Here is a 48,939-nt window from a genome sequence, read left to right as displayed (position 1 = left end):
CCTCATCTTTTTTCACAATTTTACTAGCTTTTTCATTTTAGCCCTTTTTCATATATTTGCAAAAGTGAGATGCACCCTTCCTCTCTTTCGTGCATCCGCCCACAACTGAGCCGCTAGAAGCATTACCTCGGTAGTCAAAGGACGGTAGGGGATTTGCGATTTAAGTTGATCGAGTCGTTTAATACCTGCCGTTTTACCTGCACGAATTAATTCGCGCCTCACCTCATAGTCAGCAATTTCAGGAAGCATGACAAGGTAACCTTTTAGCGGCAAAGATTCCAGCCAGAGTTTACCCTCTTGAGATACAGGAGGGGCGGCTTTGGGATTTGTAACAATTCCTAAAGGCCCAGAATCTAACAAAACTATTCTGCTCATGGACTATATATGCAGCGGGTTTTCTTCTAGTGCCTTGCGGAGAACTTCAGCGGTTTCTGTTTGTTCCTGTTCATCTCCATCGTCTATCCAAGACTGTAACAGCTTGCTCAGAGCTTCGTGCTGCTGTAAAGAATCGATAATTTGTGGTCCTTCGTTATCCTCATTTCCTTCCTTTAGCCCCGCTCGCATTGCTCTGAGCATAGCTTGATTTCTTTTAATGCTTTCCTCCTTCGAGACTTTAGTAAAATCTACATTTTCGGGTGTCTCGGCGGGTTCCGACAATCCTGGCTTAACTGTCACAGTTTCCAGAAATAACGTCATCATTTTAAGCAAATTAGGCCAATATTCTCTCGGAGTTTGCTGAATTACACTGAGAAACTCTACCATTTCATTACCAATGCGAATTTCTGGCGCTGAAGTTGGTGTCTCTGGGTTTTCAGTGATTAAAGCTCGTTCAGACATACTTTTTTCTCCTCAATCGGATTTATAGGAATTGGCAGGTCGATATCCTGGATCGGAATTAGAGATTGGCGATCGAACTCGCCTCTACTTATATTTTAAACAAAAAACGGGGGATGATTCATGGAGATTCTGGGATTTGTTGTAACCGCAGATGTCAGCGGATTAACACAGATGAACGCAGATAAAATTTATCTGCGTACACCTGCGTTCATCTGCGTTTCAAGATAAGCAGTTCGCTGAGTTTCGACGAAATTACTTGCTCAACACACCATCGGGAATCCCCAAAATATCCTCAATACGAGGCATATCTTCCAAAGCAATCACTCGCCCTTCATCCTCAAAACCAGCAATTTGATCGAAATTCAAATACCGATACAAATCGCCAGCAAAAGGATCGATTCTCTTCGACACAATGTCATTGTATTCTTCCACTGTAGGAATGCGACCTAACAGCGAACAAACTGCCGCCAATTCCGCCGAACCGAGATAAACTTGTGCATCTTTGCCCATGCGGTTGTTAAAGTTGCGAGTAGAAGTTGAAAAAACCGTTGTCGCATCTTTAACCCGCGCTTGATTGCCCATACAAAGACTGCAACCGGGCATTTCTGTGCGAGCTCCAGCGGCTCCAAAAATGCTGTAGAAACCTTCTTCTTTGAGTTGCTGTTCGTCCATGCGAGTGGGCGGACAAATCCACAGGCGAGTTTTCACTTCCCCTGCACCTTCCAACACCTTTGCAGTGGCGCGGTAGTGACCGATATTTGTCATGCAGGAACCGACAAATACTTCGTCAACCCGATCGCCCGCAACCTCACTCAACAACTTAACATTATCCGGGTCATTGGGAGCAGCCACAATGGGTTCTGTAATATCGTTCAAATCGATTTCGATGATTTCAACGTATTCCGCATCAGCATCAGCCTCCAGCAGTACCGGATTTGCCAGCCATTCCTCCATCTTCGCTACCCGGCGCATCATCGTCCGCGCATCTTGATAGCCCCGCGCCACCATGTTTTTCAGCAGCGCGACATTGGAACGAATGTACTCGGAGACAGTCTCCACGCTCAGTTTAATCGTGCATCCAGCGCAAGAACGCTCGGCCGTCGCATCTGTCAATTCAAAAGCCTGCTCGACCTTCAAATTCGGCAAACCTTCAATCTCCATAATCCGCCCAGAAAAGATGTTTTTCTTGTTCTGTTTCTCGACGGTTAGCAAACCTTTTTGAATTGCTACATAGGGAATGGCATTCACAACATCCCTGAGCGTTACTCCCGGCTGCAATTCACCTTTAAACCGCACTAAAACCGATTCCGGCATATCCAAAGGCATAACGCCCAAGGCGGCAGCAAAGGCCACCAATCCCGAACCAGCCGGAAAGGAAATTCCTAAAGGAAAACGAGTGTGAGAATCGCCGCCGGTTCCCACTGTATCGGGCAATAACATTCGATTCAGCCAGGAGTGAATAATGCCGTCTCCGGGGCGCAAAGCTATGCCGCCCCGCTGTGATATGAAATCGGGTAATTCATGGTGAGTTTTGACATCAACTGGTTTCGGATAAGCGGCGGTGTGGCAGAAACTTTGAATTACCAAATCGGCGCTAAATCCCAAACAAGCAAGTTCTTTCAATTCGTCCCGAGTCATCGGGCCGGTGGTATCTTGCGAACCGACTGTTGTCATGACTGGTTCGCAAGATGTACCGGGACGAACGCCGGACAAACCGCAAGCTTTGCCTACCATTTTTTGTGCTAAAGTGAAGCCTTTGCCCGTATCTACTGGGATTGTAGGGCGGGTAAAAATAGTGCTGGGTTCTAGTCCTAAAGCTGCGCGGGTTTTGTCGGTTAAAGTTCGTCCAATTAATAGCGGAATTCGACCGCCGGCGCGAACTTCGTCTAGAATTGTGTCGGGTTTGAGGGTAAAGGTGGAGATAATTTCTCCGGCTTCGTTGGTGATTTCGCCTTTGTAGGGATGGATGGTAATTACCATTCCTGTTTCCATTTGGGAGACATCGCATTCGATCGGCAATGCACCGGAATCTTCAGCGGTATTGAAGAAAATCGGGGCGATCGCACTTCCTAAAATATAACCGCCACTGCGCTTGTTGGGCACAAACGGAATATCATTGCCAATGTGCCACAGTACGGAATTAATCGCCGATTTCCGCGACGAACCGGTACCGACAACATCACCAACATAGGCTACCGGATGACCTTTTTGCTTCAAGTCTGCAATGGTTTGCAAACCCCCAGGCATCTTACTTTCCAGCATCGCCAGAGCGTGCAGGGGAATGTCCGGCCGCGTAGTCGCATGAGGTGCTGGCGACAAGTCGTCAGTATTCGTTTCTCCAGGAACTTTGAAGACTGTAACGGTAATCGCTTCTGGCAACACAGGGCGACCCGTAAACCACTCGGCATCCGCCCAAGAATCGACTACCTGCTTGGCGTAGGGATTGGTATCAGACAAAGCTATAACGTCGTGGAAAGCGTCGAATACTAACAACGTTTTGCTCAAGGCCCGGGCTGCGGTGGCGGGAATGGCGACCTCGGCAGTGGGGTTGAGCAAATCGATTAAAGATTGGACGTTGTAACCGCCCATCATTGTCCCCAGCAGGTAAACTGCCCATTTGGGAGCAATGAGGGGGCTGTGGATTTCACCTTTAGCAATGCCAGTTAGAAAACCAGCTTTGACGTAGGCGGCGCTGTCTACTCCGGGCGGGACGCGATCGCGCAATAATTCTATTAAGGTTTCTTCTTCTCCAGCCGGCGGATTTTTCAGCAGTTCACACAGTTCCGACGTTTGCTGGGCGTCCAGCGGCAGCGGTGGAATTCCCAAAGCGGCCCGTTGGGCAGCGGTACGGCGGTAAGATTCAAGCATTTCTCCTCTCTCCTCGGATAGTATTCGGTGGTTGGCCAGCAGGTGACTTTACTTTTTAGATTAGGAGCTTCCGCTGCACATTGAGTAAAGTACCTCGCTCTTATAAAAACTTAACGCAACTTTAAAAACAGTAGATTGTCATACCAAAGATAGATGTGTTCTCCATTCCGAGTTCACGATATCGCACTCCAGCCAAGCAGTGTAGAGGCCGTCAGTTGCATTGTTGTGGTTAAGATTAATGTGTTGTGGGCTACGATCGATCGTCCTCTGCATCCACCCTAACAACTAAAGCTAGGGAAGCATTTGTCAATGAGCAATTATGCTCAGAATTTACTCGGATTGTGGGTACAAAACTCAGATTGGCGCGATCGAGGAATCATGCCCAGTGCCATATTTAGGCTCACCCACTCCCAAATCGCGAATTTTCTACTCTTAGAAAAGCAGTTTTTTTGAGTAATCTTACTGACTGACAAATGAAATTAAGTCTTCAGTTGTTACCAATGCTCTGCATCGGAAATCGTCATTTACCACAAGTTTAAAAAAGTTGTCCTGCTAATGGATCGATTAAACAATGGAAAGTTTTATCCCTGAAAACTCTGAAAACTGTCACGGCTGGACCTCCAAGCCAGACTTGTACAAAGAGCTGCAAGGAACCAAAGAATTACTGCTGACGATCGCCAACTCGATGCCAATGCCACTGATCGTCAGCAGTCTGGCGGACAGCACAATTCTTTATAGTAACGATTTATGCCGTCAGGCTTTCGGGTTCACAGCCTTCAAGTCGATCGACGGCCAAAAAGCCGAAATACTCTACCACAAACCTGCTGATCGCCAGGAATTGCTGTTGCGGCTCGCCCGCAACGAACACGTCCGCGAGAGAGAAGTCCGGCTTAAAAAAGCTGACGGCACGCTGTTTTGGGCAAGTGTATCGATGCGGTATCTGACATTGGTGTCGGGGAAAGCTGTTCTGTCGGTTTTCAGCGACATTACGGATCGGAAGCGAGCGGCCGCCAAGGAGCAGGAATTGCTCACCTCCATCCACTCGCGGGCCCGCCAGCAAGCTGCCGTCGCTTACTTGGGGCAGCAGGCCCTCGCCGAAACAGATTTGTCCGCACTGATGGACAAAGCTGCGGTTTTAATTGCTCAAACCCTGGACGTTGATTATTGCCAGTTGTTAGAACTGTTGCCCTCCGGTCATGCTTTTCTGCTGCGAGCGGGGGTTGGCTGGCAGCAGGGCCTCGTCGGCAGCGCTACTGTTGCCGCTTCTGCCCGATCGCAAGCAGGTTACACATTGCTAACGGGCGAACCGACAATCGTCGAAGATTTGCGGGTGGAAACGCGCTTTAGCGAGTTGCCGCTACTGCACAACCACCGCGCTGTCAGCGGCGTTACTGTAATTATTCCCGGCAATCGAAAACTGGGAAGCAACTGGGGACAAGCAGAACCAACGAACAGTTCCTCCTCGCAGGCCTGGGGCATTTTGGGGGTTCATACCAGCCAAAGGCGGGTTTTCAGCCAAGATGACGTTTATTTTGTAGAAGCCATCGCCAACTTGTTAGCTGCGGCGATCGAGCGCATTCTATCGCAAGAGCGTTTGCAAATGATGGAACGGGCGATCGAAAGTTGCAGCAACGGCATTGCAATCACCGACGCAACCGTTGCAGATAATCCGATTATTTATGTCAATCCCAGTTTTGAGCGGATTACTGGTTATCGCAGAGACGAGTTAATCGGCAAAAATTGCCGATTTTTGCAGGGCACAGACACGGACACCGCCGCTGCCAAACAATTGCGAATTGCGATTGAAGAAGGCAGAGAATCTCAAGTTATATTACGCAACTTTCGGAAAGACGGCACGCCTTTTTGGCACGAACTGTCGATCGCTCCGGTTTACAACTCGCGGCGACACTTAACCCACTTTATTGGAGTACAAACAGACATTACCGACCGCCAGCGCTCGGAAGAAGAATTATTTTTAAATTCTCAAGCTTTAGCAGCTTTTAGCGCTAATCTCAAACACTTGCACCGGATTACAACTTATCATTATCAAAACTTTGAAGAACTGGTTGACGATTATCTAACCGCAGGCTGTTTGATGTTTGGACTTTCTAGGGGCATCATGGCTGAAGTTGACGGCGAGACTTTTATTGTCCGAGCAGCCAAAACTGATTTAGAATACTTAGTGCGAGGCTGTGAATTGAACCTCAGCGATACTTACTGCGCTGCCGTCATTCAACTTAACAAAACAGTTGCGTATTCTCATATAGGAGCAGTTCCTGAGATGCGGCAACATCCAGCTTATCAAAAATGCCCCTCGGAATCTTACATCGGGACGCCGATATTTGTTAATAACAAAACTTACGGCACTTTGAGTTTTAGCTCTAGAGAAATAAAGAAAAACAAGTTTCAGTACGAGCAAATAGAAATTATAGAATTGATGGCTCAAAGTATTGGCAAAATTCTAGCGGTTCACCAAATGGAAGTCGAACGCCAGCAAGCTGAAAAAGAGCGATGCGAGTTGATAGTATCTCTCAAAGAAAGTGAAGAGCGCTATCGCCGTTTAGTAGAACTATCTCCCGAAGCGATCGCCGTTCACAGCCAAGGGAAAATCGCCTACATCAATGCTGCAGGCGCTAAACTCCTCGGTGCGAAGTCTCCCGAGGCGCTAATCGGCTTTCCGGTATTGCATTTCGTCCATCCAAACTATGTGGAAACAGCCAGAGAGCGCATTCGGCTAGTCGAGACAGAAAATCAGCCGCTCGACCTTGCCGAACAAAAACTGATTCGGTTCGACGGACAAATAATAGACGTTGAAGTTGCCGGCATCCCCGCTACTTATCAAGGCTTGACCGCCGCCCAGATTATTATCCGAGATGTCACCGAGCGCAAGCGAGTAGAACGGGAACTGCTGCACGGCGCTTTTCACGATGCGCTGACAGGTTTGCCCAACCGCCTTTTGTTCCTAGACAGGCTAGGACAAGCCATCCGCCGATCCCATCAGTCCCCCGATTACAAATTTGGTTTACTTTTCCTAGATTTAGACCGCTTCAAAGTAGTTAATGATTCTTTAGGACACGTTTTAGGAGACAAACTGCTAATTGCCCTCGCGCAGCGACTGCAAACCTGCGTCCGGGTTTCTGATACCGTCGCCCGGCTGGGGGGAGACGAATTCACCATCCTGCTAGACCACATTCAGAGCCTCAGCGACGCCACCCTCGCAGCTAAAAAGATACAAACAGAACTGACGAAGCCGTTTCATATTGAAGGGCACGAAGTATTTACCACGGCTAGCATTGGCATTGTTTTCAGTCGAGGCGAGGCCACCGCCAGTGGCGAATCAAATTCGTACACTCACCCGGAAGAATTCCTACGCGATGCTGACATCGCTATGTACCGCGCTAAAGCTTTGGGTAAGGCCCGCCACGAAGTGTTTAATTTGGCGATGCACGACCAAACTATGTCGCTGTTGCAGTTAGAAACTGACCTGCGGTTGGCTATTTTGGGGAAGGAGGAATTAGGACAGAGCAAGGATCAAGGTTCGCACTTTATTGTGCACTACCAACCGATTGTTTCGATCGCCAGCGGTGCGCTCGAAGGTTTTGAGGCCTTGGTGCGCTGGCACCACCCAGTTCGCGGTCTAGTTCCGCCGTCTACTTTTATCCCTGTAGCTGAAGAAACAGGTTTGATCGTGCCTCTGGGAGCCTGGGTGTTGCGGGAAGCTTGTCAGCAATTGCGGATTTGGCAAGAAATGTTAACGGAGCAACAGAGAAGAAGTCCAATGGAAGCCGGAACAAGGCCCTTCGACTCCCTTTGGCTTCACTCAGGGCAAGTCGCTCAGCGTAACCAGAAGGAAGAAGGCGCTTCGACTTCGGTCAGGGTAACAACAGGGAAGATGGCAACGGGCAATGTAGGGGATTTAACTGATGTATCTGTTACAGGGAATGAACAACACGGAACTTTTAGTGAGCGTAGCCCCAGTAATGGTCACAGGACAGAAACAATCGGTAAAAAATTACCAATTCCCAGTTACCAATTCCCAATTAGCGATTTTCACTCCTCTATTACCAGTTCCCAATTCCCAATTACCAATACTTCGGCTGCGTTCAGTACAAGTCCCCAGGTACCAATTCCGAATTTTAAATTACCAATTATTGCTCCTTCGCAATTAACAATGAGCGTCAATCTCTCTCCTAAACAGTTAGGTACGCCGAATTTAATCGAGGAAATCGATGAAATTTTAGCAGAAACGGGCTGCGAGCCGAGCTGTTTAAAATTGGAAATTACTGAAAGCGCGATCGTGGAAAATGTGAAGAAAGCTAATATTGTGCTAGCCCAATTAAAAGCTAGAAATATTCGATTGTCGATCGACGATTTCGGTACTGGCTATTCGTCTTTGAGTTACTTGCACCGTTTTCCGCTGGATACACTGAAGATCGATCGATCTTTTGTGAGCCGCTTGGGGGCTGCCGAAAATGGTGAAGACGGGGGTCAGCCTTTGCAGATTGTGCGGGCGATCGTAACTTTGGCTCACAACTTGGGATTGAATGCGATCGCCGAAGGTGTAGAGACAGGCGAACAGTTAGCACAGCTTCGAGAACTCGACTGCGAATTAGCTCAGGGATATTGGTTTTCTAAACCTTTGGACAGTTCCACCGTGACCGAAATGCTGATAACTCTCGGTAATATAGCAATTATGGACTGAGTGAGGTACAGATTGGTAAATGGTGCCTCACCCTGTGAAGACATTTTTGCTACAAACTCACAATCTCAAAACTGATGCACCAGGGAATAAATGGTGCATCAAAATTAGATTTTAGGTGATTATACGAAATCTGCTAGCATCGGAATTATTCAGATATCTATTCTCTGCATCTGCGTGCATCCGCGTTAATCTCTTGTCATCTGCGGTGAATAAATTTTCTTTTTTTAACCGCAGATTAGGGCAGATAAACACAGATTAACGCAGATAAATTCGATCAATTCCGGTTGCACCGTCGGTGATTGTTGACTATTGACTGGATTTTCAGCCTGACGATGCTACCGAATTCGATCGGGTTGAAAATTACCAAACTGACGCACAATAACGCTTTCGCAATTGCCAATTGCCAATTACAACTTCCCCATTAACAATTAGCTTTGAGGGGAATCTCGATCGTCAATTCTGTACCCTTTCCCGGCGAAGAAGTGCATTTCAGCGACCCGTTGTGTCTGTCTGTAACAATTTGATAGCTAATTGACAAGCCCATCCCAGTGCCTTTACCCACAGGTTTAGTGGTAAAAAACGGGTCAAAAAGCCGAGTGCCGACAGTCTCCGGTATTCCCGGCCCGTTGTCAGCAATCCGAATAATTAACTTGCCCGCTGGCGATATTTCAGTGCGGATGCGGATGTGGCTGGGCTGTTCCCGCATTTCCTCAGCAGAACGGCGCAGATCCCGTTCTTCCAAAGCATCCAAAGCATTGCTCAAGATGTTCATAAATACTTGATTTAACTGTCCGGCATAACATTCTACTAAGGGCAGTTGAGCGTATTCTTTAATCACCTCAATTTCGGGATGATTGTGTTTAGCTTTGAGCCGATGCTGCAAAATCATCAGGGTGCTATCTATGCCGTCGTGGATGTTGACTGCTTTCATTTCCGCTTCGTCCATGCGGGAAAATGTGCGGAGAGAAGCAACAATTTGTTGAATTCTGTCTGCACCGACTTTCATTGAAGAAAGCAACTTTGGCAAGTCTTCCATCAAAAATTCGAGTTCAATATGGTCTACTTCTGCTTGAATTTCCGGGACTGGATCTGGATAGTGATTTTGGTAAAGTTCGATCAGGTGTAGCAAGTCTTGGGTATAGTCGTTGGCGTGGGTGAGATTGCCGTAAATAAAGTTAACTGGGTTGTTGATTTCGTGGGCGACTCCTGCCACAAGTTGACCCAGACTCGACATTTTTTCATTTTGAATTAACTGCGATTGAGTGCTGGTTAATTTCTGCAAGGTTTGTTCTAATTCGAGAGCTTTATTGCGAGTTTGGGCGTAAAGATCGGCTTGGTTGAGGGCGATCGCCAATTGAACTGTAATCGCTTGCAACAATTCTACTTCGCTGTCGCTCCAGGGTCGTACAGAACAGCAGGAGCAGCAGCTAACTGCACTTATTACCCCAGAAAGTGCCTGCATGGGAATGATTAATACAGATTGGTAGCCCATAGATCGAACGATTTGTTTCCAAACAGGATCTGCGACTGTTTCGACATCATCCACCCGCAGCATTTCCATCTGCAATACTTTTTCTCCCACTGGACCGAAGTCGGAAGCTTGATAGCTACCTGTTAAATCGGGAAGTTCCCGAAGGCGAGATTCTTTAATAATTTCCCAGAAAGGCTCCTCTCCGTCGTCGCGATACCAGGCAAAATTGCAACGATCGATCTGCAGGAAAGCGCGAATTTCCTTAACTGCGACTGTAACGATGCTGTCGAAGTCGAGGGAATTGCGGATTTGAGTAGTGAGGTTGTTGAGCAATTTTTCTCGCTCGGCTTGCTGTCTGAGTCGGGCTTCCGATTGCCTCAAGGAAATTTCTGCTAGCTTGCGATTGGTAATGTCTTCGGTGATAGCTAATAGATATTGCGGTTTGCCATCAGCATCGAGTATTGCTGTTTTCTTGGTGTGAAATATCCGCGATTCTCCTTGACCCGTTTCAATCTCTTCTTCGGCGATGTCTACAATTTGCCCGCAGTTGAGAACTTCCCGGTCTTTGGCGGTGAAAACATCAGCTTGTTCTTTTGGGAAACAGTCGTAATCATTTTTGCCGATAACTTCTGCTGCACTGAAACCAAGCAACTCTTCGGCGGCCGGGTTCCACAGTACAAACCGCAGTTCTTGGGCCTCCTTGGCAACTACTGCGACGGGTATGGTTTTGAGCACGGATTCCATAAAATGTTGAGCCTGTTGCAGTTCTGCTTCTGCTTGTTTGCGATCGCTAATATCTCGGACGTTGGCAATGATGCTGAGATTGCCGTTGAGATGAATTCTGGACAGGGCAACTTCTGCATCAAAAGTTGAACCGTCGTTGGGACGCCTCGCTTTCCATTCCACGCGACCTGTTTCGCCTGCTAATACTCTTTCCCAAAGTTCTTCCATTTGTTCGACGGGATTGTCGTCGCTTGAATAGTCATTTTTAGTTGATAATTTTGTTGCTTGTTCCTGGCTCACTCCATACATTTCTAACATTCGATTATTGACATCAAGAATGTTGCCTTCTAAATCGTGAATGAAGATAGCATCGTAGACATTGTTAAATATGGTTCGCAGGTTTTGCTCGGAAACTTGCAGCGCTGCTTCTGCTTCTTTTCGATCGCCAATTTCTTGTTCTAATTGGGTGACTGCTTGGGAAAGTTCGGCCGTGCGATCGCTCACTCTATCTTCTAACTCGACTGTTGCTTGCCGTAGTGCTGCTTCGGCGGCCTTGCGATCGGTAATGTCGATCACCGTACCGAACAGTTTTACCACCTTGCCGTTCACATCGGTTTCGGCTCTGCCCACGGCGTTCACGTGTCGCAAGATGCGGTCGGGACGGTAAAGGCGAAAGTCAAAATCAAAAGGGATGCCTGTTGCGAGTCCCCGCTGCACTTGAGTTTGCCACAATTCCAAATCTTCTGGATGAATCTGAGCTACCTGTTCGGCTATGTTGGGCGCACTTTCAGCCGGTTCGAGTCCGAAGATGCGAAAGAGTTCTTCCGACCAAGTGAGGGTTTCGGTGGCTGCGTCGAGTTCCCAATTGCCGACGTGGGCGAGTCTCTGGGCTTCTTGTAGCTGCCGCTGGCTGTTACGGATGGCGGTTTCGGCAACTTTGCGATCGGTGATGTCGAGCAAAACGCCACAAAATACTACGTCGCCGGTTTCGCTGCGGGTGGGCATTGAGTCGCCCTGCCACCAGCGAATCTCGCCGTCGGGCTTGACTAACCGCCCTTCGTAGTGCCAGGGACAAAGATTTTCTACGGCTTCGTTGACGGAAGCGAGGTGGCTTTCCGAGTCTTCGGGGTGGATGCGAGAAATGAATGTATTTAAGTCTCGCGTCATTTCTGCTGCTGTGACGCCCGTGAGATCGAAGATGCGATCGCTAACGTAGTCAACTTGCCAAACTCCGTCCCGGTTGCAAAACTGGAACAGAGCTCCGGGGATGGTGGCCGCGATCGTCCGGAACCTGGCTTCGCTGGCCGTGAGGGCGGCAAAAGTCTGGCGCAGTTCTGCCGTGCGTGCTTCTACTCTGCGCTCTAGTTCTGCGTTGGCGTGTTGTAAGGCTGCTTCTGCTCGCTTGCGATCGGTAATGTCGGTGGCTGTACCGGTGGTGCCGAGGAAGTTTCCGGTTTCGTCGTAGAGGGCGATAGCATTAAACATCAAATGTTTCATGCTGCCGTCTTTGGCGATGTGGGTGCTTTCGTACTGGAAAACTGATTCTCCGGCAAACAGGCGGGCGAAAACTTCTAAATCTTTCTGGCTTTGTTCTGGTGTCGTAAAGTCGGAGAACGGCCGACCGATCATTTCTTCTGGTTCGTAACCGTAGATGTACTTAACTGCTGGGTTGACGAAGGTGTAGCGCCCGATCTCATCGACAGACCAAATCATGTCTTGAGATGTTTCTACCAGGCTGCGGTATTTAGTTTCGCTGGCTTTGACGGCTTCTTCTGTTTTTTTGCGTTCCGTCATGTCGCGGGAGACGCCGACAGTCATGACGATTTGGCCGTCTGCGTTGCGGATCGGTGTTTTGACAGTGCTGAACAGCCGCACTTCTCCGTCGTTCCGCGTCACCGGTTCTTCGGAAATTTGCAGAGTGTGTGCGGTGTCAAATACGAAGGCGTCATCTTTGATGTACTGGAGGGTATTGTCGGGATCGGCGAAAGGTGCGTCTACGATGTCTTGAAGTTCCTCTTGAGTCATGCCGTAATAGTCGCGGAATGCTTGATTTGCCCAAACAATTTTGGATTTCGGGCCTTTGACTAATACCATATCGGCGATCGAATCGAGAATTTGGTGATATTTTTCCTCGCTGTCGCGGAGTTTCTGCTGTGCCGCTTCGATTTGTGCTATTTGCCTTTGGGTTTGCAAGTGCAGTTCGGCTTGGTGGATGGCAATTGCTAAATGGTCGCCTACTTGTCTGGCAAATTCGATTTCGTCTTCTTGCCACTGGCGGGGTTGACCGCAGGAGTGAATGCACAGCAATCCCCACAGGTGTTGCCCTTGCAGCAGCGGTACGACTAAGTTGGCTCGGATTTGAAATCGCTTGAGGATTTTGAGGTGACAAGGGCTCAACCGGGCTTTGTAAATATCCGTGACTGCTTGAACGTATCCTTTGGCATAGTTGGCGGCAAATTGTTCGCCGAAACAGTAGTCGCGGACTCTTGCTCCCAAAGATGGGCTGTATTGGGGCAGTACGTCTTCGGACACTACTTCGCCCTCATTCCATTCGGATTCGGGAAGAAAGCGGTAGACGGCGACTCGATCGGCATTTAGGAGTTGCCGAACTTCGGTGGCTGTGATTTTGAATATTGTTTCTAAGTCTAGGGATTCACGAATTTTGGAAATAACTCCCATCAGCGCTTGCAGCTTTTTAAACCAGGTTTGAGACTGCGTTTGTCTTTCTAGGTGAGCTAGTTTCTCGCGCAGGTTGCTGACTTCGTGATACAGGTATTCATGAAACATAATGCTTTTTCTTTAGTTATTTTGCGGTTTGTTATCAAGGTTCATGACATCTCAATAGCGCTTTGCAAGTTGAGCCTGGTAACTCAAAAAGGCAAAGAACATATTCTCCTCCTTCTGCTAGCACTTAGCAGCTACTCGCGCTGCATTTCCGTATTTTTTCTAGATTGAATGGTCAATCGACCATGTTAGAGCCTGTATATTTACTGAAAAAATGGCATAATTTGTTACTTAATCAATTGGCAATTATTGAGAAAAATGGCAACAAAGCTTAAACATAAACCCGGTTTCTTAAGGTAATTAAGTCAGGGAAGTTCCGAAAGTGGAAACAAGAAACAGCATTTCATGCCAGGAGCCTAGGGAGCATACTGACTAATTTTGACATTTTTTTCGCTCGCCTTCGGTTGCAATTGTCACCTTTTTATTATTACGACCAACTCGATCTATAATTTCCTTGGTTGGGCGATCGAATATGCTGTTGGGAGCGCCTGTATGAAAATTTGTTTAAATTTAGGCGCTCGCCTTTTCTATGGTTTTCGCTAATTCTCGATTTATCTGTCCTAAATTTAATTTAATACAGACTTTCGGGCAATCCGATATTTAAGAGAATTTTCCTGACCTTCTAATTGTTTTATGCTATCGATTTGATTTTTTAAACTTATTAAAATCCACCGCAGCAGAGATCAGTTTTAAGTTAAACACTTGAGGTAGTTGCAGGGTATGGTTAAATTGGCTGAACTCAAGGGCGATTCCCTACCCTTCACCGAACGCACCCGGGTTCGGGATAGCTTCGCTTTACGAACAGTTTTTACCCAATTTTTGCATTTTTTGAGAAGTGTAGAAATTTTTAGATAATACTAAGATTTAGGGTATCACATTTTTGACTAAAGTCAAGGTCTTTCAAGCTTGATGAACAGAAATGGGGATCGCGAGGTTAAAGTTTGGGCAAAGTAATGATAAATTGCGTATAAACTCGCATTGCGCTTTGTATATTTAAAGTGCCACCCTGCTGTCGGGTCATAATATCGCGAGCCAGAGACAATCCAAAACCGATGGCTTCTGCTGTCGGTTTAGTAGTAAAGAAAGGCTAAATTTTTACTTGGCTTTTTAGAGAAATTCCGAGGTTGTTTTCGGGGAGAAAAAGTTCAAGTGCTTTTGCCAGTTTTGCCATTTTTACCAAATTTTGGATAATATCGTTTCCGGTTGCATCGGAATGATACCGAGGACACGGCTTTGCCTGTCCCTACCCCGATTAATTGTAGGGACTTAGGTCAAGCCGTGTCCTGACTGCGGGTAATATTAATTCCGATGCTACCGGAGTTGATATAATAAAAATTTCAGTTTATCGAACGGTTCCTTGCTGCCATTTTTAGGGTTTTAAAATGCAGCATAAAAAGCATTTAAAATGATATTTATAAAAGCGCAATTGAGAGCCAGTCAGCCTATTTCAGACCGAGCGATCGTACTGTCATACTCGATATAAATTATTATATTGAAGTGGCGATCAGGCTGCTCTTATCGACGAAATCCTACAAACTTAAGAAGCCGTTTTCAGTATTGCCTTCGCTTCCTCAATATTTTGGGCAACCAATTTGCCCGACTCCATAAAAGCGGCTCTTTCAGTATCGCTGAGTTCAAGTTCTACTATTTGTTCGACTCCCTGAGATCCCAAGCGGCAGGGCACGCCTAAAAAGATATCTTGCACGCCGTATTCGCCGTGCAAATAAACGCAGCAAGGCAAGAGTCGCGACTGATTAAATAAAATAGATTCTACCATCAAACAGACAGCAGATGCGGGAGCAAAATAAGCACTACCAGTCTTCATCAATTCTACAATTTCTGCGCCGCCGTGGCGAGTTCGCTGTACGAGTCGCTCGATCGCCCCAGCATCCATAAGTTGATTGATGGGAATACCGTTGACAGTAGAATAGCGAGGTAAAGGAACCATCAAATCGCCGTGAGAACCGATGACAGTTGCATTGATTTCAGCAATTGAAACTCCCAATTCCATTGCTATAAAAGTTTCAAAGCGGGCGGAGTCGAGAACTCCCCCCATACCCATGACTCGGTGTTTTGGCAAATCCGCTGCTTCCCACGCTAAATAAGTCATGATATCTAGGGGATTTGTGACTGTGATTAAGATTGCTTCGGGAGAATGCTCGATCGCCTGTTTTGTGGCTTCGGTGACAATTCGAGCATTGATTTTAATTAAATCTTCCCGATTGATACCGGGTTTGCGCGGCACTCCGGCGGCAATTACTATAATATTTGAGTTGGTGGTATCTGTATAATCATTTGTACCGACTATTTGGCGATCGTGGCGTTCCACTCCCCTGGCTTCCATCAAATCCAAAGCAACGCCCTGCGGCCAACCCTCAACAATATCTAGCAATACTACATCTGCCAGATTTTTCTCGGCAATTCGCTGGGCTAAGGTGCTGCCGACTTTGCCTGCACCAATAATTGATACGCGGTTTGATGGAGAATTCATTGGATTTTAGATTTTAGATTTTAGATTTTAGATTTTAGATTTTAGCAATGAGCTTAATTGGGGAAAGGTGCGCGGTGTGCACCCTTCGCTACATTAAGAACAGTGATGTTTAGTTTTGGTGAGTTAGTTAAAATCTTCGAGTTGGTCTACCCGCAGCCAAATATTGGGGGTGGGTACTTTGCCAAATTTGACGAAGGCGTAGTCGCCGCGAACATCCATCACTTCGCCCTTTGTTTCAAATATATACGAGGAAAAGCGCTGGTCGCTGGCTTTGGCTTCTAGACTGTTTTCCAATTTTTCGCGTACAGCGCGAACTATACTGCCTTTCTTGATTGCCATAACTTGCTTTGTTTAGTTTAAAAAACTATACAAATTTTAATCTAGATTTGGCTGGAAAGGACTTCTTCTTTCTTCTGACATCTGGCACCATTCTCGCTTAACAGGATTTCCCACCTGTTCCACCATAGTTCAATATTCTTGGGCGCTCGGTGCCCCGCCCGCCCCTGACAGCCTTATTGACAAGGGTACAAGATATCCGTTCTTCCTTCTTCCTTCTTTCCTCTTCTGCCTTCTTCCCTCTTCTGCCTTCTGCCTTCTTCCTGACATCCGTTACATCCGAAGAAAGCTAATCCGTTGCCGAACTTCCTTCTGCTTATTGCTGACAGGCGGGGCAAAAATGAGTCGATCGCCCTGCTAATTTTATACGTTCGATGGTTGTGGAGCAAGTGCGGCAGGGTTGACCGGCGCGATTGTACACCCAAGCGACGCCGCCGTAGTTGCCGTTGACACCTTGGACGTTGAGAAAATTGCTAAAAGTCGTGCCGCCGGATTCGATCGCCTTCTGTAAAACTTGAATAATAGCTGTATGGATGCGCCCAATTTGCTCTGCGGTCAAATCCGCGCACAGAGTTGTGGGCATCACTCCCGACAAAAACAAAGTTTCGTCTGCGTAAATATTGCCCAAACCAGCTATCAGTGCCTGGTCTAGCAAAGCTGTTTTTATGGGTCGCCCCCGCCGGTGCAGCTTGCGGGTCAAATATTCTGTTGTAAACTCGTCGGAAAACGGTTCGGGGCCTAAGAGTTTCAAACCGATGACAGTGCCCGAAACCTCGGTTTCTGCGGGCACGTACCACATTTGCCCGAAGGTGCGCTGGTCTACAAACCGCAGTTCTTGGTTTCCTTCAAAAAACAGTCGCACTCGCGCGTGTTTTTGCAGGGGTTCGGATCTGTTCACCCACAGCAGTTGTCCCGTCATCCGCAGATGAACGCCCAACCAGCCAGCTTTTGAAGGAAGGAGCAAGGAAGAAGGAAGAGGGGAAGAGCTTGGAGTTTGATCTCTAAATTCTCCCCCTTTCCCTTTCTCTCTTTCTCCTTCTGGGAATTGAGATAGTTCTGCCAGTAGATATTTGCCGCGTCTGTACCAGCGGGCGATCGACTTTCCTTTGAGTTGTGTCAAAAAATCGGTCGCAGAGATTGAGCGGGCGATCGTGCTGTTTAACAGCACGTCCCCGCCCAACATTTCTCGATCGAGGGTTGCTTGATTCAAACCCCGGCAAATAGTTTCAACTTCTGGCAGTTCTGGCACAATTAGCGTTGTTCTGTTCCTTGACCTTGAGGCGAACCTTGGACGGTGCCGGGGGTTTCGGAGCCCGCTTTGCTGTCCGCGGTAGTTTTCGGCTGCTGCGAGGGGCTACCCTGGCCGGTTTGCCGAGTTTTCTCGTCGAGCGTGGTTTGTTTGCCGCCGGAAGCTACTGGAGTCCCTGTTTTCGCTTTTGCTTTGGGTGCTGCCACTTCCACTAATTCGCTTTCGGCGTAGTTGTTGGTGTTGACGCCTGCATAATTTACGCTGTTAAAGCGAACGATAACTGGGTATTTAATGCCGCTTTGGTCTACCGTAGCAACGGTGCCCACTTCTTGATACCAGTAGGATTCTTTGCGGAGAATCCGGACTGTTGAACCGCGTTGAACCATGAGCTTTTTTTCCTTTGCGATGAATAAACGGATCAAGCCATTTTTTTTACTCTAGTCGATCGCGCGGCGCATTTAAAGTCTGCAAGGGATTTTTTACCTCGCGCGCCGTTTTTTGTCTGCTGTTTGTAAAGAAAAGTAAATACTTTGCTAGGGCGATCGCTGCCGTTGCAAAATAAATAAACTCACATTATCCGTCAAATAAAAGCAGTGCGAGCGAGTTGAAAACAAACTTTACAAATAGTTGTGAATTGCTACAGTTAAAAGTTCTGCGAAATTCTGATAAGTAATGACTCGACCTCACGCAACAGTAATACTGGCGATCAGTGCTGACGGTAAAATTGCAGATGCAGTACGATCGCCCGCGAGATTCGGTTCTGCCAACGACAAAGCCCACCTCGAACAGCAAGTAGCAGCAAGTGACGCCGTTTTGTTCGGCAACGGCACTTTACAGGCTTATGGGACGACGATGAGAGTGATTTCGCCGGAATTGGTCAAACAGAGGGAACTGCAAGGGAAGCCCCCACAACCGGTGCAAATTGTGTGTTCGCGATCGCCCCAATTTGACCCAAACTTGCGATTTTTCCAGCAACCGGTGCCTCGCTGGTTGCTGACGGGGCAAGACTGTAGGGAAACGGCATTGCCGTCACCTGTTCCGACGAAAGACAGTAAGTTCGATCGCACATCTGGCACCATTCTCAATAACGGGCAAGATGCCCGTTCCACAAAAGATGAATTTTCTTGTGGAACAGGCATCTTGCCTGTTCATAAAAGGCTTATTGAGAATGATGCAACATCTCAATTCGATCAAATTATCTATGCGAAAACCGCAGGTGGAGAGATTGATTGGATTGATGCGTTTCAACAGCTAGCAAGCTTCGGTATCACACGCTTGGCGATTCTGGGCGGGGGAAAACTGGTAGCGTCTGTGCTGGCTGCAGGCTTGGTAGACGAATTTTGGCTGACGGTGTGCCCGTTAATTTTGGGTGGCGCGGATGCACCGACGGCTGTTGAGGGAGAGGGTTTTTTGGCGGATTTAGCTCCGAAATTGGAGCTTTTGGCGGTTAAACAGGTGGGACAAGAGGTATTTTTGCATTATCGGGTCGATCGATAGTCCCGCATTTTAACTGTTTCCCGGCAGAGCCTGGTAACAAGTGTCGAACAGGGGAAATTATATTAACTTAAATGAAGTTCGATCGCTCTACGCACAAGTCTCCCTATGCTGAAACAGCCAAAGCCTCAATATTCTGTAGCCTGGATTAGCAAAATAGGCGAAATCCCGCAAGCATCGTGGGATGCCTTGGCGATGCCACTAAAAACTCCATTTCTGGAATGGGATTGGCTTAACAATCTCGAAGTCTCGGGCAGTGCGACAGGTAAAACCGGTTGGCTACCGCATCACTTGACTGTGTGGCGAGACAAACAGTTGATTGCTTGCGCGCCACTTTATGTCAAAAGTCACAGTTACGGGGAATTTGTATTCGATAATCAGTGGGCGGATTTAGCCCAACGTTTGGGTGTTCACTATTATCCCAAATTGATGGGAATGACGCCGTTTACTCCGGCTGAAGGCTATCGGTTTTTGATTGCCGAGGGAGAAGATGAAGACGAGTTAACCGGAGTAATGGTAAGCGCGATCGACCATTTTTGCGATCGCCACAATATCTCCGGTTGCAATTTCCTTTATGTCGATCCAGAATGGCGCGAAAGGATGGAACGCCACGGTTTCAGCAGTTGGCTACACCACAGCTATATTTGGCAAAATCAAGGATATCAAAATTTTGACAATTATTTAGGCGCATTTAATGCCAACCAGCGCCGCAATATCAAACGCGAACGGAAAGCAGTTGACCAAGCTGGTTTGTTGATAAAAACGCTGACGGGCGATGAAATTCCCCAAGCCATGTTTGCTCAAATGTATGCTTTTTATGAGAATACTTGCGACAAATTTGGTTGGTGGGGAAGCAAGTATCTGACTAAGCGATTTTTTGAACAGTTGCACCACAATTATCGCGATCGAGTTTTATTTGTAGCCGCCTACGACAAGGAAGATGAGAGACAGCCGGTGGGTATGTCTTTTTGTTTGTATAAGGGCGATCGACTGTACGGGCGTTATTGGGGCAGTTTGCAGGAAATCGACTGCTTGCACTTCGATGCTTGTTACTATACGCCGATCGAATGGGCGATCGATCGGGGCATCCAAAGCTTCGATCCCGGTGCCGGCGGACGGCACAAAAAACGGCGCGGCTTTCCAGCTACGCCAAATTATAGTTTGCACCGATTTTATAACAACCGTCTGGCGCAAATTCTCAAGTCTTATATCGGTCAAATCAACGAAAGAGAACAGGAAGAAATTGATGCAATCAACGAGGATTTACCTTTTACTAAGTTACCTCCGTTGTTACTCGGCGATTGACGGTTGACTGGGAATTAGGAATTGGAAATTGGGAATTACTAACAGCCTATTGGTGTCAACCTAATACTAAAATCCTGTGTATAATCTCTCGTTTGTATGGAAGATTCTATCCCCCTAAATTCCCCTTAAAAAGAGGGAACTTGAATGCTCTTTCCCCTTTATAAATAGGAGTTAGAGGCGACGTAAGAATACTATTGTCTCCCCCTTAATAAGGGGGATTAGGGGGGATCGAAACTCAACTATAAACGATATTTATTATGGGTTTTAGTCTTAAGTTGACACGAATGGTAACAGTCAACAGTCAACAGTCAACCAATTAACCTAATTCACAAATACTCTCCCATCTTCCTGAATTTCCAGGGATTTTGTATCAGCGGCCACCTCAGTTGTCGCGCCGAAACTGACTTGCAACATTCCCGGCATGGCGGTTGCTTGGGGGCGAACCAGCACCAATCCGCCGTCTGGGCGCTGGTAAGTGAGGGTGATTGGCACTGGGAGGGTTTGAAGCAAAATTTCCGATTGTTCGCCCAGAGTGCGCGGCTGGGTAACGCCTACGATTTGATAATTGATGACAGCATTGGTGGTATTCACCAGTTTAATTACTATCCCGCCTTCGGCAGGCGTAACTCGCGCACTGGGTAGGGGAAAGCGGGGAGGCGCGTCTGTGGGTGTAGATGGCATCCCGCTGAGGCCCGGACTTGCAGCCGGAGTTGGTTGGCTGACGGGTTCTTCAGTGGCTGCGGGAGTCTCTGAGGGAGTCTCTGCGGGTTGGGAAACGGGTTTTCCTTGTTGGGGCGGGGGGCCGCCGGCGTGGGAAAGTGTTGCGAGACTAACGAGTAAACCTCCGCAGGTGGCGGCTAGCAAGCTGATTTTTTTTAACGGTAGATTGTGGCGAAACATAAATAACTCCTCACAAGTTCGATCGAGGTTTTCCAACAAAGTTCATGTTAATCTATGCGGGAATTGAATTTTAATAGGTGGGTTTGAGCCAGAGGTAAGAAGAATCAGGCTTGAGGGGTAGATTTTTTTTTAACCGCAGAGGGCGCAGAGGGCGCAGAGGAGGAGGGGAAGAGAGGAATTTTTAGAGGTGAGATGCTTCTGATTTGTGGGCGGGGAGGGTGACGGTAACGGCGGTACCTCGATCGACTTGGCTGTCAATGCGGATTTGGCCGCGGTGATTTTCGACAATTGCTTTGGCGATGGCTAATCCTAAACCGGAACCGGCGGCGCTGCGGTGGGTGCGGGCGGGATCTGCGCGGTAGAATCGATCGAACAAATGCGGCAGGGCTTCTGCGGAAATCCCGATGCCGGTGTCTGTTACTTTGATTTGCAGCGCTGGATTTAAGATCGGCGAATTTCTTTTGTTTTTAGCTGCAAGTTGCAATTTTACTTCAATTTCGCCGCCAGAGGGCGTGTACTGCACGGCGTTGCTGACGATATTGGTAAACAGTCGGGCTAGTTGATCCCAGTCACCCAACAGTGTAAAGTTGTCCTCAGCGTTGGGCAGATCGACAATTTCCAAAGAAAGAGAGAGATTTTGGGTTGTGGCGATCGCCAGTTGTTCTTCAATTACCTCCATCAGCAAAGCATCGAGAGGAACCTCAATCCACTGCTGCTGAACGATACCGCTGTCTTGTCTGGCTAAAAACAACAAATCGTCAACCAAGCGCCCCAAACGGCGCGTGAGGCGTTCGATAACTTGTAGCTGTTGATGCTGCTGCGGTTCGATATCCGGTTCGGCCAAAGCTACTTGGACGTTAGTTTGAATAGTGGCGATCGGATTTCGGAGTTCGTGAGAAGCATCAGCGGTAAACTGTTTGAGACGCCCGTAAGACTCCCGTATCGGTGCCATAGCCAATCCCGACAGCAGCCAGCCAATAGCTGCAACGCAAATTAGAGTTAAACCCGCGCCCAAAATCAAATCGAGAATTAATTGGCGGATGGGTTTTGTCACTTCAAACCAAGGATGGCTGACTCGCAAATATCCCAGAACTTGGCGGCCACTTTCTACTCGCTGCGTTACTTGTCTGAGGGAATAATTTTGATCGGACTGCAACTTATTATTAATTATCCAAACTGTTTCGCCTGTGCGGTTAGCATGAATCGGAATCTTCAGCGGTTCCGATAAAGTAGACCACAGCAATTCGCCTGTAGGACTGAACCATTCTAAATCAATATGGTCGTCTTCTACGGCATCGGTGCTATCTCGAAAACTGGCTTGAATATTAACTTGCAACTTATTTTTATCTTGCGTATTAGGGAAAGTTAGCGGTTCGATAACGAGAGTTCGCTCTATTACTTCGACAACGTGATGAAGAGTGTCATCTATGCGATCGATCAAAGTAGTGCGGACATAAAAATAGAAACCAGTGGCGAATACAAGTAACAATACAGCAGTAACGGCAGTGTACCAAATAGCGAGGCGGCGGCGGGTAGCTTGAAACATATTGCGAAGAAAGTTCGGCAACGGATTGTCTAAGGGATTCAATAGATTTAACCGATTTAATAACTATAGCAATCCTTGGAGAGTCGTAAATTTTTTACCCCACCCCAACCCTCCCCTTGGTAAGGGGAGGGAGTAAGAAATTCACAAATGATTTAGGATTGCTCTATAACCTTCTTCTCTTCTCTTCCTTCGTGTCCTTCGCGTCTTCGCGGTTCGTTTAAAAAAGCCTTGTTCGGAAATAATCTCAAAAAACTCTAACAACTTTCTATTCTTGATACTTCAGACAGATGTCGAGAGAGCTGTCACCATAGTAATATAATCGCGAAACTTTTTAGGTAAAAGTCTGTGACAAAATTTTTATTCAGGGCCGCGATCGGGCTATTAATGGCATTTTTTGGAGCAATTACCTATTTTACAAACGACGTACAAAATCCGGTAACTGGAGAGAGACAGCGAGTGCAGCTTTCTCCCCGCCAAGAGATAGTTTTGGGATTGCAGGCGCGGGATCAAATGGCCGCCAAGCACGGGGGGCTTTATCCCAGCCAGAGTATTCAGCAGTATGTCGATCAAGTAGGAGCACGAGTAGTCAACGGTTCGGCGGCGAAACAAGCGGGTTATCCGTTTGAATTCCACCTCCTGCGAGACGCCCAAACTGTCAATGCTTTTGCTTTACCGGGGGGCCAAGTTTTCATTACCGCTGCACTTCTGCAGCGCCTGAATTCGGAGGCTCAGTTGGCTGCTGTACTGGGGCACGAGGCCGGTCACGTGGTGGGCCGACACGGTGCAGAACACTTGGCAAAGCAGCAGTTGGGCAGGTCTTTGGTAACGGCGGTTGGGGTGGCTACTAGCGACGAGCGCGGGGGCGGGCAGCAGGCAGCATTAATTGCTCAAGCTGTCAATCAAGTGGTCGGTTTGCGGTACGGTAGATCCGACGAACTTGAGAGCGATCAGCTCGGTTTTCGGTTTATAACGGAAGCGGGTTACGATCCTAGAGGTATTGTTGAGGTGATGCAAATCCTCGGTGCTGCTAGGAAGGGCGAAGCGCCGCCGGAGTTTTTGAGTTCTCACCCGAATCCTGAAAACCGAGTTCAAAAGTTGCAAGCTTTAATCGCGCAAAATTACCCTAACGGCGTTCCAGCTAATTTGGTGTCTGGACGCGATGAGTTTGCTAAGAATGTGTCGGGCCGTTAGCGATAATTGCGTCGCGCTTTACAAAAGTTATTACTAAAGGCGGATCAAAGTTCGGCTTTGATTTGACACGATCGACTTAATGAGCGATCGAGCAATTGGAAAGTTGAAAACCATGATTGAATCTTGGATGATTATCGGCGGCGTGACTTTCTCAGTCGCGTTCGGTACTCTGTTTTTTAAACTGCGCGATATTAACTGGGCAGTCAAACTTGAAAGACCGGATTGGATGTTTTTTGAGCCTGCTATTCCGTTAATTTGGACGGTGATTTTTGCTTGCGGGGCCGGCAGCGCTACTTTCGTATGGGAACATGATCCAGGGAGCCTTAAAACTTGGCTGCTGATGGCATTGTACTTGCTTTTAGAAATTGTAACAGTTGCTTATATTCCTGCTACTCTCAGAGCCAAAAGTCTGAAAGTAGGGACGATTTTGGGAGGGGCTGGCGAGATTGTGGGAGCTGTGTTGACGTTGGCTGTTTTGTCGATTTCTCAAACAGCGGCTTTGTTACTTTTGCCTTACGTGATTTGGGGTGCGATCGGCACTTATACCACTTGGGAAATGATTCAGTTAAACCCAGAAGCCGCATAAATATTCGGTGCGTATTTCCGCATAAATATTCGGTGAGCATTTCGCACCTTACACCAAGGTAATTAGGTGCGAAATGCTCACCCTCGATAGAGGTAAGGTGCACCGAAGATCACCATCCAATTATTGTTAGTTTTGAATTTTATCAAAGCAACAGTGGCTGGTTTACCCATCCATCAAGTGAGGGAATCCGCTTGACAGTGGTTGGGTAGTTGATGAGAAAATAAATGAATAAGACGGCTTTAAATCACAGGATGACTTTTATCAATGGCAATTAAAGACCAGCCCCAACCACCTCGTTTTCGGCAAATTAGCAATATTTTGTTATTGCTCTCAAGTCTCTTTCTGCTGGCGAATATCTTTTTGCCGAATTTGTTCGGGCCACAAATTCCGCAAGTGCCTTACAGCTTGTTTGTCCATCAGGTTCAAGAACAAGATGTGGTGCGAGCTTCGGTAGGTCAAAATGAAATTCGCTACCAACTCAAAGGCGAAGGCGATCAACCCGGTCAAGTGCTGTCAACTACGCCGATTTTTGACCTGGAACTTCCTAAACTTTTGCAAGAAAAAGGCGTTGAATTTGCGGCAACTCCTCCTTCCAAAAATGGCTGGATCGGCAGTGTTTTAAGCTGGGTGGTTCCGCCGCTGATTTTTGTGGCCATTTTTCAATTTTTCATGAACAGGCAGGGCGGCGGGCCGCAGGGTGCGCTGTCGCTCGGCAAAAGCAAAGCTAAGGTCTATGTAGAAGGCGAATCGGCGAAAATTACTTTTGCTGATGTGGCTGGAGTAGAAGAGGCTAAAACTGAATTAGTCGAAGTTGTTGAGTTCCTGAAAACTCCCGATCGCTTTACGGCAATTGGCGCGAGAATTCCGAAAGGCGTGCTGTTAGTCGGGCCTCCGGGAACTGGCAAAACCCTGTTAGCAAAAGCAGTGGCTGGTGAAGCTGGCGTACCGTTTTTTAGCATCTCGGGTTCCGAGTTTGTGGAACTGTTTGTAGGTGTTGGTTCTGCAAGAGTTAGAGATTTATTCGAGCAGGCTAAGAAACAGGCTCCTTGTATTATTTTCATTGATGAATTGGACGCGATCGGCAAATCTCGTAGCAGTAACGCTAGCTTCGGTGGGAATGATGAACGCGAACAAACTCTCAATCAATTATTAACTGAAATGGACGGTTTTGCGGCGGGCAATACTACGGTAATTGTGCTGGCTGCAACTAACCGCCCAGAAAGTTTGGATGCTGCTTTGTTGCGCCCTGGCCGTTTCGATCGCCAAGTTTTAGTCGATCGCCCGGATTTATCTGGCCGCGAAGAAATTTTGAACATTCACTCTCAAAAAGTGAAGTTGGGCCCGGATATTGACTTGAAGGCGGTCGCCACTCGCACCCCCGGTTTTTCGGGCGCAGATTTGGCAAATTTGGTCAATGAAGCTGCCTTGCTAGCTGCTCGCAACAAACGCCTAACTGTAGCACAGGAAGACTTTTATGAGGCGTTTGAGCGCGTTGTCGCTGGCTTGGAAAAGAAAAGCCGCGTGCTCAACGAAAAAGAGAAAAAGATTGTAGCTTACCACGAAGTCGGGCACGCGATGGTGGGTGCTGCGATGACAGGCGGCGGCGAAGTGTCAAAAATCTCGATCGTCCCGCGCGGTATGGCTGCATTGGGTTACACGTTGCAAGTACCGACTGAAGACCGTTTCTTGTTAGATGAATCGGAGTTGCGGGGTCAAATTGCAACTTTGCTGGGCGGGCGATCGGCTGAGGAAGTCGTGTTTGGCAGCATTACTACCGGCGCTTCAAACGACTTGCAAAGGGCGACTGATTTAGCTGAACGGATGGTGACGACTTACGGGATGAGTAAGGTTTTGGGGCCTCTAGCTTACGATCGGGGTCAACAAGCAATGTTCCTCAATGACGGTATGGGAAATGCCCGCCGTGCGGTAAGTGCTCAGACTGCTGAGGCGATCGACCAAGAAGTCAAAGAAATCGTCGAAACTGCACATCAGCAAGCTTTGGATATTCTGAAAGCCAATCGGGAATTGTTGGAAACAATCACGCAGCAACTTTTGGAAACTGAAGTAGTTGAAGGTGAGGCTTTGCACAAATTACTCGCTGAAGTGCGGCATTTAGATAAGGCTGCGGCTTGAGTTTAAAAGGGTTGAATTAAACCGTATATTAACGCAGATGAGTCCAAATCATCTGCGTTTTTTGATATTTTACGACTTACGGACAGATAACGCGATCGTGTCATTTTCTGTGCTGGCTTGGCAAAAGTAATGTTTCCTCAATTTCCTGCCGAACATTATTACTGACTGAAGTATCACTGTTCAAACAATCGATTAGGAACCAATTAAGCGTATGATACTTCCTAAAGTAATTTAGATGTTTTTCACTCAAGTTTTGATATTGTTCACTCCATTGTTCTCCAAAAATCAAGAATAGATTACGATATTTAATCAAATTATGTATATCTGAGAGCCACATACAACCGTTTTCTTGCCACCAGCTAAAGCAACCATCTAAATCATCATCAGAACTTGGTAATCTATCTCGTAAATCTTCAAGGAAATATTTAAGATTATCTTCATAAGCGTTTTGACAAGCATTAACATCGAATACTTTAACAAAATTGGAAATTCTATTTTTCATCTCGCCATGAAAGCGGTCTCGACCACCTATCCAGATATGTCCCGAAATAAAGGTTTGGATAAGAGTGCTGTCGAGAGCCATGACATCTAGGATAGGCTCCCCACTCTTGAATCCAGCGTGGATTGATAACCCAGTCTGACGTAAAACAAATAATAGACATTTTTCAAAATAGAATGTCCGAATAATTGCTAAACTATATGGGATTTTAAGTTCAGTTTGTACAATTAAAGATTTACCTTCGATATATCCAAGAAAACTCGTTAGTAGAGGCTTTGAATTAGATAGTAAATCTATTTCTGATTTCAGTGCTAGTAGAAATTGTTCGAGATTTGATGACATTTCAGCCATTAATATGAAAACTTCACGCCAATAATGATCTGTAGTAGCGTTGACCAAACCTGTTAACCCTGTATGAGCATGAAACCACTTGGCCACCAAATACTCTTGAAACGTCAGATGAGAAAATGACCAATAGCCGGCCGAGCGCTCGATCAGTAATCCGGTTTCTGTCTCGAATATTTTCATAATGTTTCTGGCAGTAGAACGTTCCACTTTAAAATAGTTACCAATGAATTTCTCTAGAGTTTGTTCTTCTGGGAAGTAGTCATTTTTCTCAAATAGCATTACTGCTAATTCTGCCATAAACTCCTCTTTGATATCAATGGTTAATTTCCGATCGCTTGGCATTCGTTTCAGTCGCTCCAATAACTGACGTATGCCTTTTTCATAAAGCTGAAAACGCTTCTTAGGTAGGTTGCCTCGTTCATCCCTAAAAACTGCACAAATCAAATTTAACAGTACGGGTGTAACGGTTAGTTCTGCAATAGTTTTGTTCTCTGCTGCTCGAAGTTGCTGCTGTAATTGAGGTGCAAGGGATGCCTGAGCACCTGAATCGACTATCTTGAACCAATTTTCCACGAATCGATCTACTTGTTCAGGCGTAAAGTTATCGACTTCGACATCCGTAAAACCTTCTAGCTCTTTCTGACTCTGGGTTCGGCAGGTAATGACCAATCGGTTGTTGCCGTATCCACCAAACTCTCGTACCGCATCAATCACATTCTCGATATCCTCTGAAGGCACTTCATCTAAGCCATCGAGCAATACTAACGATCTTCCCTGCACTAAAATCTCTTTGGCATTTGCATCGCACCCGTTCGATTGGTTTGCCAATTCCTTAGCCAAATAATCCAACAGATTCCACGACGTTTTCATTTTGTGAACCATTTTCGCAAACTCTGGCAACGCCACAAACAGCGGTACTAAATCAGCAAAAAATTCTTCCTCTGGCTGAATGCACTTTACTGCCAATGATTTAAGAAATGTTGTTTTTCCTGCTCCAGGTTTACCTAACACCAACAATTTGGCGTAGTCTTTGATGACTGAGATTGCCTCCACTCCTTTCTGTTTAACCTGACTCGAACTCAGGCGATCGAAATCCTGGCGATTACCTGGTTCATATTCGCCCCGCCAGTTAGAAAAATGACGTGAAGAACTGACTTGCTCTAACACATTCAGGTCAATGTAAATTTTGTCCACTGGCACAGGTTGACTCACTGAGAACATCCGCATTGTGCCGATGATGCTATGTGGGGCAGTGATGAAAGGCAGAAGGCGCGATCGTACCTGCTGAACTAACGCATCAATATTAGCTTGACCCTTTCTACATATTTCTCCTGGTAAGGAGAATGGCTGATTATTTTGCCGTTGCCATTCTGGAAAACGAGATTCCCAGAGCCATTTATACCCTTGCTCCCACGGACTTTGACCTTTAGCTGCTCTCCCTCGTTTGGGTTTATTAGATGGGCCACCATTATCCTCGAAGATTTTGCAAATTTTCTTTAATTCATCTTGAAGTTTCTGAGAGGCATCTTCCGGTTCCTTGTTCCATGCAATAAAACTTACCAGAGTCACATTTTCTCTATCAGCATTTTTTCGATTAAAACGTGCCAAGAATGTCGCTAGTGTATCGCCTGTCAGGTTGAGCTGGAGAGCGATCGCGTCTAAAAACAGTTGTTCTTCTACCGATTTAAACTGAGAATCCACCTTTCACTAAGCTCCATTATCTATTTATTTCTATTTATTTCTATCTGCCTTTCTATTTGTTAGCAATTTTTTTTCTATTTGACCACTCCTAATCTTAAAAGTGTCAACCTTTTACACCTGAGAGTGACAGATGAAACCTTATAACAAAAAGAAATGGCTCAAAATAATCGAGTTTGCGGTGGTTGGCTTTGCAACTTTGTGCGATCCAACAGCAGGCGGATTACTGTTTATGCTCAAGCTGTGCTTTCAAATCCTGACAGCGTTGCAGAAAGATGAGCCGACTGAAACAGACAAGGGCAAACAAACAAACCCGCGTTTGTGCGATCGCAAGTAATCGTATTAAGGGAGAGCAATCACAGGGCGCTCTCCCTTCGCACCAAATACCTTCAGACTGCCATTACAGTATAATTGGTGAATATGACATAGTAAAATTTGTACAGAAATCATGACTATCGATCTAGAGATTTTTCAAACTCTCGTCAAGATGCCAGAATCTCTCAAACAAGAGATATTGCATTATGCAAAATATCTACTTGAAAAACACGCCAAAACAGAATCATCTCCCGAACAAATTGAACAACCTCATGGTTATGGTAGTTGGGCCGGTCAGATCGTTAGGTCTGATGATTTGGATGAACCGCTAGAAGATTTAAAGGAATATATGTAACATGGAATCCCTTTTAGATACTCATGCCTTTCGGTGGTATTTGCTTGGCGATTCCAATCTAGGTAGTAAAGCAAAAGAAGCGATCGATACTAAAACAGGTTTATATTTTAGTATTGCCAGCCTGTGGGAAATCTCTATTAAAATTAATGTCGGTAAGCTTCAACTGAATCGACCATTTGAAGACCTGCCGAAGGAATTGCAATACATTAACGCTCAAATTCTACCAATTACACTTGAAGACACTGAGATTTACGCAGGTCTTCCTCTGCATCATCGAGATCCCTTCGATCGCATTCTGGTAGCACAGACCATGAATCATTCGCTGGTTTTGATTAGTCGCGATGAGGCTTTTGATGCTTATCCAATTCAGCGAGTTTGGTCATGAAGAAGGCAAATGTTTTATACTAGCGATCGCCCCTACCTATCGAATTAGTCGCTCCATACAGTTAGCATTATAAACAAACAGAAAACCGGCTGCTTCAAACAACCGGGTTTCTAAATAGTGTTGCTGCATTTTCGATCGATTAAATTCCGGGTACGTAGGCCATAACTGGAGTACCTTGCTGCTGCTGCGCGATTTCCAAAAGGCGTTGAATCCGCTCCTCTGTCGGCGGGTGAGTGCGGAAAAGTGACTGCAAGCCTTTAGTCGAAAAAGGATTCACAATTAGCAGCGGCGACATAGAAGGATTGCCGTGCATCGGAATTTCATGACCAATTTTCTCCAATTTCTGCAGGGCGTTGGCTAAACCGATCGGGTTATTGGTAATTTCCACCGCACCGCTGTCGGCTGCAAATTCCCTCGTTCGAGAAATCGCCAATTGAATTACGGTTGCTGATAGCGGTGCTAAAATGATTAAAAACAGCAAACCAAACGGATTCGCGCCTTGTCTGCTATCCCGCGTTACCGGGCCGTAAAGCGCTCCAAAAGTAAGAATTCGCCCGACAAATGTAATTGCACCGGCAATTGTTCCTGCAACTGCTTGAGTGAGGGTGTCGCGGTTGCGGATGTGCGTGAGTTCGTGGGCTAAAACGCCTTCCAATTCTTCGCGAGAAAGCACCTTCATGATGCCTTCAGTAACTGCTATTGTCGCGTGTTCCGGGTCTCTTCCTGTGGCGAATGCGTTCGGAGATTGAGTGGGAACTAGAAATATTTTCGGCACCGGAATTTGGGCTTTTTCGCTCAGCGATGCTACCATATCGTAGAGTTCGGGAGCTTCGCTGCGGGCGATCGGCTGAGCGCGGTAAGCCATTAACGCGGCCGTGTCGGAATAGTACCAAGAGCTAAAACTTGAGAAGGCGGCTAGCGCTAAACCGATGTAAAGTCCTTGCTCGTTGCCGATTAAATAATAACTTCCTAAAACGAGAAGGCCGCTTAGGAGTCCTAAGAGAGCGGCTGTTCTGAGTTGATTTGTTCCTAACATGGCGGGTTGAGGGCGATCAATATTTTGATATTTTTGAGCTTCTAATTAGATTTTCATATTTGGGGGCGCTCACGCCTCTATCTGCCGAAATAACTGCTGCCGCCAATAGTAGTATTTCACCTTTTCAGTCAGAAACTGGGAAGGCCTCAGAAGGCTCTCTCGCCTCCTCTCAAGAGGCTGCTGAGCCGCAGGATATGACATTTCCAGCCAGAACCTGGAAACGAGATTAAAAACAAAATAAACGCAGACAATCTTACATTCATCTGCGTTTGTCTGCGTTTATCTGCGGTTGAATTTTCCAACCCTAAACCGCTTGCACTTGCTTTTCCTCAACAGCAACTGGTTCTTGATATACAGTTTGAGACTCATTAGCCAAAAAGTCAGCCAATTGAGCTTCAATTTCATCCCGCACAATCTGGCGGTATTCCAGGAAATGCTCGTTGTGAGCGCAGACAGTTAAATAGTGATCCCAAACCGCAGGATTGCGCTTGAAAATGCTGAACAAATGATGCCAAAACTTCCACCGAGTTTTGCGCTTGACTCCCTGCCGCCAAACCACCGTTAGCAGTGCTCGCAAGTCTATCCAACTGGGAATTCTTGCAGGTATATTTGCTGTAGGTGCACCCAACATCAAGAAGTGGCGATAAGTCCGGTCTAAATATTTCTCAGCATCGTACACTTCGCAGAATGCCTCGACATATTCCCGGGCAATATCTTCGAGAGGCCGCGTCGGGATAAAGTTCATCAAAGTAGTCTGGTTGAGGTTGCCAGATTTGTCGCGCAACCGGCCTTCTTTTGCTAGTCTGTGGGACAATGCCGTGTGTGGCAAAGCTTGCAGCATTCCAAAGGTTGTGCTCGGAATTGCTGCTGCTTCGGCAAACTTGACAATCCGCTGACCGGCACCGGGTTTTTCGCCGTCAAATCCGATGATAAATCCGGCCATTACTCGCAAACCGGATTTGGCAATTAACTCTACGGATTCGATCAGGGAATTGCGGGTATTTTGGAATTTTTTCGTCATTTGCAGGCTTTCTTCATCGGGAGTTTCAATCCCTAGAAACACTGCATTGAAATTGCAAGCAACCATCATGTCCATCAATTCTTGGTCTTGGGCTAAATCGATGGATGCTTCTGTGTTGAAAGTAAACGGGAATTTGTGTTCTTCTTGCCAAACTTTTAAGTCTTTTAGCAACAGTTTGACGCTGCGTTTGTTGCCGATAAAGTTGTCGTCTACCATGAACACGCCGCGCCGCCAGCCCAAGTTGTAGAGACAGTCTAGTTCTGCGATCAATTGTTGGGGGTTTTTGGTGCGGGGTTTGCGGCCGTAGAGGACGATGATATCGCAGAATTCGCACTGGAAAGGACAACCTCGGGAAAATTGAATCGACATTGAGTCGTAGGCGTCTAATTCCAGCAAGTCGAAGCGGGGGACTGGGGTTGTGGTAACATCGGGTTTTACGCCGTCCGATCGATAAATTCCGCTTTTTTCGCCGCGCCCTATTGCTTCGACAAACATCGGCAAGGTGATTTCGCCTTCGTCGAGAATCAGGTAATCTATGCCCGCTGCTTGAGGTTCTTCGGGTACGGAAGTCGGGTAAGGCCCGCCGCAAGCTACGGATTTACCGCGCCGTTTTGCTTCGCGAATTATGTCTAGCAAATCTTCTTTTTGGACAATCATTGCGGAGAGAATAACGAGCTCTGCCCATTCCCATTCTGCTTCGGTGATTTGTCTGATGTTGCGATCGACTAACTTAAATTCCCATTCTTGGGGTAAAATAGCTGCTACTGTTACCAAACCCAGCGGTGGCAGCAGCACTTTACGATCGACTAATTCTAGGATTTTCTCGTAAGACCAAAATGTTTTCGGAAACAGGGGGTAAACTAGAAGAACTCGCATTATATGTTAAACCTCACATCAGTAAACAACTTGCGATCGGGGTGGCGTGTTTGAGAGTTCGATCGACTCTCAAGACTTAATGTTAATGCTAAAATTACGATCTTGCACTCGATCGAATATCTGACGAGGGGTGACACCCCCTAAGACAAACAAAATAAGCGCAATTTTTAGCTTGCAGTTCCCTGTTAAAGTTTGCAAATGCTGATATCTTATCGTATTTGAGCCTTAATTGACGATAATCGCATTTAAAAAGCATGGGACTAAGGCAAAAAAGAATTTGGAAAACTTACATTATTCGTAAAATGCGCCTCGGCGCACCCTACATATATCTCGTAAGGTACACATTCTCTCTTCCCTCTTCCCTTTTCCTTCTAATTTGAATCTTTGCCGGGAATCCCGCTAGTTCTTAACATATCGGCAACTGTGCCACAGTAACTGGGCATTCCTATGCTTTCAGGATTCACAAGATTTTGATAAGTAAAATGGCGATAGCTGATACAAAATCTATCCCAAGCAGCAACCTGAATTCGGAACAGCCAAATAAAGAAATTAGCTAGCCAAGCTGAAAGAGTAATCCGAAAAAATATGTTTTTATTCAAATACTTGCAAGCTTGTTCTACCACTTCGTTAGCTGTAATCGCCGGATTTCCTAGCACAAAATGTCGCGGTTCCTCGGAAGCAGGCGGATGTTCAACTAAATAATTAACTACTTTAGCAATATCTGCGCCGTGGATGAAGTGAAAACTGCCATCTGCCTTAAACCAGCGAATCAAACCAATCCATTTTGCGACAAGTGGCAGACCAGAAGACAAGTGAGAGACTGGTTTTTCTGCGTCTCCTCCCAATACTAATGTCGGGTAAAGTGCCGTAATCGGAGGCACATTTGTCAAAGCTGACAAATGCACCATGCAGTTGTACTTTGAGGTAATATAATCTGTCCCCAGTTCCCCGGCTTCTTTGAGCAAATTGTTGTCTCTACCGAGAATGCTGGCCGTTGAGAAATAAATTACTTGCTGGCAAGTCTGTGGCGAAAGTAGTTGAATTAGGTGCAGAGTTTTGGTCACGTTAACGTCAAATACTTCTTGAGTTCCTCCCCAAGCAGTGGCCGCTAAAATTGCTACATTAATTGTTTGCAAAAGTTCGGCGTGTCGATCGATATCTCGCATATCGCCTTGTATTATATGGATGCCGGGGCGGGCTTTCCAGTCAAATTTTAAGTTTTCGGGGTTGCGAACTAAGAGGTAAAGTTCGTGGTTTGTGTCTTGAATCAAAGTTTCGGCCATGTAGTGACCGATACAGCCACTTGCACCCGTCACAAAAATTTTTTTGGAGTTCATTTTGCCGCAGGGGAAGAGGGAGGATTTGACGCTTTTTCGACGCTAGGGACACGGCATTGCCGTGTCCCTACAAATATAATGTACAATTACCGGATTCGCTCCGATTATAAAATCTTTTTCGACGCTAGGGAGACAGCATTGCCGTCTCCCTAAAAATATAATGTGCAATTAACCGGATTCGCTCCGATCATATATTTTTTTTGACGGTAGGGAGACGGCATTGCCGTCTCCCTACAAATATCAGGTGCAGGTGAAGTTAACCGGATTGGATCTGATTTTAAAATCAAAATCCAATCAAGCAGCAACTGCAAGCAATTTGTCGGCTTGTTTTGCGGTTTCAAAGAAGAAACGCACGTTATCTTCGGGAGTTCCCGGTAATACGCCGTGTCCCAAATTGAGGATGTGTCCGCGATGACCGGCTTTGCGAATTGTATCAAGAATTCGATCGCGAATAAACGGTTGAGAACCAAACAACACGCCCGGATCGAGATTTCCTTGAACGTTCATATTCGGGCCCAAACGTCGGCGCGCGTCGGCCATATCAACTGTCCAATCGACGCTGATGATATCCGCGCCGGATGTTGTCATGCGTTCGAGGAGGCCGGCACTTCCAGTGACTAACAGAATTAGCGGTGTGTCGGGATGGGTTTTTTTGACTTGCTCGAATACTTGTTTCTGGTAAGGTAGAGCGAAGGTGTCGTAGTCCTGCGGGGAAAGTTGGCCGGCCCAGGAGTCGAACATTTGCACTACTTGCGCGCCGCAGTCGATTTGATAGCGCACGTAAACGGCGATCGCATCTGCGAATTTCGACAGCAACTGATGCAGTAAAGTTGGATCGGAAAATGCCATGTTTTTGATGATGGCATAATCCTTAGAACCTTTGCCCTCAACAGCATAAGCCGCCAGCGTCCACGGCGCGCCCACAAAGCCGAGCACGGTGGATTTGTTGCCGACTTCTTCGCGCAGGGATTTCAGGATGGTTTTGATAAACGGCAAACTTTCTTCCGGGTTCAGCGGTTGCAGGTTGTCGATTTGCTGCTGAGTGCGGATGGGTGCGTGGATAATCGGGCCTTTGCCTTCGGCGATGTCCATGTCAATGCCCAAACCGGGCATGGGGGTGACAATATCGGAAAACAGAATTACGCCGTCGGGTTGAAACGCGCGCCACGGCTGGAGGGAAACTTCGATCGCAACTTCGGGAATTTCGGAACGTTCGCGAAACGAGGGATACTTTTCTCGCAAATCTCGATAAGCCTTCATGTAGCGGCCGGCTTGACGCATCATCCACACGGGCGGGCGGTCTAGGGTTTCGCCACGGGCTGCCCGCAACAACAAGGGAACTTCATTTAATGCCGACATTTTAACTTTTCTCTACCTTAGATATTTCAATGCCTTTGGTAGCTTACCACTGTGCGATCGTCCTTTTCGACAAAATCGTTGTGTGTACAAATGTGTATTTTGCCATTGCCAAAGAAAGTTAGGCGAGGGCCAGAGATCGACTGTATATAAAGGACTGGTATAAATCCTGTGTATACGCAAAGAAACCGGGTTTCTATGAAGAAACCCGGTTTCTGATCCCGCGCTACAGCTTGACCTACTTACCTCGTTACGCACACTCCGCCCACCACTACCCGACATTGCTCTCGGCGCTCATCGAACCTCCTATTATTATCCACCCTCGCCGAATCTAAATCTCTAGTCCGCGAATTGTAGTAATAATCCCCCGCCGGAAAGTTTCTAGTCGGGACAGCGCAGTAAGTCGAGTCTTGGTTACCATCGTCAAACCTTACTCTCACCATAGAACGTCTCTCGCGACAATCAACAGACCGCAAGCCAAAATCATCTTGCAGAAGCTGTGCTCTGTCATATTGACCGTCATATCGATCGTCATCTCGCCTCGTGTACCAATCGTCCCGCGAATTGCGAGCTCGTCTGTCGCCCCCTTCAATTCCCGCAACTTCCAGCGTGTAGCTACCGCCTCTGGCAGCATCTTTTGCTAACACTAACAGTTTATAATCGCCACTACGGGGAATTTGATAATTAAAAGAACGGTCTTGCGTAAAAGCGACTTGTTTGTTGTTTCCGTAAAACAGTACCATGACGGGAGCAAAACCGCTCCTTGTATCTGTGTCTAAAAATACTTCAATGTTATCGCCTTCCCGAGCGCTGAATGTGTATTCTTGACCGCGCAATTCTTCAGTCGGAGAACCCGGAACCCACATATTCCGGAAACGGTAAATCGGGGAAGTGCGGCGAATTACTCCATCTATGCGATCGTTATTCTGTATCTGTTCGCCAACTGCACTTGAGGAAATCCCGGTAAGTGCCAATCCTGCAACTAGCACAGTGGCCGCAATACTGTTTAACAAGTTGTGCGTTCTCATATCAACCTCTCGAAAATTTTAAAATTTTTGTGCTTTCTTGGCGCCGACATTTGCATACACAATCCATTTTAAATGTAATTTCTGCCAACCGTGTCAACCTTACCCAACCCGGCTATTTAGCGGGTGCAAAATCTCAAGTTAAAGTTATAGACGTTAATCACTAATCTAAAGTTGCGATTTATCGCCGCAAATCAGCAATCCCGATTCCGCGTCGAGACAAGCCATGATTCCCATAGGTAAAGCAGCGTTAACCCCCTCGTGGCCGAAGGGCAAATCTGAGACAATGGGAATATTCAAGTCCCCCAGCCGATCGCGCAAAACCTCTTCAATGCTAAAACTGGGAATACTCGGGTCAATCTCGCAGCGACTGAAGCGCCCCAAAGCAATGCCCCGCACCCCAGCGAAAGCCCCCGCCATCCGCCACAAAGTCAGCATTCGATCGACCCTGTAAGGAGCCTCGGAAACATCCTCAAATGCGAGAATAACCCCGGTCAAATCCGGTTGATACGGGGTTCCGAGCAAATGAGAAGCAACTGTCAGATTCGCAGGAAACAGCCGCCCGGTGGCTTGTCCGCTGCCCCATCCTTTACCTTGCAAAGATTGTAAGGGACGACCTTCTATGCAGTCAAAAAGTCGATCGACAGACCAATCCGGTTCCGCAGCCAAAGTTGTCAGCATCGGCCCGTGAACGCCCCAAACACCCAATTTAGCCTGATTCCACAGCAAAGCAGTAATGTCGGAAAAGCCGATTAACCATTTCGGCGAATGGGAATCGGGAGTTGGGAATTGGGAATTTTCTGCCTTTCCCACATTTCCTTTTTCCAAAAGCCGAGTGCTGCCGAAACCGCCTCGAACACAGAGAATACCGCGACAATCCGGGTCATTGAGGGCATCTGCTAACTGTCGGACGCGGTTTTCATCGGAACCTGCCAAATAGCCCCAGCGATCGTCAAAACCCGGTGTTAATTCAAGTCGATAGCCGCGAGATTTCCAAATTTCTACACCCTTTTCAAAATTGGTTGATTCTCGCAAAGTGCCACTAGGGGCAATTACTTTGAGCAAATCTCCTGGTTGCAGAAATTTTATGTCAGTCATTTGTTATTAGTTATTAGTTATATCGTGTTTCGTGAATCGAGCGTAATTCTGTAGAGGTGGATTTTACACACAATTTCTGACTGAAACAGACCATCTCAAAAACCCGCCCCCACCCACCCATAAATACAAACCTACATTTTCGGATTCGATGCAAATTTCAGGTTGATGTAGGTTATCGGTTGTGGCGGGGCGGGTCGAGCTAGATTGTTGATAATCGTTAGATATTGTCGGTAAAACCCGCCCCTACGGGATATGGTTGATTATTGATTTAGGAGTGAGTTTTTCAGATTGTTTGTTAATCGTTACTACGGTAAAGTCAGAATTTCCACCCCAGAATCAGTCACAGCCAGAGTGTGCTCGAATTGAGCCGAAAGTTTTCCATCCTTGGTGATAGATGTCCAACCATCGGCGAGAATTTCCACTTCCCAAGTACCCTCATTAATCATCGGCTCGATCGTAAAAACCATGCCTTGTCTGAGCTTCTTTCCCGTGCCCCGCTTGCCGTAGTGCAGAATTTCCGGTTCAGTGTGAAAGACTCGGTGAATCCCGTGTCCCGCAAAATTTCGCACTACCGAAAAGCCTTGTGCTTCAGCATATTCTTGAATCGCGGCACCGATGTCGCCGGTACGAGCACCCGGTTTGACTTCCGCAATTCCTCTTCTTAAACATTCCTCGGTTACTTCAACCAACTTTTTCGCTACCGGTGAAGGTTTCCCGACAAAAAAAGTCTTGGAAGTATCGCCATGATAACCATCTACTAAAGGCGTTACATCAATATTAATAATATCCCCTTCTTTTAGAATTTGTTTCGCATTGGGGATGCCGTGACAGACTACTTCATTGACGCTAGCACACAGAGATTTTGGAAATCCTTTATAGCCTAGCGGAGCGCTTTTTGCTCCGTGTGCCAAAGTCCACCGTTCAGCTTCATCGTTAATTTCTAGAGTGCTTACTCCCGGTTTAACCATCGGTTCGAGATGTAGCAGAAGTTCGGCCGCTAAACGGCCTGCTTGGCGCATTTTTTCAATTTCTCTACTGGATAAAAGCACTAAACGTTCGGTCGCCATAGTTTTTTCAGTTTTCTTTTTTTGTGATCGATTAAGAGTTTATTTAACTCAATTTTAGAATAGATTTGAATTGCTGTTCAATAAACTTGTAAGGTGCGTCAGTCAGCGAATCTTGGTAAAATTTTGCCAGTATTATTACTGACGCACCCTACTGGCAGTGATAGATTGGAACCAGTGTTCACAACGATCGCCCAAAGCTGCTAAAGAATATTCTACCTCTGCTTGTCGCCTGCAAGCGCTGCGGTCAATTTGGTCTAAGCGGGCGATCGCACCTACCAAGCCATTTACGCTATCAGGCTCCACTAAAAAGCCCGTCAGTCCGTCTCTAACAATTTCCGCCGGTCCCCCGCGCTCGTAAGCAATCACAGGCACACCGCACGCTAAAGCCTCGATCGCGACATTTCCGAAAGCTTCCACCCAACGCGGCGTCATCAACAATGCTCGGCACTGCCGGACTTGCTCTTGCATTTGGGTTGTTGTCAAAAATCCTAAATATTCTACCGGAGCATCCGGGTAATCTGCACAAATTTTTTGCCAATAATCCTCATCTTGCATTTTGCCCATAATTTTCAGGGGAATGCCTGTAATTTTTGCTGCTGCTACTGCATCTTCTAAGCCTTTCTCCGGAGCGATGCGGCCTAGCCAAGCTAATTGAGACTGCGGTTTGTTGCAAAATTCGTACAGGGATAAATCTATGCCATTTCCCAACAACTGACATTCATCGGCAAAGGCGAATGTTTTGGCTTGAGAAGCGGTGTGAACTCCGATCGTACCAGGAAACTGGACGGCGGTTTGTCCGGCAATGCGATCGAGGGCTGCGGAAAGAGATCCCATGCTGATCAAATGTGCGATCGGAGTCCTAAAAAATGGTGTCAAATAAAACGGCAGCCAATCGTAGGCAAAGTTAACAATGACATCCCATTCATCCTGAACTTTGCGAGCATATTCCCACATATTCGCCAGCACAGAATCTGCGGGCATCACAATAGGATCATTGTAACCTTGTGTTTGGGCGGTTACTTGCAAATCGCCCGTTATTTCGATTACTGGAATTGATTCTAAGACTGAACCTATCGGCGCTACGACTGCTATTTTATGACCGCGACTCTGCAATTCTTTAGCAATGTTAAGGACTGTAAGTTCGACACCGCCCCCCAACCCCGAACCTAGTTGACCGACCGAAGTTGACAGGAACAATAGTTTTAAAGGGTTATTAGTCATTAATCCTTAATCATTAGTCAGCATTCACTAATTTTAACATAATCTAAATTATAAATTCTCCCATCTCAAATCTCAATTTTCAAATAATTTTAAAATTGCTACATTTATTAATCCCTCCCAGAACGCGGACGGATGCGATTCAACTGATTGATTGCCCAGCGAGCAACTTCCTGAACTTCGGGATCGGGATCGTCCGTCGCACGGTGCAACAAGTAACTGATTTGATTCACCAATTCGTAAATCCGCGTCAAGTCGCGAATTGCATTTTTACGCACTTCGGGATTTTCATTCTGCAGCGAAATTGACCACGCATTATTCATGGGTTTGAGCGTGCGAATGCCAATTTCCGAGAGACTTGCCAAAATTAAACTGTACTGCTTGGAGTCGGAATTTGCTAGCAAATCGAGCAACGGCTCAACTGCTCTGGAATCTCCCTGCTGGCCGAGTTCCCAAATTGCTTTGCCCCTCTTTGCCGGATTTAGGTGCTGCAAATCTTCAATCAGTGCTTCAATAATATCAACTTTAGGTCTACCATCCGTTTCGGGAAGGGCAATATCTTTCTTGGGACTCGCTAGCGAATCGCCTTGATTAGTTGTTTCGGGAATGTTGAAACCTGTGTTGCTGTACCCATTGCTGTGATGTTCCAAGGGCGAGGTGTCGGAATTAATTCGATCGCCCTCGAATGCTGCATCGTCGGATTCTGATTCCCCGGATTCCAGGATAAAAGACCGATCGCTGCTGTCGAGACTGTTGTCTTTTGGCAAATCCAAAGGGTAGGGCAAGGCTGACAGCGGTTTGGATAGCCCAAAAGAAGCATCTTGCTGTGTAATTGCGTGCGAGTTTGTAGGAGAACCGGAATTAGTAAATTGAGAGTTTCTTTGGCTTTGGCGCTCAAATCTTCCCCGTCTTCGCTTAGAATAATTTGACTCGTCACTGCTAACTAATTTGAGCATGATAAATACTGCCGCTGCCGTGACGACAACTGCTGCCAAACCCAACATTAAGAACCCCCGCTGACGAGACAAAATGACGATCAAATTGGATACTGATTTCGGGATCTTAGAATTAGATTTGGACGTTTTGGACGGCTGAGATTTGTTTTTATCGGGCGCTGGAGACGGTTTTGAAGGCTTGGAATCCTGGCGATCGTCCGGGGGAGAGTTCGCCTGAGCAATTTCTGGGGAAACAGCCCGGTAGGAGGCATTGAGTACCTGGTGCTTTCCGTCCGCACTTGGACTGAACGCAGCGCCCAGACAGGCAATGCAGGTGAACAAACATACAGAGGAGCGGTAATGCGCCATAAGACTCAATCCGGGTTTTGAGAGGCAACGCCGCATGACGAGCTTTAGTTTAACCTTGAGTTAGCTCGATCCTAGCTGCTATGGGCTTAACTAACTCACAAATACCACCAGACTAGCGAAAAACCCTGGTTTGAGAGGGCACTGAGCCAGATATTATAAGCACAATTGTGTCATTGACCTGCAACTCCTTTAAATAATTAGTTTAAAACGAACAACTACATCGGCGGCTACGACTTTAGCAGCGGCATCCCGAAAGTTGATTGCAGCTAATCTCACCTACGTGCAGTGTGCAGTGCAGGCACCGCAGCGCAGCGCTGCGGGGACACTAGCAGACGATTGTGGCTCGCCGTCGATTTCTCACTAATAGCGTGGCATGACCAAGAGTTTAACAAGCTTCCGAGCCTGCGGGGCGATCGTTTTTATCGGAATTTGGGCCCAAGTGGGACAGGGGGATTGGCACTGGAAACGAGAAACCTGGTTTTTTCGTTAATTCTTCGCTACTAAACCGCATATTTTCAGTACATTCAAGCACGCACTCTGGAGAGCGTAAACCAGTTTTATTTACCAAAAATGCTGTAAGAAAGAGAGCGCTGATTTGACAGATGTTAATTTGAAGGGGGCAATTATCCCGGATAGAAGTGTTTGGGCTATGGGCTAATATAACCGTTAGGAAATATTGTATTCAGCTAGCCAGCGCAAAAAATCATACTATTTTGTAAAAGTAGGGTCGGATTTAGTTAGGAGCTATAGTGACAGCGAGTAGACCCTTTCACGCAGGCGTCCTCTGCCAACGTTTTGTTTATTTCTATCCACTTATTTAAGTTAAATCAATCGGTATTTAATGCTGTGCCGCCAATTTTGATATAAGATAGAACTAAATTTTTAGTGTGAGAGTAGAGGCGTTTGTGAGCCAACAAGATATTTTAAATTTAGCAAAAGAAGGCGATGCTAGGGCGATCGCATTTCTGATCGGCCAAGCACTCCAAAGCTTCGGCGTCACGGCTAAAGCCAGCCGGGAAAATGACACCCTGCACCTGCTCCTGGAAGCAGAACACTTGCCCGCAGAAGAAGCCTGTCTCCGAGTCGCAGTCAAAGGGTTGCAGCGGCTGCAACCAAATAACCTTTACTCAGTCACAATTTACGGGCGGCAGGGCGGCCAGCAATTACCCGCTTGGACTCAGACGGTAGAATTAAAAAAACGCTTGACTTCCGAACCCGTGAGTCCATTAGTTGCCGTGAATGCAGCAGTAGCCGCTAGTGCAACAGTAGCCGCGAGTCTACCCGCTTCTCCCATTCCTGTGACTTTGCCCCAGCTAGAAAAACCTCAAAATGTCACAACTGCGCCCCCTCAAACACCAGAAAAATCTCCGCCCCAACCCCCTAAAATCCCCACTCCAAAACCCACAAACCAACGGCAGCAAAAGCAATCACCCCAGCCAGAGTTAGCCCGCACTAAAACTAAAAAATCTGGGCTGTCAGTGGGTGCTCTGAGTCTAATTCTCGTGCCCATATCCGGCTTTGTGCTGGCTTCTCAACTTTACAAATCCTCAACCACCGCTACTAATAACCCTCTAACGTCACAGCCTGCGGTACAAAAAGCGATCTCGACACCCGCACCTGCACCCGCCGCCAAACCCCTTCCAGATCCAAAATCGCCCTCCCCGGCTGCCAAAAAACCTGCCATTGTGCCCGCAACTGTCAGCATCAAAGCAGTTGGCGACATGGTTCCCGGTACAAATTATCCCTACAACAAACTGCCGGCAAAAAAAGAGATGTTATTAGAGTCGGTAAAACCGTACCTCAAAGGAGCTGATATTCTGTTTGGCAATTTTGAAAGCACGATGACCGATTATCCTTACAGTTCCAAAGCAGGCGGCGGACGAATGCTGATTGCCTTTCGGACGCCTCCGAGTTATGCCAAAATCTTCAAAGATGTTGGTTTTGATATTTTGAGTATTGCCAACAATCACTCTTACGATTTTCACGAGCAGGGATTTAATGACACGATTAAAAACATCGACAGCAATGGCATGAAGGCTGTTGGTAAAAGAGATCAAATTGTTTATAAAAATGTCAAGGGCGTGAATTTTGCCTTTATCGGTTTCAGCAACTACGGCGACGTTCACAATTCTTTGCTGGAACTGAAAGCAGGAGCAGAAGTTGTCAAAAAAGCCAAACAAAATGCTGATATTGTAGTGATATCAGTTCATGCTGGTTCTGAAGGAACGGGAGCTCTGAATGTGAGAAATAAAACTGAGTTCTTTTACGGAGAAAACCGGGGAAATATGGTTTTGTTTTCGCGGACGATGATTGATGCGGGAGCAGATTTGATTTTGGGACATGGCCCGCACGTTCCCAGAGCTATGGAACTTTATAAAGGGAAATTGGTTGCTTATTCTCTGGGCAATTTTTTGGGTTATCGCACTTTGTCCTCAGCAGGAGCACTCGGTAAATCTCTAATTTTGGATGTGAAAATGACTCCGCAAGGGGATTTTGTTTCTGGTAAGATTATCCCCATCCAACTTGACGGGCGAGGTGTGCCGGCTGTTGATAACAATTTTAGGACTGTGGGGTTGATTGACAGTTTGACAAAGAGCGATTTTCCCAATAGCGGTTTGACCATTGATGACAAGGGACAAATTTTGAAAAAGAGTAAGTGAGTAGGGTGCGTCGCCCTCAACAATAACTGGTTCCCAGGCTGTGGCTGGGAACCAGCAATCAAACTATTGTGGCCCGTTGCTCATAGCAACGCCCGAAATATGCAATTTAAATGCAGTACAGCTTAGCCACCCCTATAGTGCAATCATCGTTTTCAAAGCTTCTTTCATTTCGTCTGCTGTCGTCGTTGCCGTACCGAATTGACGCACGACAATACTAGCCGCCAAATTGCCTAAAACAGCCGCTTCCCAACCAGATGCACCGACGCACAAAGCTAAAGTCATTGCTGCTACAACTGTATCTCCAGCACCAGTTACGTCGAATACATCAGTCTTGTTAAAAGGGGGAATGTCCCAACTTTGAATGGCAAATTCCCCCTTTTCACAAATGGATGTTGGAGGGGGTGAATTTTTGATTTCTTCGCCGTTCGCCCTTTCAAACAAAGTCATCCCTTCTTCGCCGCGAGTAATCAGGATTTTTTGAGCTTGAGTTAAGTTCAACAAATCTCGTCCTGCTTGCATTAAAGTTTGAGGGTTTTTGATAGCATATCCGACGGCTTGCTCGGCTTCGGGCAAGTTCGGAGTAAATAACATTGCTCCAGAATATCGCTGCAAATTTGTTTGAGCGTCTACAATTGTTTTGCCGGGAACCACTGCCGATTCGATCGCCAAATTCGTCAAAACTCCGTCGCCGTAGTCGGAACAAACCACTGCATCTACTGTCGGTATTTGCTGCCGGATGTAGTCTGCCAGTTGCAACTGCAAATCTAAATCCGGCAACTCGTCCGATTTGCGATCGACTCGGACAATTTGCTGAGTCACCGACTGCCGCGCGTGTCCGGAAATTCGAGTTTTGGTGACAGTTGGACGCTGCGAATCGATTAAAATCCCACCCGTATCAATTCCCGCCGCCTCAAAAATACCGCACAAAGCCTTTCCCTGGTCGTCTTTTCCCACCAAACCAGCAACTTTTACTTTGCCTCCCAGTTTGGCTAAATTATAGACAGCATTTGCGCCACCTCCGGGTACTTGCTGAGTATTTTCGTAGCGCAAAATCAACACAGGTGCTTCGCGGGAAATTCGCTCTACTTGTCCGGTAAGAAACTCGTCCAAGGTCAAATCTCCGATCGCTAATACCTGCGCTCGATCGAAGCAGTCTAATCTTTTCAATAATTGCTCTGTTGAGGCACGCAGTTGAGGCAAAAAATCGGAATAGTCGTTAGTCATTAACCAAAAAAATGAGACTGAGGAGTTAATAATTGAGTGTGGAACGAGCGGGAATTAAAAATCCTAATATTAATTAATAATTAATTTCCTCCCTTGTTTTATTTTTAACTTTTAATTGATTTTCTCACTGGGATTTTGAGAAACCAGTTGCAGGCTATTGGCGATCGCACTCGCTCAAACAATTTGGCAAAAAAATGCCGATAAAATCGCCGCCTTTGAGACTCAACTGAAAGTTTCACGGTGTGGAAGTTTCCTTCTACATAAGTGCCTTCAAAAAACAGCAGAATTATTTCAATTTCTGCTTGATGATCGTAATCACCTGAGTCATTTGTTTTTTGAGTGCATCAATTTCCGCTTGCATTTTCGCCATTTTCGCAGTCATCGCCTGAATTTCGGCGGCGCCCGCTCCAGAGCTGGGTGCAGCGGCTGCTGCTGGGGCTTCCGGCACTGGTTTCTTTTTGGCCAGTACCATCGCCGATTTGATTGCCTCGGTTAGCTGCTTCTTCTCAAACGGTTTGGCGATGAATGCAAAAAAATGCTTCTCAAAGGGTTTCGGAATTTTTTCCATCACCTCTTCTTCGCGGCCCGACATGATCACCAAAGGTATCTTAGAAAGCTCAGGATGGGCTTGCACTTTTTGATACACTTCCCAACCGCTGACTTTGGGCAGTAGGAAATCTAACATAATTAGATTTGGCCGGGCTTGACGGATCAGTTTGAGTCCCTCTTCGCCGTCTTTTGCTTCTAGAACTTCAAAGTTACCCTGAGGCAACATCTCTCGGACTCGGACGCGGATGACTTTACTGTCATCGATTACCAAGATTTTTTGACCAGCCACGACTGACTCCTTCAGTAATGAATGAGTGATGATTTGCAACCTTCAGTATATCCCTAACAGAATTCTACCCATAATTCTGGGCGAGTTTAGTTTTGTTGCACCTAGGCGCGATTCTGATTTCGGGTGCTACTCCTACAAGTTCAGGGCCTTTGATTTCGGATACGATCGAAGGAATTAACTCAATCGCCACTTAATTTTATGTCGCCCCAAACTCCTAAAACTCCTACTGTCAAAGCAGTTGCCGCCCAAATGCGGGGTGAAATCGAGGCGATGCCGGAATGGTTGCGTAGGCCCGTTGGCAAAGCTAGCGAACTTTCCCAAGTACAAAAAATTATCAAACAGCGGCAAATTCACACGATTTGTGAGGAGGGGAGATGCCCCAACCGGGGCGAGTGCTACGCGCAAAAAACGGCGACTTTTTTGTTGATGGGGCCGACTTGCACCCGCGCTTGTGCTTTTTGTCAAGTAGATAAAGGTCATTCTCCGATGCCCCTCGACCCGGAGGAACCGAAAAAGGTGGCTGAGGCTGTGCAGTTGTTGGGTTTGCGCTATGCGGTGCTGACTTCGGTGGCGAGAGATGATTTGCCGGATGGGGGTGCGGGTTGGTTTGCCAGGACGATCGCCCAAATCCGCCTTCTTAACCCACATACTGAAGTTGAGGTACTGACGCCGGATTTTTGGGGGGGAACGGGTAGGGGCGGTGCCCCCGTGCCCGCCCCCGAGGGGGAGAATTCAGGCCTCGATGAGTTGCAGCGACAGCGGATTCGCACGGTGGTGGAGGCTAAACCGGCTTGTTACAACCACAATATTGAGACGGTGCGTCGCTTGCAAGGGCCGGTGCGGAGGGGGGCGAAGTACGATCGCTCGATCGACGTTCTGCGTATTGTTAAGCAATATGACCCAACTATTCCCACCAAATCCGGTTTGATGTTGGGGCACGGGGAAACCGAAGCCGAGATAGTCGAAGCGATGAGAGATTTGCGGGATGCCAAGTGCGATCGGCTCACCCTCGGTCAATACATGAGACCATCTCTAGAGCACCTCCCAGTGCGTAAATACTGGACCCCAGCCGAATTTGACCGTTTTGGGTCGATCGCCCGGGAGATGGGGTTTGAGCGCGTGCGATCGGGGCCTCTCGTCCGCAGTTCCTACCACGCTGGAGAGAGCGATTGAAATTAATCTGAATTCAACTCGGTATAAACTCCTTGTTACAAAAAATAACTCTAGAGGATTGTGCATAAGTGCGACGCTCTCTGCTATTTGTAAATAGAGTGACATTATGAATTAGGAGCTTTACCTATGCCAGAGATAGCGAAGAACCAATTAAAATCCGAGTCCGTGATGAAAACGGGCAAATTCCCTTACACATTTCGCGCAGGCTGGTTTCTGTTGCTGTTAGCAATCAATTTTGTGGTTGCAGGCTTTTATTTCCATATCATTGAATAGTTCTGCCAGTTAACTTTTAGCAGACCCTGCTTTTCTCGACCTCAACGTCAGAGAATGGGAGAGGGGGAGAGGGAGAGAGTTTTGAGTTTTGAGTTGGCGAGAATATGACTTCATTTTTCTAACTAATGACTACTGACTTCTTCCCTCTTCCCTGTTCCTTCTGACTCCTGACTCCTGACTCCTGACTCCCCACTTTTGCTCAATAATTAATCCGTGTATCTGTGTCGTGCCTTCCTTCTTCCTTCTCTAGCGATTTCTCGACGATTCTAGCTTTGACAACCGCTCTTGAATTTTGATAATATCTTGCTTGTTTTCAATTGCCAAAGTTGCTAAATTGTCAAACATCGGGTCTCCCGACAGCGTTCTAGGATTTGTGCGAGCAGAACCTGAAAGGGAAGGAGACTGAGGCCGGTTAACTCTAGAACCTTGATTCTGCAAACTGTAGATTTGTCCTCGGAGTTCAGAAATTTGCCTTTCTAATTGAGTAATGCGAAACTCTAATTGAGTTGTGGATTGAGCGGGCGTGACAATTGGCGCAACAGCAATTGCTAAGGCGCAAGCCAGACATAAAAGACAGATTGTTAGGGCGCGATGGCGAATATTTTTCGGCATAGCTTTAATAATTTAAATTATACCTGTTCTACGATAACAAATCGCCGAGATTTTTTGCCTCTATCAGAAGTAGGTCTTATGGCAACTAGGAACGTAGCTATTTTAATGTTCGATGATGTGGAGGTACTGGACTTTGCAGGCCCTTTTGAAGTGTTTTCGGTTGCCTCAGAATTAAGTAAGGGCGAGCGACCTTTTGCAGTCTCTACCGTAGCGGAACATCCCGGTGCTGTCAACGCCCGTAATGGTTTGAGTGTAAATCCCCACTGCACGATTTCCGATTGTCCGCCACCGGATATTTTAATTGTACCGGGAGGACAAGGTACAAGAAAGTTAATCGATAATTCAGCAGTTATTAACTGGATAAAAAATTGTTCGCGAACAGCAGAATTAGTGCTTTCTGTCTGTACGGGTTCGCTGCTTTTGGCAAAAGCTGGTTTGTTAGAAGGTTTGGAAGCAACTACCCACCATCACGCATTGGATTTATTGAAAAAATTAGCGCCTAACACAACTATTATCGAAAATCAGCGAGGGAGCATCCCGGTTTTGTAAATATCCGAATAAGCGTAAAATAGTTAAAATCAATAAAAGCGTCAAAAAAAGTCGAG

37 protein-coding genes are annotated in these 48,939 nt (G+C 46.7%); 14 read left to right on the top strand and 23 right to left on the bottom strand.

What is annotated here, in order from left to right:
- Nucleotides 1-48 precede the first annotated feature (48 nt).
- The 3 genes from QUB33_RS18665 to acnB all read right to left on the bottom strand — a co-directional run bounded on the left by QUB33_RS18665 (nucleotide 49) and on the right by acnB (nucleotide 3,705).
- Nucleotides 49-375: a hypothetical protein gene (locus QUB33_RS18665; protein ID WP_333352402.1), complete on the bottom strand. Its 327-nt coding sequence runs from the start codon at nucleotides 373-375 to the stop codon at nucleotides 49-51.
- Between the two features lie 3 nt (nucleotides 376-378).
- Nucleotides 379-837: a hypothetical protein gene (locus QUB33_RS18660; RefSeq protein WP_333352399.1), complete on the bottom strand. Its 459-nt coding sequence runs from the start codon at nucleotides 835-837 to the stop codon at nucleotides 379-381.
- A 252-nt stretch (nucleotides 838-1,089) separates the two neighbouring features.
- Nucleotides 1,090-3,705 (bottom strand): bifunctional aconitate hydratase 2/2-methylisocitrate dehydratase, encoded by a 2,616-nt coding sequence (gene acnB, locus QUB33_RS18655; protein ID WP_333352395.1) that lies wholly within the window; start codon nucleotides 3,703-3,705, stop codon nucleotides 1,090-1,092.
- A 153-nt stretch (nucleotides 3,706-3,858) separates the two neighbouring features.
- Between acnB and QUB33_RS18650 the strand changes: the two genes are divergently transcribed.
- Both QUB33_RS18650 and QUB33_RS18645 read left to right on the top strand, forming a co-directional pair.
- Nucleotides 3,859-3,987: a hypothetical protein gene (locus tag QUB33_RS18650; RefSeq protein ID WP_333352392.1), complete on the top strand. Its 129-nt coding sequence runs from the start codon at nucleotides 3,859-3,861 to the stop codon at nucleotides 3,985-3,987.
- Between the two features lie 289 nt (nucleotides 3,988-4,276).
- Nucleotides 4,277-8,407: an EAL domain-containing protein gene (locus QUB33_RS18645; RefSeq protein ID WP_333352390.1), complete on the top strand. Its 4,131-nt coding sequence runs from the start codon at nucleotides 4,277-4,279 to the stop codon at nucleotides 8,405-8,407.
- Nucleotides 8,408-8,828: 421 nt separating this feature from the next.
- Here QUB33_RS18645 and QUB33_RS18640 read toward each other — a convergent pair whose 3' ends face one another.
- From QUB33_RS18640 to QUB33_RS18620, 5 genes are all read right to left on the bottom strand, one after another.
- Entirely contained in the window at nucleotides 8,829-13,388 is a 4,560-nt protein-coding gene (locus tag QUB33_RS18640) for a PAS domain S-box protein (protein ID WP_333352386.1), read from the bottom strand.
- A 1,534-nt stretch (nucleotides 13,389-14,922) separates the two neighbouring features.
- Entirely contained in the window at nucleotides 14,923-15,876 is a 954-nt protein-coding gene (gene mdh, locus QUB33_RS18635) for a malate dehydrogenase (RefSeq protein ID WP_333352383.1), read from the bottom strand.
- Nucleotides 15,877-15,999: 123 nt separating this feature from the next.
- Nucleotides 16,000-16,215 (bottom strand): NAD(P)H-quinone oxidoreductase subunit O, encoded by a 216-nt coding sequence (locus QUB33_RS18630; protein WP_006635201.1) that lies wholly within the window; start codon nucleotides 16,213-16,215, stop codon nucleotides 16,000-16,002.
- 313 nt (nucleotides 16,216-16,528) lie between these two features.
- Nucleotides 16,529-17,461, bottom strand: coding sequence for a DNA-formamidopyrimidine glycosylase (locus QUB33_RS18625; protein ID WP_333352379.1), 933 nt, complete (start codon nucleotides 17,459-17,461; stop codon nucleotides 16,529-16,531).
- A 2-nt stretch (nucleotides 17,462-17,463) separates the two neighbouring features.
- Nucleotides 17,464-17,847, bottom strand: coding sequence for a photosystem I reaction center subunit IV (locus QUB33_RS18620; RefSeq protein ID WP_190738280.1), 384 nt, complete (start codon nucleotides 17,845-17,847; stop codon nucleotides 17,464-17,466).
- A 286-nt stretch (nucleotides 17,848-18,133) separates the two neighbouring features.
- Between QUB33_RS18620 and QUB33_RS18615 the strand changes: the two genes are divergently transcribed.
- Together QUB33_RS18615 and QUB33_RS18610 are read left to right on the top strand one after the other, a co-directional pair.
- On the top strand, nucleotides 18,134-18,958 hold the full coding sequence (locus QUB33_RS18615) for a dihydrofolate reductase family protein (RefSeq protein ID WP_333352376.1): 825 nt from the start codon (nucleotides 18,134-18,136) through the stop codon (nucleotides 18,956-18,958).
- A gap of 105 nt (nucleotides 18,959-19,063) precedes the next feature.
- The gene (locus tag QUB33_RS18610; RefSeq protein ID WP_333352373.1) at nucleotides 19,064-20,260 is read left to right on the top strand and encodes a GNAT family N-acetyltransferase; all 1,197 of its coding nucleotides are present in this window, start codon (nucleotides 19,064-19,066) and stop codon (nucleotides 20,258-20,260) included.
- A 321-nt stretch (nucleotides 20,261-20,581) separates the two neighbouring features.
- On the opposite strand, the gene QUB33_RS18605 is transcribed toward QUB33_RS18610, so the two are convergent.
- Both QUB33_RS18605 and QUB33_RS18600 read right to left on the bottom strand, forming a co-directional pair.
- Nucleotides 20,582-21,160: a hypothetical protein gene (locus QUB33_RS18605; protein WP_190659665.1), complete on the bottom strand. Its 579-nt coding sequence runs from the start codon at nucleotides 21,158-21,160 to the stop codon at nucleotides 20,582-20,584.
- Between the two features lie 181 nt (nucleotides 21,161-21,341).
- Nucleotides 21,342-22,706 (bottom strand): ATP-binding protein, encoded by a 1,365-nt coding sequence (locus tag QUB33_RS18600; RefSeq protein ID WP_333352405.1) that lies wholly within the window; start codon nucleotides 22,704-22,706, stop codon nucleotides 21,342-21,344.
- Between the two features lie 345 nt (nucleotides 22,707-23,051).
- Here QUB33_RS18600 and QUB33_RS18595 point away from each other — a divergent pair, with 345 nt between their 5' ends.
- The 3 genes from QUB33_RS18595 to ftsH4 all read left to right on the top strand — a co-directional run bounded on the left by QUB33_RS18595 (nucleotide 23,052) and on the right by ftsH4 (nucleotide 26,616).
- Nucleotides 23,052-23,897 carry a M48 family metalloprotease gene (locus QUB33_RS18595; RefSeq protein ID WP_333352355.1) on the top strand — a complete coding sequence of 282 codons (846 nt, stop codon included), beginning with the start codon at nucleotides 23,052-23,054 and terminating at the stop codon, nucleotides 23,895-23,897.
- 112 nt (nucleotides 23,898-24,009) lie between these two features.
- Nucleotides 24,010-24,483 (top strand): tryptophan-rich sensory protein, encoded by a 474-nt coding sequence (locus QUB33_RS18590; RefSeq protein ID WP_333352350.1) that lies wholly within the window; start codon nucleotides 24,010-24,012, stop codon nucleotides 24,481-24,483.
- A 264-nt stretch (nucleotides 24,484-24,747) separates the two neighbouring features.
- On the top strand, nucleotides 24,748-26,616 hold the full coding sequence (gene ftsH4 / locus QUB33_RS18585; RefSeq protein ID WP_333352347.1) for an ATP-dependent zinc metalloprotease FtsH4: 1,869 nt from the start codon (nucleotides 24,748-24,750) through the stop codon (nucleotides 26,614-26,616).
- A gap of 100 nt (nucleotides 26,617-26,716) precedes the next feature.
- On the opposite strand, the gene QUB33_RS18580 is transcribed toward ftsH4, so the two are convergent.
- Complete coding sequence (locus QUB33_RS18580; protein WP_333352344.1) at nucleotides 26,717-29,164, bottom strand: NACHT C-terminal helical domain 2-containing protein; 2,448 nt, start codon at nucleotides 29,162-29,164, stop codon at nucleotides 26,717-26,719.
- 130 nt (nucleotides 29,165-29,294) lie between these two features.
- Between QUB33_RS18580 and QUB33_RS18575 the strand changes: the two genes are divergently transcribed.
- The 3 genes from QUB33_RS18575 (at nucleotide 29,295) to QUB33_RS18565 (ending at nucleotide 30,216) form a co-directional block, all read left to right on the top strand.
- Nucleotides 29,295-29,498 (top strand): hypothetical protein, encoded by a 204-nt coding sequence (locus tag QUB33_RS18575; protein WP_333352341.1) that lies wholly within the window; start codon nucleotides 29,295-29,297, stop codon nucleotides 29,496-29,498.
- Nucleotides 29,499-29,609: 111 nt separating this feature from the next.
- On the top strand, nucleotides 29,610-29,831 hold the full coding sequence (vapB, locus tag QUB33_RS18570) for a type II toxin-antitoxin system VapB family antitoxin (protein WP_333352337.1): 222 nt from the start codon (nucleotides 29,610-29,612) through the stop codon (nucleotides 29,829-29,831).
- A 1-nt stretch (nucleotide 29,832) separates the two neighbouring features.
- Nucleotides 29,833-30,216 carry a type II toxin-antitoxin system VapC family toxin gene (locus QUB33_RS18565; RefSeq protein WP_333352334.1) on the top strand — a complete coding sequence of 128 codons (384 nt, stop codon included), beginning with the start codon at nucleotides 29,833-29,835 and terminating at the stop codon, nucleotides 30,214-30,216.
- A 139-nt stretch (nucleotides 30,217-30,355) separates the two neighbouring features.
- Here QUB33_RS18565 and QUB33_RS18560 read toward each other — a convergent pair whose 3' ends face one another.
- The 9 genes from QUB33_RS18560 to QUB33_RS18520 all read right to left on the bottom strand — a co-directional run bounded on the left by QUB33_RS18560 (nucleotide 30,356) and on the right by QUB33_RS18520 (nucleotide 41,554).
- Nucleotides 30,356-31,252 (bottom strand): M48 family metalloprotease, encoded by an 897-nt coding sequence (locus QUB33_RS18560; protein ID WP_333352331.1) that lies wholly within the window; start codon nucleotides 31,250-31,252, stop codon nucleotides 30,356-30,358.
- A 304-nt stretch (nucleotides 31,253-31,556) separates the two neighbouring features.
- Entirely contained in the window at nucleotides 31,557-33,149 is a 1,593-nt protein-coding gene (locus QUB33_RS18555) for a B12-binding domain-containing radical SAM protein (protein WP_333352328.1), read from the bottom strand.
- A 371-nt stretch (nucleotides 33,150-33,520) separates the two neighbouring features.
- Complete coding sequence (locus QUB33_RS18550; RefSeq protein WP_333352325.1) at nucleotides 33,521-34,486, bottom strand: NAD(P)-dependent oxidoreductase; 966 nt, start codon at nucleotides 34,484-34,486, stop codon at nucleotides 33,521-33,523.
- Between the two features lie 294 nt (nucleotides 34,487-34,780).
- On the bottom strand, nucleotides 34,781-35,845 hold the full coding sequence (gene hemE, locus QUB33_RS18545; protein ID WP_333046489.1) for a uroporphyrinogen decarboxylase: 1,065 nt from the start codon (nucleotides 35,843-35,845) through the stop codon (nucleotides 34,781-34,783).
- Between the two features lie 239 nt (nucleotides 35,846-36,084).
- The gene (locus tag QUB33_RS18540; protein WP_333352322.1) at nucleotides 36,085-36,870 is read right to left on the bottom strand and encodes a hypothetical protein; all 786 of its coding nucleotides are present in this window, start codon (nucleotides 36,868-36,870) and stop codon (nucleotides 36,085-36,087) included.
- Nucleotides 36,871-37,035: 165 nt separating this feature from the next.
- Nucleotides 37,036-37,965 carry an LD-carboxypeptidase gene (locus QUB33_RS18535; protein WP_333352319.1) on the bottom strand — a complete coding sequence of 310 codons (930 nt, stop codon included), beginning with the start codon at nucleotides 37,963-37,965 and terminating at the stop codon, nucleotides 37,036-37,038.
- A gap of 305 nt (nucleotides 37,966-38,270) precedes the next feature.
- Nucleotides 38,271-39,032, bottom strand: coding sequence for a type I methionyl aminopeptidase (gene map, locus QUB33_RS18530; RefSeq protein ID WP_190659689.1), 762 nt, complete (start codon nucleotides 39,030-39,032; stop codon nucleotides 38,271-38,273).
- A gap of 135 nt (nucleotides 39,033-39,167) precedes the next feature.
- Complete coding sequence (locus tag QUB33_RS18525; RefSeq protein ID WP_333352316.1) at nucleotides 39,168-40,253, bottom strand: glycosyltransferase family 4 protein; 1,086 nt, start codon at nucleotides 40,251-40,253, stop codon at nucleotides 39,168-39,170.
- A 107-nt stretch (nucleotides 40,254-40,360) separates the two neighbouring features.
- On the bottom strand, nucleotides 40,361-41,554 hold the full coding sequence (locus QUB33_RS18520) for a HEAT repeat domain-containing protein (protein ID WP_333352313.1): 1,194 nt from the start codon (nucleotides 41,552-41,554) through the stop codon (nucleotides 40,361-40,363).
- Between the two features lie 905 nt (nucleotides 41,555-42,459).
- Here QUB33_RS18520 and QUB33_RS18515 point away from each other — a divergent pair.
- Nucleotides 42,460-44,214 (top strand): CapA family protein, encoded by a 1,755-nt coding sequence (locus QUB33_RS18515; RefSeq protein ID WP_333352310.1) that lies wholly within the window; start codon nucleotides 42,460-42,462, stop codon nucleotides 44,212-44,214.
- A gap of 132 nt (nucleotides 44,215-44,346) precedes the next feature.
- Here QUB33_RS18515 and QUB33_RS18510 read toward each other — a convergent pair whose 3' ends face one another.
- Together QUB33_RS18510 and QUB33_RS18505 are read right to left on the bottom strand one after the other, a co-directional pair.
- On the bottom strand, nucleotides 44,347-45,438 hold the full coding sequence (locus tag QUB33_RS18510) for a PfkB family carbohydrate kinase (protein ID WP_190659697.1): 1,092 nt from the start codon (nucleotides 45,436-45,438) through the stop codon (nucleotides 44,347-44,349).
- 286 nt (nucleotides 45,439-45,724) lie between these two features.
- Nucleotides 45,725-46,276, bottom strand: coding sequence for a response regulator (locus QUB33_RS18505; RefSeq protein WP_190659700.1), 552 nt, complete (start codon nucleotides 46,274-46,276; stop codon nucleotides 45,725-45,727).
- A gap of 198 nt (nucleotides 46,277-46,474) precedes the next feature.
- On the opposite strand from QUB33_RS18505, the gene QUB33_RS18500 reads away from it, so the two are divergent.
- Together QUB33_RS18500 and QUB33_RS18495 are read left to right on the top strand one after the other, a co-directional pair.
- Nucleotides 46,475-47,449, top strand: coding sequence for a lipoyl synthase (locus QUB33_RS18500; protein ID WP_333352307.1), 975 nt, complete (start codon nucleotides 46,475-46,477; stop codon nucleotides 47,447-47,449).
- Between the two features lie 126 nt (nucleotides 47,450-47,575).
- Nucleotides 47,576-47,722 (top strand): photosystem I protein PsaX, encoded by a 147-nt coding sequence (locus tag QUB33_RS18495; RefSeq protein WP_242718794.1) that lies wholly within the window; start codon nucleotides 47,576-47,578, stop codon nucleotides 47,720-47,722.
- Between the two features lie 246 nt (nucleotides 47,723-47,968).
- Here QUB33_RS18495 and QUB33_RS18490 read toward each other — a convergent pair whose 3' ends face one another.
- A complete protein-coding gene (locus tag QUB33_RS18490; RefSeq protein WP_333352304.1) occupies nucleotides 47,969-48,334 on the bottom strand; it encodes a hypothetical protein in 366 nt (121 codons plus the stop codon).
- A gap of 78 nt (nucleotides 48,335-48,412) precedes the next feature.
- On the opposite strand from QUB33_RS18490, the gene QUB33_RS18485 reads away from it, so the two are divergent.
- On the top strand, nucleotides 48,413-48,883 hold the full coding sequence (locus QUB33_RS18485) for a DJ-1/PfpI family protein (protein WP_333352301.1): 471 nt from the start codon (nucleotides 48,413-48,415) through the stop codon (nucleotides 48,881-48,883).
- Nucleotides 48,884-48,939 lie beyond the last annotated feature (56 nt).

This window comes from Microcoleus sp. B3-A4, assembly GCF_036705385.1.
GTDB lineage: Bacteria > Cyanobacteriota > Cyanobacteriia > Cyanobacteriales > Microcoleaceae > Microcoleus.
This window is presented reverse-complemented; position numbering and strand designations above follow the sequence as displayed.

What these genes read in the sequence shown, in the direction of transcription:
- QUB33_RS18495 (WP_242718794.1), top strand. Translation starts at nt 47,576, where the DNA reads ATGCCAGAGATAGCGAAGAACCAATTAAAATCCGAGTCCGTGATGAAA.
- QUB33_RS18600 (WP_333352405.1), bottom strand. Translation starts at nt 22,706, where the DNA reads ATGTTTCAAGCTACCCGCCGCCGCCTCGCTATTTGGTACACTGCCGTT.
- QUB33_RS18555 (WP_333352328.1), bottom strand. Translation starts at nt 33,149, where the DNA reads ATGCGAGTTCTTCTAGTTTACCCCCTGTTTCCGAAAACATTTTGGTCT.
- QUB33_RS18500 (WP_333352307.1), top strand. Translation starts at nt 46,475, where the DNA reads ATGTCGCCCCAAACTCCTAAAACTCCTACTGTCAAAGCAGTTGCCGCC.
- map (WP_190659689.1), bottom strand. Translation starts at nt 39,032, where the DNA reads ATGGCGACCGAACGTTTAGTGCTTTTATCCAGTAGAGAAATTGAAAAA.
- QUB33_RS18590 (WP_333352350.1), top strand. Translation starts at nt 24,010, where the DNA reads ATGATTGAATCTTGGATGATTATCGGCGGCGTGACTTTCTCAGTCGCG.
- QUB33_RS18520 (WP_333352313.1), bottom strand. Translation starts at nt 41,554, where the DNA reads ATGGCGCATTACCGCTCCTCTGTATGTTTGTTCACCTGCATTGCCTGT.
- QUB33_RS18485 (WP_333352301.1), top strand. Translation starts at nt 48,413, where the DNA reads ATGGCAACTAGGAACGTAGCTATTTTAATGTTCGATGATGTGGAGGTA.
- QUB33_RS18630 (WP_006635201.1), bottom strand. Translation starts at nt 16,215, where the DNA reads ATGGCAATCAAGAAAGGCAGTATAGTTCGCGCTGTACGCGAAAAATTG.
- acnB (WP_333352395.1), bottom strand. Translation starts at nt 3,705, where the DNA reads ATGCTTGAATCTTACCGCCGTACCGCTGCCCAACGGGCCGCTTTGGGA.
- QUB33_RS18640 (WP_333352386.1), bottom strand. Translation starts at nt 13,388, where the DNA reads ATGTTTCATGAATACCTGTATCACGAAGTCAGCAACCTGCGCGAGAAA.
- QUB33_RS18560 (WP_333352331.1), bottom strand. Translation starts at nt 31,252, where the DNA reads ATGTTAGGAACAAATCAACTCAGAACAGCCGCTCTCTTAGGACTCCTA.
- QUB33_RS18645 (WP_333352390.1), top strand. Translation starts at nt 4,277, where the DNA reads ATGGAAAGTTTTATCCCTGAAAACTCTGAAAACTGTCACGGCTGGACC.
- QUB33_RS18540 (WP_333352322.1), bottom strand. Translation starts at nt 36,870, where the DNA reads ATGAGAACGCACAACTTGTTAAACAGTATTGCGGCCACTGTGCTAGTT.
- QUB33_RS18490 (WP_333352304.1), bottom strand. Translation starts at nt 48,334, where the DNA reads ATGCCGAAAAATATTCGCCATCGCGCCCTAACAATCTGTCTTTTATGT.
- QUB33_RS18615 (WP_333352376.1), top strand. Translation starts at nt 18,134, where the DNA reads ATGACTCGACCTCACGCAACAGTAATACTGGCGATCAGTGCTGACGGT.
- mdh (WP_333352383.1), bottom strand. Translation starts at nt 15,876, where the DNA reads ATGAATTCTCCATCAAACCGCGTATCAATTATTGGTGCAGGCAAAGTC.
- QUB33_RS18550 (WP_333352325.1), bottom strand. Translation starts at nt 34,486, where the DNA reads ATGAACTCCAAAAAAATTTTTGTGACGGGTGCAAGTGGCTGTATCGGT.
- hemE (WP_333046489.1), bottom strand. Translation starts at nt 35,845, where the DNA reads ATGTCGGCATTAAATGAAGTTCCCTTGTTGTTGCGGGCAGCCCGTGGC.
- QUB33_RS18605 (WP_190659665.1), bottom strand. Translation starts at nt 21,160, where the DNA reads ATGTTTCGCCACAATCTACCGTTAAAAAAAATCAGCTTGCTAGCCGCC.
- vapB (WP_333352337.1), top strand. Translation starts at nt 29,610, where the DNA reads ATGACTATCGATCTAGAGATTTTTCAAACTCTCGTCAAGATGCCAGAA.
- ftsH4 (WP_333352347.1), top strand. Translation starts at nt 24,748, where the DNA reads ATGGCAATTAAAGACCAGCCCCAACCACCTCGTTTTCGGCAAATTAGC.
- QUB33_RS18665 (WP_333352402.1), bottom strand. Translation starts at nt 375, where the DNA reads ATGAGCAGAATAGTTTTGTTAGATTCTGGGCCTTTAGGAATTGTTACA.
- QUB33_RS18660 (WP_333352399.1), bottom strand. Translation starts at nt 837, where the DNA reads ATGTCTGAACGAGCTTTAATCACTGAAAACCCAGAGACACCAACTTCA.
- QUB33_RS18620 (WP_190738280.1), bottom strand. Translation starts at nt 17,847, where the DNA reads ATGGTTCAACGCGGTTCAACAGTCCGGATTCTCCGCAAAGAATCCTAC.
- QUB33_RS18575 (WP_333352341.1), top strand. Translation starts at nt 29,295, where the DNA reads ATGAAACCTTATAACAAAAAGAAATGGCTCAAAATAATCGAGTTTGCG.
- QUB33_RS18650 (WP_333352392.1), top strand. Translation starts at nt 3,859, where the DNA reads ATGTGTTCTCCATTCCGAGTTCACGATATCGCACTCCAGCCAAGCAGT.
- QUB33_RS18610 (WP_333352373.1), top strand. Translation starts at nt 19,064, where the DNA reads ATGCTGAAACAGCCAAAGCCTCAATATTCTGTAGCCTGGATTAGCAAA.
- QUB33_RS18510 (WP_190659697.1), bottom strand. Translation starts at nt 45,438, where the DNA reads ATGACTAACGACTATTCCGATTTTTTGCCTCAACTGCGTGCCTCAACA.
- QUB33_RS18525 (WP_333352316.1), bottom strand. Translation starts at nt 40,253, where the DNA reads ATGACTAATAACCCTTTAAAACTATTGTTCCTGTCAACTTCGGTCGGT.
- QUB33_RS18535 (WP_333352319.1), bottom strand. Translation starts at nt 37,965, where the DNA reads ATGACTGACATAAAATTTCTGCAACCAGGAGATTTGCTCAAAGTAATT.
- QUB33_RS18565 (WP_333352334.1), top strand. Translation starts at nt 29,833, where the DNA reads ATGGAATCCCTTTTAGATACTCATGCCTTTCGGTGGTATTTGCTTGGC.